The 57,671-nt window shown below is 59.7% G+C and carries 51 protein-coding genes (2 of these 51 cut by a window edge); 17 read left to right on the top strand and 34 right to left on the bottom strand.

Translation table 11 applies throughout. The annotated features are described in order from the left end of the window. Positions 1-646: the beginning of a glutamine--tRNA ligase/YqeY domain fusion protein gene (locus tag ACQUTG_RS09035; protein ID WP_428919075.1), read on the bottom strand. The gene continues 1,034 nt to the left of window position 1, outside the view; 646 of the gene's 1,680 nt are visible here — the first part of the coding sequence; it begins with the start codon at positions 644-646; its stop codon lies beyond the left edge, outside the window. A gap of 136 nt (positions 647-782) precedes the next feature. On the opposite strand from ACQUTG_RS09035, the gene ACQUTG_RS09040 reads away from it, so the two are divergent. Then, positions 783-1,283 carry a peptidylprolyl isomerase gene (locus ACQUTG_RS09040; RefSeq protein ID WP_343810394.1) on the top strand — a complete coding sequence of 167 codons (501 nt, stop codon included), beginning with the start codon at positions 783-785 and terminating at the stop codon, positions 1,281-1,283. Further along, positions 1,280-2,005 (top strand): UDP-2,3-diacylglucosamine diphosphatase, encoded by a 726-nt coding sequence (locus ACQUTG_RS09045; protein ID WP_428919076.1) that lies wholly within the window; start codon positions 1,280-1,282, stop codon positions 2,003-2,005. Before ACQUTG_RS09040 ends, ACQUTG_RS09045 begins: the two co-directional genes overlap by 4 nt. Here ACQUTG_RS09045 and ACQUTG_RS09050 read toward each other — a convergent pair. Both ACQUTG_RS09050 and ACQUTG_RS09055 read right to left on the bottom strand, forming a co-directional pair. Continuing rightward, the gene (locus ACQUTG_RS09050) at positions 2,000-2,896 is read right to left on the bottom strand and encodes a hypothetical protein (RefSeq protein WP_428919077.1); all 897 of its coding nucleotides are present in this window, start codon (positions 2,894-2,896) and stop codon (positions 2,000-2,002) included. The genes ACQUTG_RS09045 and ACQUTG_RS09050 overlap by 6 nt on opposite strands. Next, a complete protein-coding gene (locus ACQUTG_RS09055) occupies positions 2,872-3,423 on the bottom strand; it encodes a peroxiredoxin (protein WP_428919078.1) in 552 nt (183 codons plus the stop codon). The genes ACQUTG_RS09050 and ACQUTG_RS09055 overlap by 25 nt, the downstream gene beginning before the upstream one ends. 283 nt (positions 3,424-3,706) lie before the next feature. Between ACQUTG_RS09055 and ACQUTG_RS09060 the strand changes: the two genes are divergently transcribed. After that, positions 3,707-4,270 (top strand): outer membrane beta-barrel protein, encoded by a 564-nt coding sequence (locus ACQUTG_RS09060; RefSeq protein WP_428919079.1) that lies wholly within the window; start codon positions 3,707-3,709, stop codon positions 4,268-4,270. Between the two features lie 65 nt (positions 4,271-4,335). On the opposite strand, the gene ACQUTG_RS09065 is transcribed toward ACQUTG_RS09060, so the two are convergent. From ACQUTG_RS09065 to ACQUTG_RS09080, 4 genes are read right to left on the bottom strand one after another with little or no spacing between them, the layout of a single operon-like run. Continuing rightward, complete coding sequence (locus ACQUTG_RS09065; protein ID WP_428919080.1) at positions 4,336-4,728, bottom strand: acyl-CoA thioesterase; 393 nt, start codon at positions 4,726-4,728, stop codon at positions 4,336-4,338. Between the two features lie 32 nt (positions 4,729-4,760). Next, positions 4,761-5,969 carry an ABC transporter permease gene (locus tag ACQUTG_RS09070; protein ID WP_428919081.1) on the bottom strand — a complete coding sequence of 403 codons (1,209 nt, stop codon included), beginning with the start codon at positions 5,967-5,969 and terminating at the stop codon, positions 4,761-4,763. After that, a complete protein-coding gene (locus ACQUTG_RS09075) occupies positions 5,966-6,712 on the bottom strand; it encodes an ABC transporter ATP-binding protein (RefSeq protein ID WP_428919082.1) in 747 nt (248 codons plus the stop codon). Before ACQUTG_RS09075 ends, ACQUTG_RS09070 begins: the two co-directional genes overlap by 4 nt. Beyond that, a complete protein-coding gene (locus ACQUTG_RS09080) occupies positions 6,709-7,959 on the bottom strand; it encodes an efflux RND transporter periplasmic adaptor subunit (RefSeq protein ID WP_428919083.1) in 1,251 nt (416 codons plus the stop codon). Before ACQUTG_RS09080 ends, ACQUTG_RS09075 begins: the two co-directional genes overlap by 4 nt. A gap of 197 nt (positions 7,960-8,156) precedes the next feature. Here ACQUTG_RS09080 and ACQUTG_RS09085 point away from each other — a divergent pair, with 197 nt between their 5' ends. Next, positions 8,157-11,189 (top strand): hypothetical protein, encoded by a 3,033-nt coding sequence (locus ACQUTG_RS09085; protein ID WP_428919084.1) that lies wholly within the window; start codon positions 8,157-8,159, stop codon positions 11,187-11,189. 70 nt (positions 11,190-11,259) lie between these two features. Here ACQUTG_RS09085 and ACQUTG_RS09090 read toward each other — a convergent pair whose 3' ends face one another. After that, on the bottom strand, positions 11,260-11,916 hold the full coding sequence (locus ACQUTG_RS09090) for an OmpW/AlkL family protein (RefSeq protein ID WP_428919085.1): 657 nt from the start codon (positions 11,914-11,916) through the stop codon (positions 11,260-11,262). 101 nt (positions 11,917-12,017) lie between these two features. Here ACQUTG_RS09090 and ACQUTG_RS09095 point away from each other — a divergent pair, with 101 nt between their 5' ends. Then, positions 12,018-12,890, top strand: coding sequence for an ion transporter (locus tag ACQUTG_RS09095; RefSeq protein WP_428919086.1), 873 nt, complete (start codon positions 12,018-12,020; stop codon positions 12,888-12,890). 41 nt (positions 12,891-12,931) lie between these two features. Here the strand turns inward: ACQUTG_RS09095 and ACQUTG_RS09100 are convergent, their stop codons facing one another. Continuing rightward, complete coding sequence (locus ACQUTG_RS09100; RefSeq protein ID WP_092000112.1) at positions 12,932-13,702, bottom strand: ferredoxin--NADP reductase; 771 nt, start codon at positions 13,700-13,702, stop codon at positions 12,932-12,934. A 142-nt stretch (positions 13,703-13,844) separates the two neighbouring features. On the opposite strand from ACQUTG_RS09100, the gene ACQUTG_RS09105 reads away from it, so the two are divergent. Next, positions 13,845-14,729, top strand: coding sequence for a LysR family transcriptional regulator (locus ACQUTG_RS09105; RefSeq protein WP_428919087.1), 885 nt, complete (start codon positions 13,845-13,847; stop codon positions 14,727-14,729). Positions 14,730-14,922: 193 nt separating this feature from the next. Here the strand turns inward: ACQUTG_RS09105 and ACQUTG_RS09110 are convergent, their stop codons facing one another. Continuing rightward, positions 14,923-15,528: a tRNA-(ms[2]io[6]A)-hydroxylase gene (locus ACQUTG_RS09110; RefSeq protein WP_428919263.1), complete on the bottom strand. Its 606-nt coding sequence runs from the start codon at positions 15,526-15,528 to the stop codon at positions 14,923-14,925. A 255-nt stretch (positions 15,529-15,783) separates the two neighbouring features. On the opposite strand from ACQUTG_RS09110, the gene acnB reads away from it, so the two are divergent. Continuing rightward, positions 15,784-18,378, top strand: coding sequence for a bifunctional aconitate hydratase 2/2-methylisocitrate dehydratase (acnB, locus tag ACQUTG_RS09115; RefSeq protein ID WP_428919088.1), 2,595 nt, complete (start codon positions 15,784-15,786; stop codon positions 18,376-18,378). 79 nt (positions 18,379-18,457) lie between these two features. On the opposite strand, the gene ACQUTG_RS09120 is transcribed toward acnB, so the two are convergent. The 16 genes from ACQUTG_RS09120 to ACQUTG_RS09195 all read right to left on the bottom strand — a co-directional run bounded on the left by ACQUTG_RS09120 (position 18,458) and on the right by ACQUTG_RS09195 (position 36,412). Then, positions 18,458-19,204 (bottom strand): sulfite exporter TauE/SafE family protein, encoded by a 747-nt coding sequence (locus ACQUTG_RS09120; protein ID WP_428919089.1) that lies wholly within the window; start codon positions 19,202-19,204, stop codon positions 18,458-18,460. 13 nt (positions 19,205-19,217) lie between these two features. Next, entirely contained in the window at positions 19,218-21,368 is a 2,151-nt protein-coding gene (locus ACQUTG_RS09125) for a TRAP transporter permease (RefSeq protein ID WP_428919090.1), read from the bottom strand. A 2-nt stretch (positions 21,369-21,370) separates the two neighbouring features. After that, positions 21,371-22,381 carry a TAXI family TRAP transporter solute-binding subunit gene (locus ACQUTG_RS09130; protein WP_428919091.1) on the bottom strand — a complete coding sequence of 337 codons (1,011 nt, stop codon included), beginning with the start codon at positions 22,379-22,381 and terminating at the stop codon, positions 21,371-21,373. A gap of 187 nt (positions 22,382-22,568) precedes the next feature. Continuing rightward, positions 22,569-24,059, bottom strand: a complete 1,491-nt coding sequence (gene putP / locus ACQUTG_RS09135) for a sodium/proline symporter PutP (RefSeq protein ID WP_428919264.1) — start codon at positions 24,057-24,059, stop codon at positions 22,569-22,571. Between the two features lie 160 nt (positions 24,060-24,219). Beyond that, positions 24,220-27,399, bottom strand: coding sequence for a bifunctional proline dehydrogenase/L-glutamate gamma-semialdehyde dehydrogenase PutA (gene putA, locus ACQUTG_RS09140; RefSeq protein WP_428919092.1), 3,180 nt, complete (start codon positions 27,397-27,399; stop codon positions 24,220-24,222). Positions 27,400-27,583: 184 nt separating this feature from the next. Then, the gene (locus tag ACQUTG_RS09145) at positions 27,584-28,363 is read right to left on the bottom strand and encodes an AraC family transcriptional regulator (RefSeq protein ID WP_428919093.1); all 780 of its coding nucleotides are present in this window, start codon (positions 28,361-28,363) and stop codon (positions 27,584-27,586) included. 101 nt (positions 28,364-28,464) lie between these two features. Further along, the gene (gene tmk / locus ACQUTG_RS09150; protein ID WP_428919094.1) at positions 28,465-29,097 is read right to left on the bottom strand and encodes a dTMP kinase; all 633 of its coding nucleotides are present in this window, start codon (positions 29,095-29,097) and stop codon (positions 28,465-28,467) included. Further along, entirely contained in the window at positions 29,094-30,164 is a 1,071-nt protein-coding gene (gene mltG, locus ACQUTG_RS09155) for an endolytic transglycosylase MltG (protein ID WP_428919095.1), read from the bottom strand. Before mltG ends, tmk begins: the two co-directional genes overlap by 4 nt. Positions 30,165-30,169: 5 nt before the next feature. Further along, positions 30,170-30,988 (bottom strand): aminotransferase class IV, encoded by an 819-nt coding sequence (locus tag ACQUTG_RS09160; protein ID WP_428919096.1) that lies wholly within the window; start codon positions 30,986-30,988, stop codon positions 30,170-30,172. A 6-nt stretch (positions 30,989-30,994) separates the two neighbouring features. Further along, positions 30,995-32,242, bottom strand: coding sequence for a beta-ketoacyl-ACP synthase II (fabF, locus tag ACQUTG_RS09165; protein WP_428919097.1), 1,248 nt, complete (start codon positions 32,240-32,242; stop codon positions 30,995-30,997). 131 nt (positions 32,243-32,373) lie between these two features. Further along, positions 32,374-32,607, bottom strand: coding sequence for an acyl carrier protein (gene acpP / locus ACQUTG_RS09170; protein ID WP_008938713.1), 234 nt, complete (start codon positions 32,605-32,607; stop codon positions 32,374-32,376). A 135-nt stretch (positions 32,608-32,742) separates the two neighbouring features. Beyond that, the gene (gene fabG, locus ACQUTG_RS09175) at positions 32,743-33,486 is read right to left on the bottom strand and encodes a 3-oxoacyl-ACP reductase FabG (RefSeq protein ID WP_428919098.1); all 744 of its coding nucleotides are present in this window, start codon (positions 33,484-33,486) and stop codon (positions 32,743-32,745) included. A 15-nt stretch (positions 33,487-33,501) separates the two neighbouring features. Continuing rightward, the gene (gene fabD, locus ACQUTG_RS09180; protein WP_428919099.1) at positions 33,502-34,440 is read right to left on the bottom strand and encodes an ACP S-malonyltransferase; all 939 of its coding nucleotides are present in this window, start codon (positions 34,438-34,440) and stop codon (positions 33,502-33,504) included. 110 nt (positions 34,441-34,550) lie between these two features. Continuing rightward, a complete protein-coding gene (gene plsX / locus ACQUTG_RS09185; protein ID WP_428919100.1) occupies positions 34,551-35,552 on the bottom strand; it encodes a phosphate acyltransferase PlsX in 1,002 nt (333 codons plus the stop codon). A 44-nt stretch (positions 35,553-35,596) separates the two neighbouring features. Further along, a complete protein-coding gene (gene rpmF / locus ACQUTG_RS09190; protein ID WP_048495018.1) occupies positions 35,597-35,776 on the bottom strand; it encodes a 50S ribosomal protein L32 in 180 nt (59 codons plus the stop codon). Positions 35,777-35,857: 81 nt separating this feature from the next. Continuing rightward, positions 35,858-36,412, bottom strand: a complete 555-nt coding sequence (locus ACQUTG_RS09195) for a YceD family protein (RefSeq protein ID WP_428919101.1) — start codon at positions 36,410-36,412, stop codon at positions 35,858-35,860. A gap of 108 nt (positions 36,413-36,520) precedes the next feature. On the opposite strand from ACQUTG_RS09195, the gene ACQUTG_RS09200 reads away from it, so the two are divergent. Next, positions 36,521-37,114 (top strand): Maf family protein, encoded by a 594-nt coding sequence (locus ACQUTG_RS09200; RefSeq protein ID WP_428919102.1) that lies wholly within the window; start codon positions 36,521-36,523, stop codon positions 37,112-37,114. 7 nt (positions 37,115-37,121) lie between these two features. Here the strand turns inward: ACQUTG_RS09200 and ACQUTG_RS09205 are convergent, their stop codons facing one another. Genes ACQUTG_RS09205 through rluC form a run of 3 tightly spaced genes read right to left on the bottom strand, consistent with a single transcriptional unit; the run spans position 37,122 to position 39,913 of the window. After that, a complete protein-coding gene (locus tag ACQUTG_RS09205; RefSeq protein ID WP_428919103.1) occupies positions 37,122-38,162 on the bottom strand; it encodes a S49 family peptidase in 1,041 nt (346 codons plus the stop codon). Positions 38,163-38,201: 39 nt separating this feature from the next. Next, on the bottom strand, positions 38,202-38,849 hold the full coding sequence (locus ACQUTG_RS09210) for an HAD family hydrolase (RefSeq protein WP_428919104.1): 648 nt from the start codon (positions 38,847-38,849) through the stop codon (positions 38,202-38,204). Beyond that, positions 38,846-39,913 (bottom strand): 23S rRNA pseudouridine(955/2504/2580) synthase RluC, encoded by a 1,068-nt coding sequence (gene rluC / locus ACQUTG_RS09215; protein WP_428919105.1) that lies wholly within the window; start codon positions 39,911-39,913, stop codon positions 38,846-38,848. The genes ACQUTG_RS09210 and rluC overlap by 4 nt, the downstream gene beginning before the upstream one ends. A 596-nt stretch (positions 39,914-40,509) precedes the next feature. Between rluC and rne the strand changes: the two genes are divergently transcribed. Then, entirely contained in the window at positions 40,510-43,710 is a 3,201-nt protein-coding gene (gene rne, locus ACQUTG_RS09220; protein ID WP_428919106.1) for a ribonuclease E, read from the top strand. 3 nt (positions 43,711-43,713) lie between these two features. Then, positions 43,714-44,256, top strand: coding sequence for a YecA family protein (locus tag ACQUTG_RS09225; protein ID WP_428919107.1), 543 nt, complete (start codon positions 43,714-43,716; stop codon positions 44,254-44,256). Here ACQUTG_RS09225 and ACQUTG_RS09230 read toward each other — a convergent pair. Then, a complete protein-coding gene (locus tag ACQUTG_RS09230; RefSeq protein ID WP_428919108.1) occupies positions 44,241-45,131 on the bottom strand; it encodes a PHP domain-containing protein in 891 nt (296 codons plus the stop codon). The two genes, ACQUTG_RS09225 and ACQUTG_RS09230, sit on opposite strands and share 16 nt — an antisense overlap. Positions 45,132-45,161: 30 nt before the next feature. On the opposite strand from ACQUTG_RS09230, the gene ACQUTG_RS09235 reads away from it, so the two are divergent. Together ACQUTG_RS09235 and ACQUTG_RS09240 are read left to right on the top strand one after the other, a co-directional pair. Further along, positions 45,162-45,461, top strand: coding sequence for a YciI family protein (locus tag ACQUTG_RS09235; protein WP_113864236.1), 300 nt, complete (start codon positions 45,162-45,164; stop codon positions 45,459-45,461). A 121-nt stretch (positions 45,462-45,582) separates the two neighbouring features. After that, positions 45,583-46,251, top strand: a complete 669-nt coding sequence (locus ACQUTG_RS09240; protein ID WP_428919109.1) for a TIGR04211 family SH3 domain-containing protein — start codon at positions 45,583-45,585, stop codon at positions 46,249-46,251. Between the two features lie 79 nt (positions 46,252-46,330). On the opposite strand, the gene rraA is transcribed toward ACQUTG_RS09240, so the two are convergent. Both rraA and ppsA read right to left on the bottom strand, forming a co-directional pair. Continuing rightward, positions 46,331-46,810 carry a ribonuclease E activity regulator RraA gene (gene rraA, locus ACQUTG_RS09245; protein ID WP_428919110.1) on the bottom strand — a complete coding sequence of 160 codons (480 nt, stop codon included), beginning with the start codon at positions 46,808-46,810 and terminating at the stop codon, positions 46,331-46,333. Positions 46,811-46,840: 30 nt separating this feature from the next. Then, positions 46,841-49,177 (bottom strand): phosphoenolpyruvate synthase, encoded by a 2,337-nt coding sequence (ppsA, locus tag ACQUTG_RS09250; RefSeq protein WP_428919265.1) that lies wholly within the window; start codon positions 49,175-49,177, stop codon positions 46,841-46,843. A 207-nt stretch (positions 49,178-49,384) separates the two neighbouring features. Here ppsA and ppsR point away from each other — a divergent pair, with 207 nt between their 5' ends. Continuing rightward, the gene (gene ppsR / locus ACQUTG_RS09255) at positions 49,385-50,200 is read left to right on the top strand and encodes a posphoenolpyruvate synthetase regulatory kinase/phosphorylase PpsR (protein WP_428919111.1); all 816 of its coding nucleotides are present in this window, start codon (positions 49,385-49,387) and stop codon (positions 50,198-50,200) included. A gap of 130 nt (positions 50,201-50,330) precedes the next feature. Here ppsR and ACQUTG_RS09260 read toward each other — a convergent pair whose 3' ends face one another. After that, complete coding sequence (locus ACQUTG_RS09260) at positions 50,331-53,255, bottom strand: insulinase family protein (RefSeq protein ID WP_428919112.1); 2,925 nt, start codon at positions 53,253-53,255, stop codon at positions 50,331-50,333. A gap of 99 nt (positions 53,256-53,354) precedes the next feature. On the opposite strand from ACQUTG_RS09260, the gene ACQUTG_RS09265 reads away from it, so the two are divergent. The 3 genes from ACQUTG_RS09265 to ACQUTG_RS09275 all read left to right on the top strand — a co-directional run bounded on the left by ACQUTG_RS09265 (position 53,355) and on the right by ACQUTG_RS09275 (position 56,344). Next, complete coding sequence (locus ACQUTG_RS09265) at positions 53,355-53,816, top strand: hypothetical protein (RefSeq protein WP_428919113.1); 462 nt, start codon at positions 53,355-53,357, stop codon at positions 53,814-53,816. Positions 53,817-53,929: 113 nt separating this feature from the next. Beyond that, entirely contained in the window at positions 53,930-55,192 is a 1,263-nt protein-coding gene (locus tag ACQUTG_RS09270) for an MORN repeat-containing protein (RefSeq protein WP_428919114.1), read from the top strand. A 51-nt stretch (positions 55,193-55,243) separates the two neighbouring features. Beyond that, positions 55,244-56,344 carry a response regulator gene (locus ACQUTG_RS09275; protein WP_428919115.1) on the top strand — a complete coding sequence of 367 codons (1,101 nt, stop codon included), beginning with the start codon at positions 55,244-55,246 and terminating at the stop codon, positions 56,342-56,344. Here the strand turns inward: ACQUTG_RS09275 and ACQUTG_RS09280 are convergent. After that, complete coding sequence (locus ACQUTG_RS09280) at positions 56,304-56,951, bottom strand: nucleotidyltransferase family protein (protein ID WP_428919116.1); 648 nt, start codon at positions 56,949-56,951, stop codon at positions 56,304-56,306. The two genes, ACQUTG_RS09275 and ACQUTG_RS09280, sit on opposite strands and share 41 nt — an antisense overlap. Before the next feature lie 103 nt (positions 56,952-57,054). On the opposite strand from ACQUTG_RS09280, the gene ACQUTG_RS09285 reads away from it, so the two are divergent. Beyond that, positions 57,055-57,671, top strand: the 5' portion of a protein-coding gene (locus tag ACQUTG_RS09285; protein WP_428919117.1) for a 6-pyruvoyl trahydropterin synthase family protein. 235 nt of this gene lie beyond the right edge of the window; the window shows 617 of its 852 coding nt (coding positions 1-617); the start codon lies at positions 57,055-57,057; its stop codon lies off the right edge, out of view.

The raw sequence follows: 57,671 nt of genomic DNA on the forward strand, positions 1-57,671 counted from the left end.
TGTAGTCGTACATCGGATAGATGCACCACTTGTCACCGGTCTGGTGGTGCTCGGCGTAACGGATTCGATACAGGATCGGGTCCCGCAGGTTGATGTTCGGGGACGCCATGTCGATTTTCGCCCGCAGCACCAACTCACCGTTCTGGTACTTGCCGTCGCGCATATCCCGGAACAGCTGCAGGTTCTCGTCCACCGGACGGTCCCGGTACGGGCTGTTCCGGCCGGGCTCCTTCAGGGTGCCCCGGTATTCGGCCATCTCGTCGGCGGACAGCGCACAGACATAGGCCTTGCCGTTACGGATCAGCTCCTCGGCAAACTCGTACAGGGCATCGAAGTAGTCGGAGGCATACCGCACCTCACCGGCCCATTCGTAACCAAGCCACTGCACATCCGCCTTGATGGCATCGATGTACTCCTGGTTTTCCTTCTCCGGGTTGGTGTCGTCAAACCGCAGGTTGCACTCGCCACCAAAAGTCTCGGCAATACCGAAATTCAGGCAAATGGACTTGGCATGACCAATGTGCAGGTAGCCGTTCGGCTCCGGCGGGAAACGGGTGACAACCTTGCCGGTGTGCTCACCTTTGGCGATGGCATCTTCGATCAGGCTCTGGATAAAGTTGTGGGCTTTCTTCGACTCGGCGCTCATACAATCTCTGTTGGACAGGGGTTGAATCTTAAACCGCGTATTATACTCACAAATCCCTTCCGGACTCATGCATAGCGCAAAACTCTTGAGTACAATAGCGCCCTGAAACCTCTATAAACCTGTACAGGAAACCCTGATGATTCTGCTGCAAACCAATTTCGGTGATATCAAGCTCGAGCTGGACTACGACAAGGCCCCGGAAACCGCCAAAAACTTCGAACAGTATGTTCGTGATGGTTTCTACGACGGGCTTATCTTTCACCGGGTAATCAGCAACTTCATGATTCAGGGTGGCGGCTTCGAGCCGGGCATGACCCCGCGCAAGACCCGGGAGCCGATCCAGAACGAAGCTGACAACGGCCTCAGCAACATGGTTGGCACCGTCGCCATGGCGCGCACTATGGATCCGCATTCCGCCACCGCCCAGTTCTTCATCAACGTGGAGAATAACGGTTTCCTGGATCACACCGCCAAGAATGCCGAGGGCTGGGGCTACTGTGTATTCGGCAAGGTGGTTGATGGCATGGAGACCGTCAACAAGATCCGTGCCGTGCGTACTACCATGCGCGCCGGTCACCAGGACGTCCCCGCCGAGGACGTGATCATCGAGAAAGCCGAGGTTCTGGAGGACGCGTGACCACGCTGTTTATCTCCGATCTGCACCTCGAGGAGTCGCGTCCGGACATCACGGACGCGTTTCTGGCCTTCCTGAAGAACAAGGCCATGGGTGTGGAGCGTTTGTATATCCTTGGGGATTTCTTTGAGGCCTGGATTGGTGATGATGAACGCACGCCCCTGCAGGAAACCGTCGCCGCAGCCCTGAGGGAAGTAAAAGAAAGCGGTACCGACATTTTCCTGATGCACGGTAACCGGGACTTCCTGATCGGTGAGGAATTCTGCAACCGTGCCGGCGCCACTTTGCTGGACGATCCCACAGTCGTGGATCTTTACGGCACCCCCACCCTGCTGATGCACGGCGACAGCCTGTGCACCGCGGACGTGGAGTACCAGAAGTTCCGCGCCAACATGCGCAACCCGCAGTGGCAGCAGATGATCCTCTCCCGGCCCCTGGAGGACCGCCAGCAGATGGCCCGGCAGTTACGGGAAATTTCCATGGCGAAGAATCAGGGCAAGGCCGAAACGATCATGGATGTCACGCCTGAAGAAGTTGTAAAAGAGATGGAGGCCCATGGCGTCCAACGCCTGATACACGGCCACACCCACCGGCCAGCAATCCACGAACTTCAGGCAAATGGAGAAGATGCCCGCCGCATCGTCCTTGGTGACTGGGATCAGAACCTCTGGTGGCTGGAAGTGGAGCCGGACAACGAACCGGAACTGAATAAAGCCCCGCTATGACGACGGGGCTTCAGATGGCTCGCGATAGGTCTCGAGCCGTCTGAGCCAGCCCGGAAGCCAGCGCTCACGCTCGATCGGATTCTCGGCGTTTTCGGCACGGCGGGTGAGTACCTCTCCGGCCGCAGACCGGAAGGCGTCCAGCGCGGCCTGCTCCTTCTCAGGTTTCATCTCAAGCAGAACCTGCAACAACCCCCAGCCTTCGCCATCATAACGCTCCGATTGGGCCAGCCCCTCGCCCTTGAAATTGACGTAGTCCATGAGCGCGTATACGCCGCCGGGCGTCGCACTCAGCTCCACCAGATGCTGGGTAACCCGCTCCCGATGCTGCTCAGGGGCTGCTTCAACGACCTTGTCCAGGGACTCCCTGGCCCTACGGAAAATGAACTCGGCCTGAAGCCCCTGGGTGCCCGCCAGAAACTCCCGGAGTTCGGCAACACGGGTGGAATCCTCCGCCTCCAGAAAGGTCTCCCGATCCGGCCAGGGTGCATCAAACGGCTCGAGATTCACCAGCCAGTCCGGCACCGACGCCTGGCGCTGGGTCATATACTGGATCAGCTTGGGAAAACTCTCGACAAAACGCCCATTCACGCCTTCCGGGTACCATATGAAGTGGCCTATGCCCAGTGACGGGAATGCCTCTCCCTCGTTCCAGTGCACCAGGCACTGCAACTTGCCGGCACACTCGTTCTGGAAAATCTTCTGGCCCACCCAGTCCATCTGGGCAGGCTTGAGGGCCAGGGAAATATCCGCACCCGATGCAGGCGCGGCTGTTTCGGCTTCCTCTGCTGGCTGGCTGGATTCAGCGGTCTCCTCCTTTTCCGGTCCGGAATCACAACCGGACAGGATGAAGAAAGAGAGAAGCAGAATCAGCGGGAAGAATCCTTTAACCAATCAATCACCTCGTAGACATGATCATCCGGCGGAAACACCGGGTAGAACACCTTCTGGATTTGGCCATCTTTGGCAATGAGCGTCACTCTCTTGTTCAGGGTCACGCCTTCAACGGTGAACAGCGGAAGCTCCAGCGCCTGTGCCAGCGCCAGGTTCTCATCACTGAGCAGTTCAAACGAAATACCCAGTCGATCGACAGCCTCCTGCTGATACCCGGAATCCTGGGTACTGACACCAAAGACCTGTACGCCCAGATCCGTCAGCTCCCGGTGATGATCCCGGAACGCGCAGGCCTGGGGGGTACAGCCCAAAGCTCCCGGTATCTGCGCCCAACCGTCTGGCGATGGGCGGTCCGGGCGGCCGGTACGGGGATAGAAGTAAAGCACCACTGTCCCCGCCAGACTGCCCACATTTACCTGGCGCCCCTCAGAACTGGTCAGTGTGCCGTTCGGCAGCGCCTGCCCTTTCAGGTGATCACAGGCACCGTCGTCCGCCGGCGCCGGAGTATTCTCGGGAATGCTTGTCATGATTATTGTCTCCTGTGGCATGAACCCGGTTATACCACGGAGGCCGACATTTGGTTCAGCAAACGTCATTATGAAGTACCCAACTGTCCGGGGTAATGGCCAGCCGCTTAACATTCCTTCAGATTCCAACCGTTACCGCTGCAGTTACCCTCCATTATTTATGTGAAGCACTTCAAAATGTTACGAATGTATAACCGATTTATGCCGTTTGCTTATATAGAGTGCGCGCTCCGGCATCGGCCATGCCCGGTCCGGACATCAATAAACAGAAAAAGGATGTAGTATGAAAAACGCATTGATTTGCTCGGCTCTGTGCGCTGCTCTGGCTTCCGGCGTTGCTCACGCCGATAACCATGGCACCTCCGGTTCCAACGGCCTGACCACCAATGATCTGGTTGCAAATGGTTATGCCGAAGCACGCCTCGGCTTTGCCGATATGGGGCTGAGCGATGATGCCATTGTTGTCGCAGGTACATTCGGCACAGGCCTGGACCAGATCCTGCCGGGCCTGGGCGCTGAAGCCGAGTTGACGCTGACCGCTGCAGACGCGGAAACCAGCTATTTTGGAGAAACGCTGGAAGCCAGCTACTTCGGTCTGGGCGGCTACGCCACCTATACCCTGGACCTGGATCAGCAAGTCAAAGGGCTTGAACTTCTGGGAAGGGCCGGTCTGGTTTACGTGGACGCCGAAGTTGACACTGCATTCGGCTCCGCCAGCGATTCCAGCATCGAACTCGGCGTAGGCATTGGTGCCCGCTACAACCTGCAAAACAACCTGGCTATCGTCGGCCGCATCGATACCTACGACATCGATGTCCTGAGCATCGGTGCCACCTACCGGTTCTGATATCTCTCGATATCATTCCAGAACCGTCGGGCCCTGTTTCAGGCAGGGCCCTGTGCAATACCCCATCACTCCATGGCGTGCTCGGCGAGCTTCGCCTTGATCTCGTCGGGAATCGGAACCGATTTCTCGTGCTCATAATCGAAATGGATCAGCACCGAGACGCCACGGGCAATTTTCTTTCCGTCCTGCCAGGCCTCCTGGATCACACGGAACGAACTGTTGCCGATCTCTCCAATCCCGGTGCGGATTTCCACCGGCATATGCCAGTAGCTTTGGGCCAGCAGATCGATTTCCAGCCGGGCCAGGATCAGGGGCCAGGTTTTCACTTCCAGCGTCGGGTGGAAAATCCGGAAGATCGGAGTCCGACCCTGCTCGAACCAGACCGGTAATGACGTATTGCTGATGTGGCCCAGAGCGTCGGTATCGCTGAACCTCGGTTCAATCTCGAGTGTGAACATCCTCGTTTCCTGTCATTGAGTCTCTGTGCGGGTTATTCGTGCCGCAGTGCATCAATCGGATTGAGCATGGCGGCTTTCCGCGCGGGAAAATACCCGAAGATGACGCCGATGGCCACGGAAAAGGAAAAACCAACCGCCATCACGGTCGGCGAAATCACAAAGGGCATATCGAGCTGCCAGGTGACCAGCCAGGTGCCGCCCACGCCAATAACGAGACCGATGACGCCGCCGAGTGTGGACAGGGCGATGGATTCAACCAGGAACTGGGTCAGCACATCCCGGGCCCGGGCCCCGATCGCCAGCCTTATTCCGATTTCCCGGGTACGCTCAGTGACAGACACCAGCATGATGTTCATGATGCCGATGCCACCTACGAGCAGACTGACGGCCGCAATGGCGCCCAGCAGGATGGTCAGGGTGTTGGTGGTACTCTCCAGGGCCTGGGCGATGTCCTGGGTGTCCCGCACGTAGAAATCATCGGCGCCGCCGTTGGCCGGATTGCGGCGCTGGCGCAACAGGGACTCTATCTGGTCCTGCACCCCCCCTGTGGTGCCGTCGACCAACGCGGACACGTAGATTGCGCTGACATCGAGCTCACCCACCAGCCTGCGCTGGACCGCCTTGACCGGCATCAGAATGGTCTTGTCCCGGTCCTGGCCCATGGACTCGCCCTTCGCTTCCAGCACACCGATGACCCGGCAGGCGGTGCGCCCGACCCGGATGTTTGCCCCCAGAGCCTCCTGCCCCAGAAACATTTCCTCGATCAGGGTCTTGCCGATGATGCACACCGCGGCACCGGAAGACAGTTCGCCCTCCTCGAACGCCCGGCCGTAATCCAGGTAATGGTTACGCACGGAGAAGTACTCGTTGGTCGTACCAATGACCGGAATGGTGTCGTTGGCATTACCGATAACTACCGTGGCGCTGGCGGTGAGTGCAGGCGCGACCAGGATGCCATCCACCTCGTTGCGGATGGCGTCGACATCGGCCAGCTCAAAGTTCTCCGCAGTGGTCCGAAGACCTCCGGGGCCCCGTTGGGCAGTGCCAGGCATAACAAACAACAGGTTGGAGCCAATGCTGGCAATCTGTTCGGTCACGCTGCGGGTGGCAGACTGCCCCAGGTGGACCATGGCCACCACACTCGCCACGCCGATGATGATACCGAGGGTCGTGAGGAACGAACGCAGTTTGTTTCGGGCAATGGCCTGCACCGACATGCCCAGGGTATCGAGCGCTCTCACGGGATTACCTCCGAGGGTACACCGTCCCGGATCAGCTTGCCGTCGGTGAAAAACAGCACCCGGTCGGCATAGCGGGCGATGTCTGGCTCATGGGTCACCATGAGGATCGTGACCCCCTTCTGTTCACGGATCGACACGAGCTCCTTCATGACCTCCCCGGCCATAACGGTATCCAGGTTGCCGGTAGGCTCATCCGCCAGCAAGACCGGTGGCTCCGTGACCAGCGCCCGGGCTATTGCCACCCGTTGTTGCTGGCCTCCGGAAAGCTGGGCGGACGTCGCGTGCGCCCGACCGGCGAGGCCGACGGTCTTGAGCGCCTTCATCGCCAGCTCATGACGCCGGGCTGGCCGGACTCCCTCGTAAATCAGCGGCAGTTCAACATTACTCAGGGCACTGGTGCGGGGCAGCAGGTTGAAACTCTGGAACACGAAGCCCATGAAGTTACGGCGCAGCAGGGCCAGTTCGTCCCGGTCGAGGCCACCGACCTCCACACCCCGGAACCAGTATTCCCCGGAGGTGGGCACATCCAGGCACCCCAGAATGTTCATGCAGGTGGATTTGCCGGAGCCCGACGGCCCCATGATGGCAACGAACTCCCCCGCCCGGATGCTCAGGCTGACACCATCCAGGGCACGAACCTCGGTCGCACCGCTGCCGTAAATCTTGTAGATATCCCGCATCTCCACCACGGATGGCGCGGATTGCGGCGCCGCCGGTCTGTCGACGTTACCTGGTTCAGTCATGGCGTTACCGACGCCTGCATGCCGGTAATCACCGCGTCATCCTCTGTCAGTTCGCCGCCGGGCAGTTCCGTGTACCGGCCATCAGACGCCCCCGTTTGCACGACTACCCGGGTCGGCTCACCGTCACGGAGTACCCAGACCGTATTTGACGGCCCGGCCCGGTTACCTCCGGCCCGCGCGCCGGGGTGACTGAACAGTCCACCACCACCGCCATCGGTCGACGGCGGGGTAAAACGGAATGCCATGTTCGGTACCCGCAGGACCTCCTCCCGCCGGCCGGTTTCGATGGTGGCAGTTGCCGTCATGCCTGGCTTGAGCAATCCTTCGCTGTTATCCACGGACAGTACGGTGGTATAGGTGACCACGTTGTTCTCGACGCTCGGATAAAGGTGAACCTTGAGCACTTCGGCAGAGAACGCCTGGCCGGACCAGGCATCCACGGTAAAGGTTGCCGTCTGCCCGGCTTCCACCATCCCGACATCGGCCTCGTCCATGGACACGTGCAGCTCCATGGCTTTCAGGTCTTCCGCCAGCAGGAACAGCACCGGGGTCTGGAAACTGGCTGCCACGGTATTGCCGGGTTCGATGCTCCGCTGCAGAACCACCCCGTTGATAGGAGAGGTAATCACCGTTTTTTCGAGCCGGGTCCGGGCCTGAAGCACCGCCGCCTCCGCCTGCCTCACCGACGCCCGGGCATAGGCCAGCTTGGCTTCGGCCCGCTTACGAACAGCGATGGCGGCATCCAGCTCCGCCTGGGCAGTAGTACCCCGTTCACGCAATGCGCTGATCCGTCGTTCATCCACCTGCGCTTCCTGGAGCGTCGCCTCGGCCTCTGCCACCGAGGCCCGCGACAGGGCAAGCTGGGCTTCGGCCTGTTCCAGCGCCACTTCCAGCTCATCAGTGTCAAACAGAGCCAACACCTGGCCATCGGTCACCTGATCATTTTCTTCCACCAGAACCTGCGTGATCAGCCCCGATATCTCCGCACCCACGGAAACCTCACTCTTGGGCTCCAGGCTTCCGGTGGCAGTGGCGGTCAGCACCATATCGCCACGGTCCAGATTGTGGGTCTGCCACTGCACCTCGCCGTCATCGGGCCACAGCCACCAACCGGCAATAGCCACCAGCGCCGCCAGCACCAGCAGCCATATCAGCCGCCCGGCCCTGCCCCGCTTGCGCTCCGAATGGATAACCCGGTTAACCTCAGCGGCCATTTCCTGCCGGGACGCGGTTTCCTCCTGTTGCATCAACTTCTCTCCTGAAACCGGATTACAAAAGCCAAGGCTTTGAGGCATATCAATATGCAATCTGCCACACAGCTTCTATAGTTATAATGGAAAACGTGTATTTTTTGGCCACCCCATCACGGCCACCAACGTTTCTTCCGACAAATTTGTATCAAGGCTCGGCCGCTTGGCCAAGAAAAGCCAGGGAGATTTGAATTATGGGTAGTAAAATTCTGGGGTCCGTCGCGCCAGGCATACTAGCCGCGGGGCTGGTAACAACACTTGCCGGTTGCAGCGGCAGTGATCATGATGCCTCACTGGGCACTCCGGAGGGGGAAGCCATTGTTGAGGCGTTCCTTACCGAGAAAGCCGTCCAGATTGGTGGTGCCACCACCGCCACCGCCCGTGCCGAAGTCGGTGGGACTGACTGGGCGGTCTACAACATGGCCAACCGACTGGCGATCACACCGATCCAGACTTCCGCAGGCGCGGTGCATGAAATCGAGCTGGAAAGCTTTATCCAGGATATCCTCATCGTGCCCTATGAGGGCCGTACCTATGCCTTGGCGGCAGTCCGCGAATCCGGCATCGCCGTGGTGGATATTACCGATCCGGCGGCCATGCAGGTATTGCATACCACACCGGTGAATTATTACCAGGACGGGATCGTGTTCGCCGAGGGTGGCGGTGACCTCGTGACGGACGTGGTGATTGAAGGTCATGGCTTTATCAAGTCCCTCGAGACCGACGGCACCGACCTGTGGATTGCAAACGAGAGTTACGGCATACACCGCACCGCCCTCGCCAATGTCATCTCGGCAACACCGGCTATGGAGGAAGACGGGACGCTCCTCATCGACGATGAAGTCTACACGCTCCAATACTCAGGGGAGCATCCCTGGGGTGCCCCTGCCGATTTGCAGCTGCATACTGACGGCAATCTGTATGCCGCCATCGGCTTCCTCGGACTCGGCGTTTACGACCCGAACACGCTGGATCGCATCGGTTACTACAACATGTACACAGACGCAGCACCAGCTGATGCTGCGGATCCCTGCAGCGCAGGGGTTACGGAAGACTGGTTTCTGTGCATGAATGTTGAGAACGAGGTCGCGGATCCAAGCCATATTGACCCAGAAACTGGCATGCCGAACCACTTGCAGGCGTCGTTCGAAATTCAGGAGGTGTGGCACGGCGATGTTGACGCACCAACGCCTTGGGCGGACTTTGACCGCTATGGCAAGTACTACTACAAGGCCAACAAGCTGGATGTCGAAACCTACAACACAGGAAGCGGCGATCAGACCATCGTTTACTTGGCCTATGGTCTCGGGGGCCTGGTTGCAGTAGATATAGGAGCGCCAGACGCCGGGGGCGAGTTAGCCACCAGTTATCTGGGGTATGCCCCGGCCGTGCCAGCCCATGGCCCCGACGAGCCGACCGGTGAGCAGTCTCAGAGCCTGTTCCCCTACTTCGGGGTAGGTATGCTCAAGGAAGCCGGCGTGGTCGATGTTGAAGTGGATACGGCCAACAACCGCGTCTATTACGCGGATCACTTTGCCGGTCTGGTCGCCCTGGAAAACGCTCAGACTCCGGACACCAGCTGGGTGCAATCAGGGGCCCCTTACGACAACGACCTGTTTCCGGAAAGACTGCACTGGCCCGACTACGAGTTCGTAACCTCCTACGACATGGGCGCCTGGAACCCGGACGACAACGAATCCCTGCCGGCCTGGATGTACGAGGCCCCGAGTCTGTTGGTGACCGGCGAAGTGAGTGGCCACGGCAACGCCCTGTTCCTTATGCCCACCGTCAGCGATACAACCGGCGCTGTGGATGTGGTCCAGGCCACGGGAGCCGGTGGCCTCAACTTCATGGATATCGGTGACCTGGCGACCGTCAGCACCGACATGAGCACCAGGTTCGCGGTTGCGGCCTACTTCGCCAGTACCACCGAAACCTATGCGGACGCGGATGGCACGCCTACCTCGCCCCTGGCGGTGGGTCACACCCAGGGCGTAGCCGCCACGCAGCAGTACCTCTATATGGCGGACGGCCCCCACGGGATGATTGTCTGGCAGATTGCGGATTCCGATGGAAATCCCGTCGATGAGCCACACGTGGCTGCTAATACGGTGGTCGACGAATACGAAGTGGACAACCCGGACGGCTCCACCGCCTATCCGACGCCCCACGCCTACAACGTGATCCTGGGTGGCGAAGGCAGCCGGGCCTATGTCATGTCCCAGAGCCTGGGCCTGCGCCGCGTGGATGTCACCGGAGCAGAGGCTGGCCAGGGTGTTCCCGGCGCTCCGCTGCTGCTGACACCCCAGCCCTCGGACTTCTTCGAACACAATCTGGACTCGGGCTCTTTCGGTGGTATCAGTCGGCAAGACCACGCCTATGACGTCGACTTCCATGGCGACTACGCGGTGGTGGCCGATGGCAGCAACGGACTGACCGTTTACGACATGACCATGAACCCGGCCGACGGTACCGGTAACCATGTCGTCGCCAACCTGGGTTCAGCGACCGGCAATCCTCTTTTGGGTCGCGCTTCAGGCGTTGAACTCTGGACCAACCCTGCAGACGGCAGCATCTACGCCTTCGTCGCCTCCGGCCACTCCGGTATTGCCGTGGTCGACATGACCGGTCTTCTGGCGGATGGGGTCACCCCCGGCATGGAACTGGTCAAGATCTTCCAGCCAATCAAGATCGAGGAAGAACTGGATGGAAGCGTACACATCGGCAAGGCGGACAGCCGAAGCGTTGATGTAGACGTCATTGGCGACCATGCCTATTTCAGCTACGGAGGCTTCGGCCTGCTGGCCTACAGCATCGAGGATCTGCTGGCCCCGCTGCCCGAGGGTGTCGAGCCGGACAAGATCTGGAGCATGGGTGGCAGCGGCTTCGACTACCGCCCCGAGGCAGTCGCCCAGTATCGGCTCCAGGCCGAACCGGGACTTGAGGAGTCTGATCCAGAGGCCCTGTACATGACCCCGCAGTACTTCCCCGCCGACACCCTTTTGGTCGATGGTGAGGGACAATGGTACACCCTCGACGAACCACGGCTGCTGTTCTATGTAGCCTACGGGGAGGCGGGTGTTGCCAAGCTCGACTGGAGCGATCCTGCCAATCCGGTACTGCTGGAACACCAGCAGACCGTCGGTGAAGCGACAGGAACCGCGATCGCGAATGGACGGGTCTACGTGGCCGATGGCGGCGGTGGCCTGGTGATCTTCCGTCAGTAAAATTTCAACACCAGAACGAAGAAGGCCGGGAATCCCCGGCCTTCTTCGTTTCATATCCGGCAAATTCCACTCAAAATCGGTGCCCCACCGCCAGCGTGAACACCACCGGATCTACCTCCATTTCAACAGTTTCGTTGATGGCTCCGGAAAATTTGGCGTCGGTGTCCAGCAAGGTATAGCGAACGTCGAAATTGACCAGTACCGGTGTACCGAAATCCAGCTCTACACCGGCCAGGATTGTGGGGTCAAAGGTGCTGTCCAGATTGACATCAAGGCCGGGGGGCCTGGCGTTCTCATCGTAGAACTTGTTGAAGGCAACGCCTCCGCCCAGATAGGGCGTGACCGCCGAGGTATCCTGGAAAAAGACATTCATGGTGAGGTACGTCGGGACATATTTCACATCCCCGATGTTGCCGATACCCAGTTCCTTCAACCGATGATTTCCCTCGAGGTCCGGCGAGTACGGCAACGAGGAACTGATTTCCAGGGCCGCGTAGTCCGTGACAAACCAGCCCAGCGCACCGCCGAGGGTGATATCGCTATCCAGGCGGACGCCGCTTCGGGATATGGTCGAAAAGCTCTCACTACTCGTGTCCGGGTCCATTGCACTGACGCCGGCCCGGACATAAAAGTCGCCGGCTCCGGCATAAACCGGGGCCGCCAGTGCCATTCCCAGCAATGGAATAACCGCGGCACTGGTCAGATATGGAACAAAAACTCCCTTCATAATGTTTCCCTCCTAGGAAAGTTTATTGACGGGACAAGAGACCGCTCTCTAGAGTCTAGTAAAGATCAGCCGCCCGTAAACGAACAGGAGACACTCGCCGGATGCCGACCCTGAAACCCGCCAAACTGGGCTTGCGAACGCGCCTTTTCCAGCTGATCTTCGAGTCGGACACACCCGTCGCCAAGGCGTTTGATATTGCCCTGGTGATACTGATCTTCCTCAGCGTAACGATCGTGATGTTGAACAGCATTGACGAGTATCACGCACGTTTCGGAGAGGTGTTCTACTACACAGAGTGGGTCATCACCATCCTCTTCACCATTGAACTCGCCCTGAGGATTTACTGCCTCGAGAAACCCGGGCTATACCTGAAGAGCTTTTACGGCGTTATCGATGTGCTGGCGGTCCTTCCCACCTGGCTGGTGTTGTTGTTCCCCGGTGCGCAGGTGCTGGTTGTTGTGCGCCTGCTTCGGGCGCTGCGACTGTTCAGGGTGCTGGAAATGATGACTCTGGAAGGCGAAAGACGACTACTTTGGGGCGCGCTGGTCCGCAGCCGGCACCAGATCGGGCTTTTCCTGTTCACCGTGGTGATGCTGGTGACCATCTTTTCGTCCGTGCTGTACCTGATCGAGCCGGCGGAGGCAGGGTTTACCAGCATTCCGAAGGCCATTTACTGGGGCATTGTCACCCTGACCACCGTCGGCTACGGCGATATCACCCCTGTCACCGCCCTGGGACAGTTTATCTCCGTCGCCATCATGCTGGTTGGCTATTCGATCATCGCATTGCCCGTGGGCATTTTCTCGGCCGAGGTCATTCGGGCGCTTCAGCAGGAGCGGTACTCCAATGAAGCCTGTCCGGGCTGCGGCAAACACCGGCACGAGCAGGACGCCCGTTACTGCAAATACTGCGGCACCTGGCTCGATGAAGAAACGCCGGATCCCCGCAAGAAAGCAAAAAGCCCCGAGGCCTGAGACCCCGGGGCTTTCCTGAGCATTCCTGCTGGACTGAGAGTTTACTGCTCCACAAACGCCCGTTCTATCACGTAATGACCCATGTCACCGCCCCGGGCCTCACGGAATCCCATCTTGTCCAGGATCGCGCAGGTGTCCTTGAGCATGCTCGGGCTGCCACAGATCATGAAGCGGTCGGTGTCAGGATTGAAATCCGGAAGTCCCAGATCCCGGGTGATCTTGCCGGATTCCATGGCGTCGGTCAGGCGGCCCTCGTTACGGAACGGCTCGCGGGTGACCGTCGGGTAGTACAACAGATTGCCCTTGACCATCTCGCCAAAGAATTCGTTCTCCGGCAGCTCCTCGATCTCCTTCTGATACGCCAGCTCGGAGATGTAGCGCACGCCGTGGGTGAGGATCACCTTGTCGAATGCCTCGTAGACTTCCGGGTCCTTGATGATGCTCATGAACGGCGCCAGACCAGTGCCGGTGCTGATCAACCACAGGTTCTTGCCCGGAAGCAGGTTGTCCAGAACCAGGGTGCCCGTGGGTTTCTTGCTCAGCAGAATCTCGTCGCCCGGTTTGATCTGCTGCAGACGCGAGGTCAGCGGGCCGTCCGGCACCTTGATGGAAAAGAACTCCAGCTCTTCCTCGTAGTTGGCGCTGGCAATACTGTAGGCGCGCATCAGCGGTTTGCCATCGGTCTCAAGGCCGATCATCACAAAATGACCATTCTTGAACCGGAAGCCCGGATCGCGGCTGGTCTTGAAGCTGAACAGGGTGTCGTTCCAGTGATGGACGCTGGTGACCGTCTCTTTCATCAGGTTGCTCATGTAAACCTCGTACCTGCGCTCAAGCAAAAAGCGTGAATCGTCTGAATATCAATTGCCTGAATTGTAACCCACGTTTAACCTATCGATGAAATGGGATATACCCATAACCTTATTCGACAAAATCGATTTATGGCGCTTCCTTATGAAATTCAGTTTCCGTCAGCTTGAAGTGTTCCTCGCCGCCGCCCACTTCCAGAACATCACCCGGGCCGCCGATTCCCTGGCCATGTCCCAATCTGCAGCCAGCAGCGCCCTCAAGGAACTGGAAAGCCAGTTCGATATCCAGCTCTTTGACCGGGTTGGCAAACGCCTCCAGCTGAACGAACTCGGGCGCCTGTACCGGCCCAAAGTGGAATCGGTGCTGGCCCAGGCCCGGGAACTGGAACAGGCCTTCAGCAAACACTCGGAAGTAGGCGCTCTCAAGGTCGGCGCCACATTGACTATCGGTAACTATCTGGCCGTCGGCGTCATGGCCCAATACATGAATACCCCTACCCGTCCCCGGGTATCACTGGAGGTTGCCAACACCAGCACCATCGCCCGGCGGGTGAAGGATTTCGAGCTGGATATCGGTCTGATCGAGGGGGAACTGCAGTCGTCCGAGCTGGAGATGATTCCCTGGCGGGAGGACGAGCTGGTGGTGTTCTGCTCCCCCACCCATCCTCTCGCCAGCAAGGGAAAACTGACCGACGACGACCTTCGTGAAGCCACCTGGATCATGCGCGAACAGGGCTCCGGCACCCGCCAGAGCTTCGAACGCGGCATGCACGGTCTGCTGCCGGACCTGAACGTACTGCTGGAACTGGAGCATACCGAGGCGATCAAGCGGGCGGTGGAAGCGGACCTGGGTATCGGGTGCCTGTCACAGGTGGTCCTGGTTGACGCCTTCCGCCGCGGGAGCCTGGTGCCGCTGGAGGTGCCGGAGCACCGGCGGTTTGACCGGCAGTTCTATTTCATCCTTCACAAACAGAAGTATCGGAGTGCGGGGATCGATGCGTGGATGCAGCTCTGTCGCGAGTTGGAGTGACGATGAAGACGGGGTCAGATGAAAGCTTTCATCAGACCCCACTATGGGCCGAGGCGCTGAACCAGGGGTCTGAAGAAAGCCTTCTTCTGACCCCATCCTGGACCGATGCTCTGAGCTTGAGGGAACCCACGAGGCAGATCTAAGACGGGGTCAGATGAAGGCTTTCATCTGACCCCAACCTGGCGGGCTCGTACTAACCCACCGGCCCACTATGAAACCGGAATTCACTATCCGGCGCCTCAATCAGCTCCTTCTCGATCGCCAGAAACTCCCCCACCCGCTCATCCACAGGCCCGCCATTGGCCTGCATCGCCAGCTTCAGGTAATCCTGGTAATGCCGCGCCTCGGATTTCAGCAGACTGTTATAAAAATCCGCCAACTTGTCATCCAGGAAAGGCGCCAGCGCGGCAAAACGCTCGCAGGAGCGGGCTTCAATGATCGCGCCGACGATCAGCACATCCACCAGCCGCCCCGGATCCTCGGCGCGCACAGCCTGCCGAAGCCCGGCGGCATAACGGGCCGGTGTCAGGTGGCCATACTCCACGCCCCGCTTGTTCATGATCGCCAGCACCTGCTCGAAATGGCGCAACTCTTCCCGCGCCAGCCGGGACATCTTGTTCAGCAGGTCGCTGTTGTCCACGTAACGGTACATCAGGCTGAGCGCGGTGGAGGCCGCTTTCTTCTCGCAATGGGCATGGTCGATCAGCAACAGGTCCTGGTTGGCCAGGGCGTTCTCGATCCACTTTTGCGGGGTGCGGCACGGGAGAAAATCGTGAATCTCTTGCAGGGCGTCGGTCATATCGAAATTCGGGCTGAAAACTCGGGAGGCGGGAGTATAGCGCACTTAGCAGATTCCTCCGACCTCTGTCCAACTTAACTTTGTAAGGGGTTTCCTATAGAATGCAGCGCCAGTTCAGGGAGTCTCTGAATAAATCCTGAAACCCCATCGGTGATTTGAGGCGTTATTCAGAGGCTCCCGTGGCCTTTTCGCCATAAAACTCCCGCCAGGCATGATGCCAAACGCGGGACATTCCAACTGATGAGGGTCCATATCGTGTTAGAAGCCTATCGTGAACACGTTGCCGAACGTGAAGCCCTGGGTATCCCGCCCAAGCCCCTGAACGCCGAGCAGACCGCAGCCCTGGTTGAGCTGCTGAAGAATCCGCCGGCGGGTGAAGAGGAAACCCTGGTATACCTCCTGGAAAACCGCATTCCGCCGGGCGTGGACGAAGCCGCTTACGTGAAAGCCGCCTTCCTGTCTGCCATTGCCAAGGGCGAAGCCACGTCCCCGCTGGTCAGCAAGGAATACGCTGTAAAACTGCTGGGCATGATGCAGGGTGGTTACAACATCGAGACTCTGGTTGAGCTGCTGGACGACAGTGAACTGGCTGAACTGGCTGGTGAGCAGCTGAAGAAGACCCTGCTGATGTTCGACGCCTTCAACGACGTGAAGGAAAAGATGGACGCAGGCAACGCCGTCGCCAAGGCTGTTGTTGAATCCTGGGCCAATGCCGAGTGGTTCACCAACAAGAAGAAGGTTCCCGAGAGCACGAAGATGGTTGTGTTCAAGGTAACCGGCGAAACCAACACCGATGATCTGTCCCCGGCCCCGGATGCCTGGTCCCGCCCGGACATCCCGCTGCACGCCCGCGCTGCCTACAAAATGGAGCGTGATGGCCTGAAGCCGGAAGAGCCCGGCGTTACCGGCCCGATGAGCCAGATCGACGAAATCAAATCCAAGGGCCTGCCGGTTGCCTTCGTAGGTGACGTGGTCGGTACCGGTTCTTCCCGTAAGTCTGCCACCAACTCTGTTCTGTGGTTCTTCGGTGAGGACATTCCGGGCGTGCCGAACAAGCGTGCCGGCGGTGTGTGTATCGGCAGCAAGGTCGCCCCGATCTTCTTCAACACCATGGAAGATGCCGGCGCTCTGGTCTTCGAAGCCCCGGTCGACGACATGAACATGGGTGACGTGATCGAAATCCGCCCATACGAAGGCAAGATCCTGAACGAAGCCGGTGAGACCATCTCCGAGTTCAAGTTCAAATCCGACGTAATCCTGGACGAAGTGCAGGCCGGCGGTCGTATCCCGCTGATCATCGGTCGTGGCCTGACCAAGAAGGCACGTGAAGCCCTGGGCATGGGCGCCACCGACATCTTCCGTCTGCCGAAAGATCCGGAAGCCGGTACCAAAGGCTTCACCCTGGCCCAGAAGATGGTCGGCAAGGCCTGTGGCCTCGAAGAAGGCAAAGGCGTTCGTCCGAACACCTACTGCGAGCCGCACATGACCACCGTCGGCTCCCAGGACACCACTGGCCCGATGACCCGTGACGAGCTGAAAGACCTGGCATGTCTGGGCTTCCAGGCTGACCTCGTGATGCAGTCCTTCTGTCACACCGCTGCGTACCCGAAGCCGGTTGACGTTGAGATGCAGCACACCATGCCGGACTTCATCCGCACCCGTGGCGGTGTTTCCCTGCGTCCGGGCGACGGTATCATCCACTCCTGGCTGAATCGCATGCTGCTGCCGGACACCGTTGGTACCGGTGGTGACTCCCACACCCGTTTCCCGATGGGCATCTCCTTCCCGGCCGGTTCCGGTCTGGTGGCCTTTGCTGCCGCCACCGGCGTTATGCCGCTGGACATGCCGGAATCCGTTCTGGTTCGCTTCAAGGGCGAGATGCAGCCGGGCATCACCCTGCGTGACCTGGTACACGCCATCCCGCTGTATGGCATCAAGCAGGGCATGCTGACTGTCGAGAAGAAGGGCAAGATCAACGAATTTTCCGGTCGGATCCTGGAAATCGAAGGCCTGGAGCACCTGACTGTCGAGCAGGCGTTCGAACTGTCTGACGCCTCGGCCGAGCGCTCCGCGGCCGGTTGTACCATCAACCTGTCCGAAGAATCCGTGGCCGAGTACCTGCGCTCCAACATCACCATGCTGCGCTGGATGATTGCCGAAGGTTACGGCGATCCGCGTACCCTGGAGCGTCGCGCCCAGCAGATGGAAGAGTGGCTGAACGATCCGAAGCTGATGCGTGCCGACAAGGACGCAGAATACGCCCACGTGATCGAGATCGATCTGGCCGACATCAAGGAGCCGATCGTGTGCTGCCCGAACGACCCGGACGATGCCAAGTTCCTGTCCGAAGTCGCTGGCGACAAGGTGGACGAAGTGTTCATCGGTTCCTGCATGACCAACATCGGCCACTTCCGTGCCGCTGGCAAACTGCTGGAGCAGCACAAGGGCGCCCTGAGCACGCGCCTGTGGATGTCGCCGCCCACGAAGATGGACCAGCAGCAGTTGATGGAAGAAGGTTATTTCAACACCTACGGCACCGCCGGTGTTCGCACCGAGATGCCGGGCTGCTCCCTGTGCATGGGTAACCAGGCACGTGTAGCTCCGAAGTCGACGGTTCTGTCCACCTCCACCCGTAACTTCCCGAACCGTCTGGGCGATGGTGCCAACGTGTACCTGACTTCCGCGGAACTGGCGGCTGTGGGCGCGGTACTGGGCAAACTCCCGTCTCCGCAGGAGTACATGGAGTACGCCAAGGACCTGAACAGCATGTCGAAAGAGATCTACCGTTATCTCAACTTCGACCAGATGGAGGAGTACACCAAGAAAGCGTCCGAGGCCAGCGTTGCCTAAGTCGCTTTTGGAGTGACCTCCAGCAAAAACGCCAGCCCTCGGGCTGGCGTTTTTTATGCTTCCTGTTCAGCAGGCCCGATCAGTAGAAGATCAGCCGGATCAGGATCGCGGCCACCATGACCAGCGTCAGCCACTTCACCCATCGGGCACCCTGGCTGCTCAGGTTGACCTTCACCGCGAGGAAGGCGCCGACGATGTTTCCCACCGCCAGTGTCAGGCCCATGCCCCACCTTACCTGATCGTTGAGCGCAAAGATCAGCAGAGCGGGCACGGTATAGAGCAGGATGATCGACACCTTGAACACGTTCACCTGGGGCAGGTCGATTTTCAGGATCCGGTACAGCACCACCAGAAACAGCGCCCCGACCCCGACCTGGATAAAACCGCCGTACAGACCGATCAGGAACATGGCGAGGAAAATGACCGGCCCGAGACGCTCCGTGGTCAGCGGGCGGGTATCCAGCTTGGGTTGAGGCAACAGCATGAATACCGATACGCCAATCATGGCCAGCACCAGCACCAGCTCGAAAATGGCATCTGGTACCCGGGTCGCCATCCAGGCTCCCAGCAACGAGCCAATAACCGCAGGAACCGCCAGGTAAAGACTCACCTTGAGATTGCCATGCCCCATACGGCGGAAACCGCTGACGGCGGTGACACTTTGCAGGGTGATTGCCACCCGGTTGGTGCCATTGGCCACCTGGGGTGGAAGTCCCAGGAACATCAGCAACGGCAGGGTCAGCATGGAGCCGCCGGCGGACAGCACATTGATAAAGCCGGCGACACCACCGATGCCCAAAAGGGCCAGCACTTCCCCAATGGTCATGGACGCAGCCCCATCATGCTTTCGCCGCGGCCGGCACGACGCCCCGACCCCGGCGGCTGCTCCACATAAACCCCACAACGAAAATCACCAATCCGGCCACATCCAGCATCACCTGCCCATGGGGCCAGAGCATCAGCGCACCAATCGGGAACATCACCAGCCTGACCACCGGATGCAGCGGATGCTCCAGATAGCCTTCCAAACCGGCAATGATCGCGTAGATACCGAACAACGCGAAGCAGAACACCCGGAGCATCTCGGTGATGTCACCGGTAATCAGCGGTGAGTAGGCAAACAGCAAAGGCACGATATACAAGCCCTTGGCGAGCTTCCAGGCGGTAAATCCGGTACGCATCTGGGGCGTGCCGGCGATGGCCGCGGCGGCAAAGGCGGTCAGGCAGACCGGCGGCGTGACGTTGGAATCCTGGGACAGCCAGAAAATGATCATATGGGCCGCCACCAGGGCCATGGACAGGGTCGCCGGTGACAGCGCCTGGTCCAGCAACTGGCTGCTGAAAGTATCCGGAACCACTGCCAGCAGTTCCATGGCCGTTGCCCGGTCCATTGGCGCATTGAGCAACTCCATCTTGTCCGGCGCCGCCAGCATGAAAATCGCCTTCGCCTGTTCCGGCAGATTGCCGGCCATTACCATTTCCAGCAACTGGCTCTGGGCAATCAGCTGGTAGATAGCCGGAGCCGACAGAGTGGCCAGTACGATGTAGGCGGCGGTTACCGGTAGCCCCATGCCCAGGATCAGCGAGGCCAGGGCCACCAGGATAATGGTTACCAGCAGGCTGCCGCCGGCCCAGTCCGTAATCATCAGCGAAAAGGTATTACCGATACCGGTGGTGGAGACCACCATCACGATCAGTCCGACGGTAATCAGGAGGATTGCAGTGGTCATGATATTCCGTGCGCCCATGGCCAGGGCGTCAAGGATATCCCGGAAGCCCATGGGATGTTTCGACAACCACGACGCCACGATCACCGAAAGGATCGCAATTCCCGCCGCATAGGTTGGCGTGAAGCCATAGATCAGTGCCGCCACCAGAACCACCAGCGGCAACAGGAAATGCCAGCCGTCCTTGAGCACCTCGGCCAGTCGCGGTGCTTGATCATCCTCGAGCTTGACCGCATGGCTGCGTTTGGCTTCGATCCGGACAAACATGGCGACCGACAGGAAATACAACAACGCCGGCAACGCCGCCACGCCGATAATCGTCAGATAGGACACCTGGGTGTAAGAGGCCATGATGAAGGCACCCGCCCCCATCACCGGCGGCATCAGTTGCCCCCCGGTAGATGCCGCAGCCTCGACCCCAGCCGCGAACCGGGCCGGAAAGCCGGCTTTGCGCATCAAGGGAATCGTAATAACCCCGGTGGAAACGGTATTGGCCACACTGGAACCGGACACCGAGCCCATCAGGCCGGACGAGAACACGGCGACAAAGCCCGGCCCGCCGACAAACCGTCCGGCCGCGCAACGGGCAAGCTCAATGATGAAATCCCCTGCCCCGGACTTCACCAGGAACGCCCCGAACAGGATGAACATGAACACATAGGTCCAGGAGATGCGGGCAATGGAACCGAGCATGCCCTGACCGCCGATGTAGGAGCGAAACAACACCGTTTCCCAGGTCAGGCCCGGGAAGTTGAAGATGCCGTCAACGTACTGCCCCCACCAGGCGACATAGGTCAGCGCGACAATGCAGAGTGCGGGGATGAACCAGCCGACCGTCCGGCGCGCGAACTCCAGAACCAGCACCACGGCCGTAACCGAAACCAGCCAGTCCGTGGTGTTGAAATTAACGCCACGCTCGTACAGGGCCGTCTCGAACGCGATCAGATAGAATGCGCACGCCAACGCCGCAAGGCCGAGGACGACATCAATCCCGAGCACCAGCCGTTGCCCCGTTGCGGAACGGACCCGCAACATCGGCGTGGTCAGGGTGCAGATCAGACCGAACAGCCCGAAGTGCAGCGCCGAAGTCCAAAGCTCGGACAACGTGGAGATGGTATTGAAATACAGGTGTATCAGCGAGGCCAGAATCGCCAGGCCAAAAATCACCGGCCCCAGAAGCCGGTGATCGAGGCGCTCGCTGGCCCCACTGACACTTTCGTCACGGATCCCCTCCGGGGATCCGTTCTTTTCCGCTTCAGCCACGGTTATTTCGCGATCAGACGATCAGGAATAGTCAGCCCCTGCTCCTCATAGAAGCGAGCCGCACCCGGGTGCAGCGGCATAGGCAGGCCGGTAATGGCCTTTTCCAGGGCCATGGCCTTGGTTGCCGGATGGATGTTGTTCAGGAACGGCAGGTTGGCATAGATCGTCTTGGTAATTTCGTAGACATCTTCCTCGGAGACATCGGCCCGCACCGCGAGGATGTTCGGCTGGGCGATGGTGTTGATGTCCTTTTCCTGATTCGGATAAGTGCCGGCCGGAATGTTGTAGTGGCTCCAGAGCTCAAAGTTGCTGTTCACCTTCGCCAGCTGCTCGTCATTGAAATCCAGAGTGGTGATTTCATTGCCCAGGTTGGCGTAGGCACGGGTCACCGCCGAAGCAGGAACGCCAGCAGGAATGTTCATCCCATCAATGTTGCCGTTTTGCAGGGCATCGGCACTGGGACCATAACCCAGGTAAGCCAGGTCCATTTTCTCAAGGTCAATACCGAGCTGGCCGAGAATATAGCGCCCGGAGCCTTCCGTACCAGAGTTGCGGGCACCAATCGAGAAGGTCTCATCGTAAAGGTTGGACATATCATCAATGGTGCCTGATTCAGCCAATTCCTCTTGAATCACAAAATGCTCCACGTTCTGCCAGAGCATGGAGACCGAACGCAGGTTCTTGTATGCCTTGGGTACCGGTCCGGTACCGTTCCAGGCATAGGCCCCATAGAGACCCTGGAGAATACCGAACTGGATCTGCCCTTCGTCCATCAGCTTCAGGTTCTCGCCGGAGCCAGCCGAGCTGATGGCAGAGACAGAGATACCGGTTTTCGGCTCAAGCTTGACCTTGATCAGGGTGGAAATGGCGACACCCACGGGGTAATAGGTACCACCGGTCGTAGCGGTGCCCATCACATAATTTCCCTCGGCCTGCGCGCTGAGCGGAGAAAGGGAAACCGCTGCAGCAGCGGCCAGCCCCATGGCGGATTTCAGGAAGTTTCGCTTGTTCATAACCCGTTACCTCTTTTCGTTATTTTTACTGAATAGGTCGAATTTAACCTTCTCAACATAGTCGCTGGATCCGCCCGTTTCCACCCGATGGGTAAACATAACTTTCTGTTACGGCACAAAAAAGCCCCCGACTCAGGTGCCGGGGGCTTTTCATATCCGGGATCATCTCCCGGCCACAGTTACTGCCTTACGGCAGGTTGTGGTACCGCGCCTTGATGGCCTTGTCGAAGCCGGCCAGGATATCGGCATGCGGCTTGTCGCCGACCTTGGAGACCACCACGATGGCGATGGTGGCGAAGATGAAGCCCGGAATGATCTCGTACAGATCAAGGATGCCACCAGACATGTTGCCCCAGACCACAACGGTCACACCACCGACGATGATGCCGGCAATGGCGCCCGCCCTGGTCATTTCACGCCAGAACAGGGACAGGATCAGGGCCGGACCGAAGGCGGCGCCGAAGCCTGCCCACGCATAGGACACCAGTTCCAGAACCTTGCTGTCCGGGTTAAGGCCCAGGATACAGGCGATGATCGCAATGCCGACGACGGCAAAGCGGCCAACCCAAACCAGTTCCGCCTGTGACGCGTCCTTGCGGAAGAGCGCCTTGTAGAAATCCTCGGCCAGTGCGGAGGAGGAAACCAGCAGCTGGGAATCCGCCGTACTCATGATGGCGGCCAGGATCGCAGCCAGCAGGACACCGGCAATCACCGGGTGGAACAGGGCGTCAACCAGCAGCATGAAGGCACGCTCGCCGTCTTCCAGCGGGGTGTCGAAGTAGCCGATGGCAGAGAAACCAACCAGCAGGGCGCCCAGCAGGCCGAGGCCACTCCAGACCACAGCGATGCGACGCGCAGTCGGTACGTCATCTTCGCTACGGATTGCCTTGAAGCGTGCGAGGATGTGCGGCTGGCCGAAGTAACCCAGGCCCCAGCCAAGCAGGGACAGAATCGCCAGGAAGCCGAGGGCTTCGCCGTCAGTGCCTGTGAAGGCATTCATCAACTCGGGATTCTTGGCAGACATGGCTGCGGAGGTCTCGCCCCAGCCGCCGGCAAGGTTCATGGCGATGATCGGAACCAGCAACAGAGCAGCAAACATCAGCAGGCCCTGTACCACGTCAGTCCAGGAAACCGCCAGGAAACCACCGAAGAAGGTGTAGGAAACAACCGCGATGGTGCCAACGACGACGGCGACGGTGTAATCCAGGCCGAACACGGTTTCAAACAGCTTGCCGCCCGCAACCAGACCGGAACTGGTGTAGAACAGGAAGAACAGCAGGATGAAGAACGCACAGACCACCCGGAGGATCCGGCTGGTGTCGTTGAACCGGTTCTCGAAGAACGACGGCAGCGTGAGCGAGTCACCGGCGGAGAGCGAGTAGGTGCGCAGGCGGCTGGCGACGAACAGCCAGTTCAGCCAGGTACCGACCAACAGGCCGACGGCAATCCAGATAGCCTCGAAACCGGCGGCATAGGCATAACCGGGCAGGCCCAGCAGCAACCAGCCACTCATATCGGAGGCACCGGCACTCAGTGCAGAAGGCAGCGGACCGAGGGAACGGCCGCCGAGAATGTAATCAGAAAGGTTGGAAGTACGCTTCCAGGCCACATAACCGATGCCCAGCATCAGCAGGATGTAGGCGATAAAGGTTATCGTGACCCCTACGTTGTTTCCTATCATTTCGGTTTTCTCCCCGTGCGCTTTTTGGGTTACTTGTTGTTGACTTGCAACGGCTCTCCTTCTGCACCCTGGGTTCAGGATGAGAGGGACAACCCTGATCCGGGCGCGTCACCGCCCGAATTCAGTGAGACATCCATGTCTTCTGTTCTTTTGATCCTTAAACCTTTTCAATGCCCAGCGACAGCAACGAGGCGTTGCCTCCGACCGCCGTGGTATTGACCGTCCTTGTGCGCTCTGTTGAAAAGCGCTGCAGGTAATGGGGGCCGCCGGCCTTGGGGCCGGTACCGGAAAGGCCCCGGCCTCCGAAGGGCTGAACCCCCACCACTGCTCCGATCTGATTGCGGTTGACATAGGTATTACCCACTTTCACCCGCTGCTCAATATACGAAGCGGTGGACTCGCTCCGGCTGTGAATGCCCAGAGTCAGTCCGTAACCGCTACCATTGATCTCATCGATGACCTCGTCCAGTCGCTCGGCATCGTAACGAACTACATGAAGAATCGGCCCAAAGTACTCGTCTTTCAAATCGTTTATGGTTTCGATGCCATAGGCGGACGGAGCAACGAAGTGGCCCGACTGGCAGGTCCACGGCACCGGCGCCCTGGCAATCAGCCGTGCGTTCCGGTCGAGTTCGTCCAGATGGGCCTGGAGCACCTGCCTAGCGTCCGCATCAATTACCGGGCCGACGTCAGTGCGGTGCAGCTCCGGGTTGCCAACGGACAACTGCTGCATGGCACCGGCAAGCATGGTCTCCATGCGATCCGCCACATCGTTTTGTACATACAGCACCCGCAGTGCCGAACAGCGCTGCCCGGCACTGGCGAAGGCGGACTGCAAGACATCGCGCACCACCTGCTCGGGGAGCGCACTGCTGTCCACGATCATGGCGTTCTGCCCCCCGGTCTCGGCGATCAGGGGTACGATTGCTCCATCCCGGCCGGCCAGTGTCCGGTTCAGCAGATGGGCAACCTGTGTAGATCCGGTGAAGGCGATGCCGGCAATCCTGGGGTCCGGGGTCAGTATGCCGCCAAGTTCTTCGCCATCACCGGGTAACAGTTGAATCACATCCGGCGGAAATCCCGCCTCGAGCATCAGCTCCACGGCCCGAAACGCAACGAGGCTGGCCTGCTCCGCCGGCTTGGCAATCACGGTATTGCCAGCCACAAGAGCGGCCATCACCTGGCCGGTAAAGATGGCCAACGGAAAGTTCCAGGGGCTGATGCACAGGAAGACACCCCGGCCTTCCATATACAGTTCATTGCTCTCACCGGTCGGTCCCGGCAGAGCAATCGGGCTGCCAAAACGCGCACGACCCTGGATCGCATAGTAGCGGCAGAAATCCACCGCCTCACGGACCTCGTCGATACCGTCCTGAATGGTCTTGCCCGCTTCGCGACAGCAGATCGCTATCAGCTCTTCCATGTTCTGCTCGAGCAGAACTGCATACCGTTCCAGATACCGGGCACGCTCGGCGACCGAGCGCTCGTTCCACGCCCGAAAACCTGCATCAGCGGTCGCCAATGCCTCTTCGGCCTGATTCCTGCCTGCCCAAACCACGGTCCCCGGGCTTTTTGACAGGTCGTAGGGGGAACTCACTTCCTTACGCTGCCCGTCGAGCACCCGGGTGCCGCGGATCATCGGGCCGGCATGCCAGCTGGTGGCGGCCCACTGCCCAAGGCGACTGAGCAGCGGCTCAAGATGGGCCTCCACATGGGTATTCAGGCCACGGGAATTGGTCCGCTCGCCACCATAAATGCGTTCAGGTAGCGGAATCCGGTCATTGGTCAGAGCCGGGTACTTCTGGAGCTCCTGAACCGGGTTAAGGACCAGGTCTTCCACCGGCGTCTCGGCATCAACCAACCGGTGCACGAAAGATGAATTGGCGCCATTCTCAAGAAGGCGACGCACCAGGTAGGGCAACAGATCCTTGTGGGCACCGACCGGGGCATAGATCCGGACCGGAATGTCGTGCTCCTGCAGAATGCTGTTGTACAGGGCATCGCCCATGCCGTGCAGGCGCTGGAACTCGAATTCCCTGCCCTTGTCACGGGCCATGGCCAGAGCCGACGCCACGGTGTGGGCATTGTGGCTCGCCAATTGCGGGTACAGTGCACCACGGGTGTAGTCACTGAGCAGGTAACGCAGGCAGGCCAGGTAGGAGGTATCGGTCGCTTCCTTCCGGGTAAAGACCGGGTAGCCTTCCAGCCCCAACTGCTGGCAGATCTTGATCTCGGTATCCCAGTACGCCCCCTTGACCAGACGGATGGGGATCTCGTCGCCCTGCTCTTTGGCCAGTTTCGTCAACCAGCACAGCGCCGGCAAGGCACGCTTGGAATAGGCCTGGATCACCATACCGAAGCCACCCCAGCCCTTGACGGCTTTCGAGCTGTAGACCTTCTCGAAAAGTTTCAGGGACAATTCCAGCCGGTCCATTTCCTCGGCATCGATGGTAATGGCCACATTATTCTGTCGGGCGACCGAGATCAGGTCACAGACTGTTCCATAAAGCTCCTCCATGACCCGGTGTTCCTGCGCCGCTTCGTACCGGGGATGCAGGGCGGAAAGTTTGATCGAGATGGACGGGCGCGGGGCTCCGTCGCCGGAATAGCTGTCATTACCGACAGCTTCGATCGCACCGAGATAATCCTTGAGGTAGCGGCCGGCGTCCTCTTCGGTCAGCGCTGCTTCACCGAGCATATCGAAGGAATAGGTGTAACCCAGCTGCCGGTATTCACGGGCGTTCTGCAACGCCTCGTCGATATCACGGCCAAGCACGAACTGTTTGCCCATGATCGCCATGGCCCTGTACATGGCACTGCGGATGACAGGTTCGCCACTTCGCTTGACCAGCCGCTTCCATATATTGGAGGGCGAGCCGTCCAGGCGCTTGTCCATTCTGACCACACGGCCGGTCAGCAACAGCCCCCAGGTCGAAGCGTTCACCAGGGTGGATTCACTGCGGCCCACATACCGGTTCCAGTCCGCAACGGACATCTTGTCTTCAATAAGCGCATCGGCGGTTTGCTTGTCCGGAATGCGCATCAGCGCCTCGGCCAGGCACATCAGCAGAATGCCTTCTTCGGTATCGAGGCTGTATTGCTGGAGCAGCGCGTCGACCATGTGAACCGCGTCGTCCTGTTCCCGGACTTTCCGGATCAGATTGGTTGCAGTAGCGGTCACGGCCCGGTGTTCAGCAGTATCACTCTGGGCAAGGGGGATCAGTTCATTCAGGTAGGCAGACTCATCAACGGCATAGTTGGCCGTCAGGGCATGCCAGAAAAACGATCTCGGCTGCTCCTGAAAAACCGGCTCTAATACCCTGCTCGCTTGAAACATCTGAGCGCCCCTGAAAGAAACCGGTGTTGCGACCGGTCGACCATTTATCCTTGTTATAAAGAAGCCGCCGCGTCCTGACGGCAGTTCATTGAGGGTATAAGTTAGTATTACTACGGATCTACGGCTTACAGAATCCTACGATTCTTTTGCAAAAACGTCCTGAATCGGCAGTTTTTTACAAAAATCAGGCAACTTTTTCGCCAAACCGAAGCTTTGATGGCGTGGTTCCCTTGTGTTTGCGCAACGTGTTGGTGAGGGCGCTCTGGGAAGAGAAGCCGGTGCGGTAGCTGACTTCCGACACCGAAAGTGATGTGGAAACCAGAAGCTGCACAGCCTGGTCAATACGGGTCTGTAACAGGAACTGGTGGGGGGTGATGCCGGTGACGTCGCGAAACATTTCATGGAACCGACTGACGCTGAGACAGGCAACACCGGCCAGGTCTTCCACCCGGATCTTTCGGTGCAGGTTTTCCATGATGTACCGGCGGATCACGTCGGGGCTGATGGTATTCCGGTTGGTGACCACCTTGTGGGTATCGTTCAGCCTCTCGGCCATGCAGTGGAGAATGCTCGCGGCCAGGTGGCGTTTCATGCCGTCGTTATCGGGGGCCCGATCAAACTCGCCGGCGGCAAACTGGACAAGGCCCTGAAGCTGATTATCCATTTCCAGCGTACGAGGGCGCTCGAACAACGGCGCCAGACGTTCATAATCCTTATGGGCCGGTGTATTGAGGGCCGGCGTGTAGGGATCCAGGTTGATCACCAGAACATGGTTCTGATTGTCGCCGCAGTAGTCGTGTCTTGCTTCCGTGGGTACCAGGCAGGCTTTCCACGTGTCCAGGTGGGAACCGGTACCGTCAACGCTCAGGTCAGCCTCACCCCGAACGCCAACAACCACCTGATGGTGCTCGTGACGGTGCTGGTGCGATGCGATGGGCAGCTTTAACAGGCGAGCGTCAAGCATGATGACAACCGGTTCTAACTGAGAATGTCACTCAATTAAAGCAGATCCGGACAGAAAGTGCACGAAACGGGAAGTTTCTGGCCATTGCACTACTGCCTCGATTAACGGGAAGCAGCAACCAGAGAACGCACGAGCCCGGTCACTTGCTCGCTGACTTCCGCCAGCGGTGCCGACGCATCAACACGGTGGTAACGGTCCGGGGCGTTACGGGCACGCTCCAGATAGGTGTCGCGGATACGCTGGAAAAAAGACACGGCCTCCTGCTCGAACCGGTCCAGATCACCCCGATGACGTGCCCGGGCCATACCGATTTCCACCGGAGCGTCCAGCAGGATGATGTGATCCGGCCGGACGTCACCCTGAACCAGGTTCTCCAGCTGGCCGATACGCTCTTTGGACACCCCTCGACCACCCCCCTGATAGGCGAAGGTCGCATCGGTAAAGCGATCGCAGAGCACCCACTGCCCTGCCTCCAATGCCGGGAGAATCCGGGTGTGCAAATGCTGTGCACGGGCCGCAAACATCAGCAGAAGCTCGGTCAGCTCGTGCACCGGCTCATCCCGCGGCGAGAGCAGCAACTCGCGAATCGCTTCGGCCATCGGCGTACCACCCGGCTCCCGGGTCACAACCACATCGATGCCTTCGGAGCGCAACACCTCGGCGGCATTGGCGAGCTGCGTGGATTTGCCAACGCCCTCGGTACCCTCAAAGGTAATGAACTGACCCCGTTTCACTGGTCCTGCTCCTCTCTGGCGTCTCCGTCGTTCCCGGGAGGCGGAGACGACCGGTAATCGTCACGGCGATTGAGCTGAAATTCCCGGACCGCTTTCTGATGTTCCGCAAGGGTGCGCGAAAACTTGTGAGTGCCATCACCACGGGCAACAAAGTACAGTGATTCCCCTTCTTTCGGGTGCAAAGCCGCGTGAATAGCCTCCTGGCCCGGGAGGGCAATGGGAGTCGGTGGCAAACCATCAATCCGGTAGGTGTTGTAGGGAGTATAGGTGCGCAGATCCTTGCTGCCGATCCGGCCCTGGTACTGATCACCCATTCCGTAGATCACGGTGGGGTCCGTTTGCAGTCGCATCCCCTTCTGCAGGCGCCGCACAAAAACCCCGGCCACTTCGTCCCGTTCGTGGGGCACACCCGTTTCCCGCTCAACAATCGAGGCCATGATCAACGCTTCGTAGGGAGTGTCATAGGGCAGGCCCTCTTCCCGTTTTTCCCACTCTTCAGCCAGAACGGTTTCCATCCGGTTGAAGGAGCGCTTCAGGAGATCCAGGTCGGATTCACTGCTGACAAACAGATAGGTGTCTGGAAAGAAGCGACCTTCAGGGTGCTCTTCCTCCGCGCCCATCGCCGCCATGATTTCTTCGTCACTCCAGTTCGCGGTTTCCTGGCGGAGTCTTTCGGCACTGGCCAGCGCGGCCCTCATATCCTTGAACGTCCAGCCCTCGATGAACTGGATACTCCAGTGTTTGATATCACCGGCCACCATGGTGTCGACCATGTCCCTGGCAGACATGCCATCGGTAAACTCATATTCACCAGCCTTGATTCGGGCCTGCTCCGGATTCAACCGGCCGTAAAGCCTGAGCCAGAGGCTCTTCTCCACGAGGCCCTGCGCTTGGAGCTGTTGCGCAACCCGGTTAAAGGCGGTTCCGGCCGGCACATTGAACAGCACCGGCTCCTCAAGCCTTACCGGCTCCTCAAGGGTTTCCAGCCCCTGCCAGACCCACAGGCCGGTACCGGCGGCAACTAGCACGGAGAGAGAGACACAAACAATCAGTAACTTCTTGAGCAAAGGACTTATTCCAGTGTTTCGAGCGGATCGCAGATTGTCGCAAGTCCGCTATCTACAGGCAAATCCTGACCGGCAAGATTGCGAACCGCAACCACACCGAGGACGCTGTTCAGCAGATAGAAGGCCCGACATTCCGGCCCCATTATATGTTCCGGCAGCAACGGGCGCTCAATCACGACCTCGCCCCTGGCCTTGAGGCGCTCCAGCACCCAGTCGCGCATTATGCCGGCAACCGCCAACGAATCCCGCGGCGGTGAAATCCAGCCTTCTGTGGTGTTCAGCAGCAGGTTGGTCCGGGTTCCCTCCACCAGCTCGCCGTCCCCATTGGACTGCAGGACCTCGAAAACATCCCCGTCGAGTTCCCGGGCGGCCATCACCTGCTCCAGCCGGTTCAGGGACTTGATACCGGCCAACAATGGGTTGACCGTCAGCGGGATGCGGGAATACTCGACCCCGACACCATCGGAAGGAACGTAGGGCGGCGCAGCACTGGCGGACACCAGCAGGTTCGGAGTCATGTCCGGATCGGGACGATAACCTCGCCCTCCGGCGCCGCGGGTCAGGATCAGTTTCAACACCCAGCGGGTATCAGCGCGGGAGCAGCCATACTGACTGGCGGCACGATCATAGACTTCCCGAACCTCTGCCCCGGTCACCGGGATGCCCAACCTTCCTGCATCCCGGACCAGACGGTCCAGGTGGCGGCCCACCAGGGTACCCCGGGCACCGACCATGAGAATGGTTTCAAACAGGCCGTCACCATAGGCCAGGCCGCGGTCGTTCGCGGGTAGGCCGCCATCTTCCGCCCAGAACACCCCCAGCACGCCCGATCAGTCCTCGAAGCGGCGGAAGATCAGTGTTCCGTTGGTGCCGCCAAAGCCGAACGAATTGGACAAAGCCACCTGCAGATCGGCCTTGCGGCACTCATTGGGGACCAGATCCAGATCGCAGCCCTCATCGGGGTTGTCCAGGTTGATCGTCGGCGGCAGGATGCCCTCCCGCAAGGCCAGAATCGAAAAAATGGCCTCGACCGCGCCCGCTGCGCCCAACAGGTGGCCCGTCATGGACTTGGTGCTGCTCATGGCCAGCTTCTCGGCGTGGGTGCCGAAAACACTTCTTACGGCTTTGACCTCGGCAACATCGCCCACCTGCGTGGATGTGCCATGGGCATTGATGTAATCCACCGCTTCCGGATCAAGTCCGGCATCGCGGATGGCATTCTGCATGGACCGGGCAGCGCCCTCGCCAGACTCCGGCGGCGCGGTAATGTGGAAAGCGTCGTCACTCATGCCGAAGCCGATCACTTCGCCATAAATGGTCGCCCCACGCTTCCGGGCATGCTCCAGGTCCTCAAGCACCAGCACGCCGGAACCGTCGCTCAGAACGAAACCGTCCCGATCGCGATCCCAGGGGCGACTCGCTTTTTCCGGCTCGTCATTACGGGTAGACAGAGCCCGGGCTGCAGAAAATGCCGCAACACCGGTGCGGGTGGTCGCCATCTCGGAACCGCCGGCCAGCATGACGTCGGCATCACCATAGGCAATGGTCCGGGCTGCGTAGCCGATATTGTGGGTACCGGTGGTACACGCGGTCACAATGGAAATATTGGGGCCACGGTAACCGAAGCGGATGGCGGTGTTACCTGACACCATGTTGATGACGGACGCAGGCACGAAGAAAGGAGAGACCTTCCGCGGCCCCGACTTCTCCATCTGGATGACGCTCTTCTCGATAAACTCCAGGCCACCGATACCGGAACCGATGGCGACGCCCACCCGGTCCCGGTCGAGGTCGTCGAACTGCTCAAGACCGCTGTCGTCAACCGCCTGCTGAGCGGCGATCAGTCCGTAATGGATGAAGGCGTCGAGTTTCCGGGCATCCTTGGTGGACAGGTACTGGCTGATATCCAGATCCTTGACCGCCCCGCCGATACGGGTGTTGTACCCGGAAGCATCAAAACGGTCGATCATACCGATCCCGCTGCGCCCGGCCTTGATGGCATCCCACGAGCTCTGCACATCATTACCCACCGGCGAAAGCATGCCCATACCCGTAATGACAACCCGTCGTTTACTCATATCCCATTACACCTGATCTTGTTCGTGGAAAAACAGAACGCCGATTGAACCTGAATTTCAGCCAATAAAAAAGCCGTCCCCCGATATTTCACAAGGACGGCTTTTTGCCTGGCTTACTTAATCGCTGAGTATCAGGTATGCGCGACGATGTAGTCGATCGCGTCCTGAACAGTGCCCAGCTTTTCAGCCTCTTCGTCAGGAATCTCGGTTTCGAATTCCTCTTCCAGGGCCATAACCAGCTCAACAGTGTCCAGTGAGTCAGCGCCAAGATCCTCTACAAAAGAAGATGTGTTCTGAACTTCGGACTCTTTAACGCCCAACTGTTCACAAACGATCTTCTTCACGCGCTCTTCAACTGTACTCATAATGTCCTCACTTTGTGTGTCAACCAAGCAACTCAAGTGCTGCCAGTTTAGATTAAACCCTACCTGCAAACAAGCAGGGACTCAGTCAAACATGTTGCGCGACAAGGAGTTGCGCAGAAGCCCCGGATTCGGGGCTTATCCCATGTACATTCCGCCGTTCACGTGAATGGTCTCGCCCGTCACGTAACCGGCTGCATCCGACGCCAGGAAAGCCACTACAGCGGCCACTTCCTCCGGCTCACCCAGACGACCGGCGGGTATGATTTCCAGCATAGCCTCGCGCTGCTTGTCGTCCAGTTTTTTGGTCATATCCGTGTCGATAAAGCCCGGTGCCACACAGTTGGCAGTAATGCCCCGGTTCGACATTTCCTTGGCCAGACTGCGGGTAAAGCCTTCAACACCAGCCTTGGCGGCGCAATAGTTGCCCTGCCCCGGGTTCCCCATACCGGCAACCACGGAACTGATGTTGATAATCCGCCCCCACTTGGCTTTGGCCATACCACGCAAGACCGCCTTGCTGGTGCGATATACACTGGACAGGTTCGTCTCCAGGACCGATGTCCAGTCATCCTCTTTCAGGCGCATCAGCAGGTTGTCACGGGTGATGCCGGCATTATTGACCAGAATCTGGGGCGCACCGGATTTTTCAGTCAGTGCCTTGAGGCCAGACTCTATACTTTCCGGGTCCGATACATCCATGACGATGCCGTAACCTTTCAGGTCGGCATCCGCAAACGCCTTCGAAATCGACTCGGCGCCCGCTTCACTGGTAGCGGTACCTACAACCTCGGCGCCCTGCTGCGCGAGCGCCTGGGCTATGGCCTTGCCAATGCCACGGGTTGCGCCGGTAACCAGTGCAACTTTACCTTCCAAAGACATGAAAGACTCCTTTCGTCAGGATTGGCCAAAGGCTTCCAGAGCCTTTGCCAATGAATCCGGATCCTCGATTCCGTAAACCGGGAGGCTACGGTCAATTCGCTTGATCAGTCCGGCCAGAACTTTCCCGGTACCGCACTCAACCGCCATTTCAACGCCTTCAGACACCAGCTCGCGCACGGAATCCGTCCACAGCACCGGTGAATAGAGCTGCTTGAGGAGGTTGGCCTTGAGTTTGTCAGCATCGGTTTCAGCCGACGCGTGGACATTCTGGACCACCGGAATGACAGCATCGTTAAAGCGCACATCGTTGAGCGCCTCCGCCAACTCTTCGGCGGCACCTTTCATCAATGCGCAGTGAGAGGGAACGCTGACCGGAAGGGGCATTGCCTTGCGGGCACCCTGCTCTTTGCAGACCTCAATGGCGCGGTCAACGGCCTCAGCCGAACCGGCAATCACGACCTGTCCGGGTGCATTGAAGTTGACGGCAGAGACCACATCGCCCTCGGCCGCACTCTCGCAGGCGGCGACCACGTCGGCATCATCCAGGCCGAGAATAGCCGCCATCTTGCCTTCGCCGGCAGGAACCGCCTGCTGCATGAGTTCGCCCCGAAGGCGAACCAGCTTGACGGCTTCGACAAAATCCAGGCTTTCGGCAGCGACCAGGGCGCTGTACTCGCCCAGGCTGTGGCCGGCGACAAAGCTCGGCGCACGACCACCGGCGACAAACCACTGGCGCCACAACGCTACACTGGCAGTCAGCAGTGCGGGCTGGGTAACCATGGTCTGGTTGAGCTCCTCGGCCGGCCCTTTCTGGCAAAGGTGCCAGAGATCGTAACCAAGCACATTGGAGGCTTCAGCGAATGTTTTGTTGATGATAGGCCAGGCCTCGGCAGCGTCACTGAGCATGCCTACAGACTGGGCCCCTTGTCCGGGAAAAATAAAGGCTGATTTCATAGGGCGAATCTTATCGTCATTGAAGGGTTTCGGGAGATTAGCCAATAGTACAAGTTAGGCCAATTATCCGCGAATGCACGGCAGATCGGGGACAGACTTTAGTCTCAGGCTCAGAGCATGAGATCATCCAGCCTTTCATTGATGCGGCGGGGGACTTCCAGCTGCACCTCCCGGACCGCCTGGCGGATGGCAGCCAGCATGGCGCGCTCATTGGCATTACCATGACTCTTGATCACCACACCCTGAAGCCCGAGCAGGCTGGCACCGTTGTGCCGGGACGGATCCATCAGCTGCAGGAGCCGGCCAATGATCGGACGCGCCAGCAGGCCCACAAAGCGCCCGTAGAGCGAACGGGTAAAGGCCTGCTCCATCAGTTCAATCAACAGGCCAGCCACACCCTCACCGGTTTTCAGCGCAATGTTGCCGACAAAACCGTCGCATACCACCACATCGGCCACATCCCGGAACAGGTCACTACCTTCCACATAGCCGATGTAATTGATGGTCTCGCACTGGGCCAGCATGTGGGAAGCAAGGCGCACCTGTTCGTTGCCCTTGATCTCTTCCTCGCCCACATTGAGCAGGGCGACCCGCGGCTCCGTCTGGCTGCAGATGGCCGAGGCCATCAGCGAACCCATCAGAGCATACTGGTACAGATTCTCGGCGGTGGAATCGACATTGGCACCAAGATCCAGGACATGGCACTTGCCGCGGAGGGAGGGAATCAGTTTGGCAATGGCCGGGCGCTCGATACCGGGGTACATCCGGATGATGGAACGGCCGAAGGCCATCAGTGCACCGGTATTGCCGGCGCTGACGCAACCCTGAGCCTCACCATCGCGGACCAGGCCAAGGGCAACAGCCATGGAGGAATTCTTCTTGTGGCGCAGGGCATGGGAGGGACGCTCGTTCATCCGGACCACATCGGCCGCTTCGACCACCCGGATTCGGGCATGCCCCTCACGCAACAAAGCCTCGAGCTCACTCCGGATACCCACCAGAATGATGCTCAAGGCCTCGTTTTCACGCACTGCCAACAGTGCCGCGGACGCCACCACTTCGGGCCCGCGGTCACCGCTCATAGCGTCTATTGCGATGGTAACCGGAGTCACGGCTCTTCCATCCGACACTTGGGCGGTGACTGGTCGCAACGAGATTACTCGTCGCGCGCTTCGATTACCTGCTTACCACGGTAAAAGCCGTCCGGAGAAACGTGGTGACGACGATGAACTTCACCAGTGGTTGCATCGGTGGACAGAGCAGCAGTGCTCAGAGCGTCGTGAGAACGGCGCATGCCACGCTTGGAACGGGTCTTACGATTTTGCTGTACAGCCATGATTATGCTCCTGACCTGTTAACGTAAAAATAACGTGTGTTCATTGTAACGCGCCGACTCCCGATCGGAGGCTGCGCCCGGTTAATGCTTCGTCTTCTTGAGATCCGCCAGCACACTGAACGGATTCTCTTTTCCCGACTCTGCCGGCTCGGCCGGAGTACCGTCGGGCTCGAGGGCTTCCAGATCTTCCCGGGCCGGACACTCATTCCGATCGTGAAGCGGGAACGGCGGCAGCACCAGCAACAGCTCATCCTCGACCATGGCCCAGAGATCCGCACTGAAATCATCGGTCAGGAACGGCTCGAGCTCTCTTGGCAGCTGTTGCGCCTGTTCGTCACTGGTTACCAGCCCCAGGACAAACCGGGAATCCAGCGTAGTGGCCATTGGCCCCATACACCGCTGACATTCCAGATCCACCGGTGCTTCCAGCTCACCCGAGACGATGCGTCGGCGCTCGCTGTCCATGGAAAACGACAGCCTGACGCGGCACGCAGCGCCCTCGTCAAACCCCAGAACCGCTTCCCTGAAACGAGCCAAGGCACTGAGAGGAATCACTCCCTCCAGCACGGTGTTCTGCTCCGCCAACCGATAGGGGTCAACAGATTTGGGCAACTCGGCGTTTGACGCTTTTGACATAGGCGCGCAATTTTAGGGGCGAGGCCCGCCGCTGTCAAAGACTTCGTTGCCATTTCGCCACGGGTTACCATGGGGATACGGGTATTTAACGACAAAAGGACCTCGGCAATGACCAAACCCCTGCTACTGGCCTCATCCTCTCCCTACCGCAAGAGCCTGCTGGAGCGCCTGGCCCTGCCCTTCACCACCGCCAGCCCGGACATCGACGAAACGCCCCGGCCCGACGAGCCCTCGGAGGACCTTGCTCTACGACTCGCCGAAAGCAAGGCCCGGGCCCTGGCAGCAAAACATCCCGGCCACTGGATCATCGGCTCGGACCAGGTCGCCTGCCTGCCCGACGGAACCCTGCTGCACAAACCCGGCAATCACGCCCAGGCAGTCAACCAGTTACGCCAGAGCAGCGGACACAGGGTGGTATTTCTGACCGGCCTGTGCCTGCTGGATACGGACAGCGGCGAGAGCCAAAAAGTCTGCGAACCTTTCACGGCCCACTTCCGCGCCCTGTCCGACGAGGAAATCGAAAGCTACCTGACACGGGAGCAGCCCTATGACTGTGCCGGCAGCTTCAAGATGGAAGGCCTGGGCATAACGCTGTTCGACCGGCTCGAGGGGCGTGACCCCAACAGCCTGGTCGGGTTACCGCTGATCGCACTCAACGGGATGCTCCGGAACTGGGGATGCAATCCGTTGCTTGAGGGCTGACCAGCCCTCAGCGCAACTCCAGACGGGATTCCAGTAACTGACCGGCAAAGCCTTCGCCAAAGGCAACACCCAGTTGGTCCACAAGATCCTGCAGCGGGGACTTCCGATGACTGTAATCCACCAGCTTCTCGGCACCGACAATCTCCCGGGCAACCGAAGAGGTGCTGCCCAGGCCGTCGATCAGCCCCAGCTCCATTGCCTGCTCACCACTCCAGACCAGACCACTGAACAGCCGCTCGTCGTCGGCGAGGCGATCACCCCGGCCTCGCTTTACTGCCTCAATAAACTGGCGGTGAGTGTTCTCCAACACCGAGTTCCAGAACTGGACTTCGCCTTCATCCTCCGGTGAGAAGGGATCCAGGAAGGCCTTGTTGTCGCCGGAGGTATACAGCCGGCGCTCGACACCGACCTTGTCCATGACCTCGGTAAAACCGAAGCCTCCGGCGATCACACCGATGGAGCCCACCAGGCTGGCCCGGTTGGCGTAAATTTCATCCGCGGCCGCGGCAATGTAGTAAGCCCCTGACGCACCAATGTCGGAAATAACCGCATAGACTTTCTTGTCAGGATATTCTTCCCGAAGCCGCTTGATCTCATCGTAAACGTAGCCGGACTGGACCGGACTTCCACCGCCACTGTTGATTCGCAACACCACGGCTTTGGATGATTCAGCCTCGAATGCCGAACGCAGTGAACCGACAATATTATCGGCGCTGGCCAGCTCGTCCGCGGCGATGGTGCCGTTGATCTCGATCACGGCGGTGTGGGCTCCGGTCGCGGCGTCCAGACTTTCTCCAAACGGAAAACGGATCAGGAACAACAGCAGAAAAAGATAGCCAAAGGTCAGGAACTTGAAGAAGATCCCCCAGCGGCGACTGCGGCGCTGCTCCGCCTGAAGCGACATGACCAGCTTCTCGATGAGCTTCCAGTCTCGATTACTCTCCGGCGGCATGCTCGGCCCCTTCCGCCCCAGCCACGAACGACCGGAAGACTTCTCGGCAGGCTCATCACCCCATTCCGGCGACTTGTCAGAATCCCACTCACTCATGCATACATCCTGTCAGCAACTGCATTGATGGTACCGGGCTCAAAGCCCCAGTACCCGTCGAAGATCCGGCACCGATTCAACGATGGCATGAGGGGCATACTCCCCCAGCACATCCCGCTTGTGCACTCCCCACTCGACACCGATTGAGGGCATGCCGATACGGCGAGCCATCTCAAGATCATAGCGGGTGTCGCCAATCATCACCGCGTCGGACGGCTCAATCCGGTAAAATTCCAGAATTTCCTTCAACATGGCGGGATCCGGCTTGGACCGGGTCTCATCGGCGCATCGGGTAATTTCGAAGTGCTCACCCAGACCACTGGTGACCAGCGCACTCTCCAGGCCCCGCCGGCTCTTGCCGGTCGCGACGGAACAGTTGCGGCCGAATTCCCGCAGATCGGCAACCAGCTCGGCCATGCCTTCGAAAACATTCTGGGGGCTGGTCACCTTGCTGAAAAAGTAACGGGCATACCCTTCACGGATTCGGCTCATCTCGTCCCGCGAAATGCCGGGATACAGCTTTTCCAGCGCCTCAACCATGCCCAGGCCGATGATGTCCCGATAGGCCTCGCGTTCCAGCTCGGGATAGCCCAGCTCGGTAGCCGCCTGATGCAGGCTGTCGGCAATGTGGTCAACCGAATCCACCAGGGTGCCATCCCAGTCAAATATCACTACTTTAACTTTCATTTCTCTGATCCTGTTTTGCGCGCCCCAAGGGTCCGGAGCACGAGGTCAAAAGCTTCGTCATATGGCGCTTCAAGCCGCATCGGCTCGTCGCTTCCGGGCAGGCGGAATTCCAGAGCCCTGGCATGAAGCATCAGCCGCTGCCCGCCAATGGAACGAAACGCCTTCATACTCACTTCATCCATATACTTGTCATCGCCCGCGATCGGATGACCCGCCCAGGCACTGTGCACCCGGATCTGGTGGGTGCGGCCAGTCACCGGTGAAGCCTCGACCAGAGTGTACCCCTGGAACCGCTCCAGGCATCGGAAAATGGTCAGCGACGCCTTACCCGCCGTGTCAACCCGAACCCGGCGCTCCCCGTTCGGCATCTCGTAGCGCAGCAGGGGCTCATCAACCCGACCCATCCCTTCCGGCCAGCTTCCGGCTACCAGGGCGTGATAGAACTTGCGCACCCGCTTCTGGCGCAATTCGTCCTGTAAATAGCGCAGGGCCGATCGCTTCTTGGCGATCATCACAAGACCGGACGTATCCCGATCCAGCCGATGCACCAACTCCAGGAATCGGCTGTCCGGCCGCGCCGACCGGAGCACTTCAATCAGACCGAAACTCAGCCCGCTACCGCCATGGACCGCGATGCCCGAGGGCTTGTTCACCACGAGCATCTGATCATTCTCGAAAACGACCGCCGCCTCCATCACTCCCTGAACCCGGCTCCCGGGCTTCACTTGCTCCGGCTTTTCCTTGCGAACGATCGGAGGGATACGGACGGTATCGCCGGCCCGCAGTCGGGTATCCGGCTTTACCCTGCCCTTGTTTACCCGGACTTCGCCCTTGCGGACAATCCGGTAGATGATGCTTTTGGGTACGCCACGCAACCGGGACAGCAGGAAGTTATCCACCCGCTGATCATCATTATCCTCGTCAACCGTAACCCACTGGACACCCTGGCGCACCTGCTCTCCCGAGCCGGAAGACCGCGAGGTAGCGCCATCCTTCCGTGTGGTCGGCCCGGCTGGCCGCTTGCGGGAGCTGGCGTATTTTTTCGCAACAGGCTTGCGTGACATGGAATTCCTTGCGGACGACGCGTTTGGAGGATTGAACAGGCGCTGCAATACTGTTATATTCCGGCGTGCTCTGCCGTTTGTCTACGGCCTGGCCTACTCGAGCCAGAAGCCGGAGCGGCAGAAGTATACCGACACTATCAGAGAGTTTGAACGCCGGCGCCCGAACAGATAGCGGGAACGGCGCAGGAAATGCTTCCGGACCTTGCTTTCGCAGACCGATGAACGGCTGACAGGAAGCCCCGGAAGAACAGGAACCGTGCGGAAAACCGACGGGCGACATCGCGAAGAATCATTGCCACGCAAGGCCGGGCCGTCCAGCTTACAAATACGACGTGAGACCCAGGCACCTGTGTGAACCTGAAAACGGATAACATGCGTCAACAGACATTCACCCTATGCGACCTCTCCCTGCCAACAGGCAGAAGGACCGTCGGCGGTGGTACTGAACCAATGGAATCGCGCCCCATAAGGGTCTGATTCGGTCTGGCCGCCGGCTGCCTCAGTTGTAACAGGCCCGCGGCACGCACGTTTCGCTTCGCTGATGCGAATCCCCCCGGTTTTCTGTCAAAACCAAACGACAGGAACCCTTTCTTTCCATGAAAAGAATGCTCATCAATGCAACTCATCCTGAAGAGTTGCGCGTAGCCCTGGTCGATGGCCAGCGTCTGTTTGACCTTGATATCGAATCCAGCTCCCGCGAGCAGAAGAAAGCCAACATCTACAAGGGTCGAATCACCCGTGTAGAGCCCAGCCTGGAAGCTGCGTTCGTGGACTTTGGCGCCGAGCGCCACGGCTTCTTGCCCCTGAAGGAAATCTCCAAGGAGTACTTCAAGAAGTCCCCGGGCCAGATCGAAGGCAAGATCAATATCAAGGATGTCGTATCCGAAGGCCAGGAAGTCATCGTCCAGGTCGACAAGGAAGAACGCGGCAATAAGGGCGCAGCCCTGACCACGTTCATCTCCCTCGCCGGCCGCTACCTGGTGCTGATGCCCAACAACCCCCGTGCAGGCGGGATCTCACGTCGCATCGAGGGTGAGGAACGGGCCCAGCTCAAGGAAGCCATGAACAACGTCCAGGTTCCCAAGGCCATGGGCATCATCGTGCGTACCGCCGGCATCGGCCGCACCACCGAAGAGCTCCAGTGGGACCTCGACTACCTGGTGCAGTTCTGGGAAGCAATCACCCAGGCTGCCGGTGAGCGCAAGGCCCCTTTCCTGATCCACCAGGAAAGCAACGTCATCATCCGAGCCGTGCGGGATTACCTCCGCCAGGACATCGGCGAAGTGCTTATTGATGCGGCCAATGTCTACGAAGACGTGCTCAACTTCGTCCGCGCCGTGATGCCCACCTTCGAGAACAAGATCAAGCTGTACAAGGACGAAATTCCGCTGTTCAGCCGTTACCAGATCGAAGGCCAGATCGAAACCGCCTTCCAGCGGGAAGTGAAGCTGCCCTCGGGTGGCTCGATCGTGATCGACCCCACCGAGGCACTGGTTTCCATCGACATCAACTCCTCCCGCGCCACCAAGGGCCAGGACATCGAGGAAACCGCCCTGCAGACCAACCTGGAAGCGGCAGAAGAAATCGCCCGCCAGCTGCGCCTGCGGGATATGGGCGGCCTGATCGTGATCGATTTCATCGACATGACGCCGGCCAAGCATCAGCGCGAAGTGGAACAGAAGATGCGCGAAGCGCTGGAAATCGACCGGGCACGGGTCCAGGTTGGCAAAATCTCCCGCTTCGGCCTGCTTGAAATGTCCCGTCAGCGCCTGCGCCCGTCCCTGGGTGAGACCCGCAGCGAGGTCTGCCCCCGATGTGAAGGCCAGGGCACCATTCGTGGCATCGAATCACTGGCCCTGAGCATCATGCGCCTGATCTACGAGGAGTCTTCCAAGGAGAAGACCGGCGAAGTCCGCGCCGTCGTGCCGGTATCCGTTGCCACCTTCCTCCTGAACGAGAAGCGCAAGCAGCTGGCCGACATAGAGTCGCGCCAGAGCGTCCAGGTCGTGGTGGTTCCGGTGCCGCACATGGAAACGCCCCACTTCGAGATTCTGCGCCTCCGCCAGGACGAGACCACGCCCGAGCACATCTCCAGCCACCAGGTAGCCCAGGAATACAGCGAGCGGGAAGAAGAAATCTTCGAAACGCCGAGCGCCGAAAAACCGGTACGCGAACAGGCTGCCGTGAAGGCGATCCGGCCATCCGCACCGGCGCCGACACCGACGCCGACAGTGGCAGAGGCAGCTTCCCAGGAAGAAGGCCTGTTCCGTCGCCTGGGCCGCAAGATCGCCTGCTTCTTTGGTGGCGAGAGCCAGCAGGGTGAAGAGCGCGAACAGAGCAAACGCCCGCCCCGCCAGGACCGCAGAACCCAGGACCGTCGCAAGTCCCGGGTAGCCCGGGATGACCAGCGTTCCGGCGGCAACCGCAGCGGTGATCGTCGCCAGGGTGGCCAGCAGCAGGGTCGCGGTGACGATACCCGCAGCCGTGGCCGCGGACGCAGCGACGACCAGAACCGTGGCAGCCAGGGCCGTCAGGGCGGCGAGAAAGGCCAGGACAAAGGCGCTGAAGGACGCAAGGACAACAAGGGCCGCGGCCAGGGTCGTAACCGTCCGCAGCGGGACCAGAAGGACAACCGCGAGCAGAAAGACAACCGCGGCCAGAAGGACCAGCAGCAGGCCAAAGATCAGAAGGATCAGCAGCCGCCCAAAGAGCAGAAAGAAGGTGGCCAGAAAGGCTCCGGCGGTGACAAACCCCGTAAGCCGCGCCGCCAACGGAACCGCGACGGGTCCCCGGCCGAGGCGCCTTCCAGCTCTCCGGCAGACCGCAAGGCCGCGCGCAGCGACAAGCACCAGAAGGACACTCAGCCCGAGAAAGCGGCTGAGCCGGAAAAGGCAGCCAGCACTTCGGGCAAGGGCCCAGAGCAGAAGGCCGAAGCAAGGTCATCCGCACCGGAGAAAGCTCCTGAGTCGAAGCAGGAATCCCGTCCGGCAGCCAGCGTAGGTGCTGAGAAAGCCGAAGCTCAACAAGCCCCCGCCAAGGCAGAGGAGGGGAAGAAATCCAGACCCGAAACCGCACAGCCTAAGGCGGAGAAGGCGGATCAGGGAGAAAAGCCCGCAAAGGCAGACCAGCCCGCGAAAGCCGATTCGGCGGAGAAAGCCGAAAAGCCCGAAACCAAGCCAGCCCGCAAGGAATCGGCCAAGCCTTCGAAAGCGGAAGCAGAAACTCCCAAGCAGGAGGCTGTTAAAGCCGAAGAGCCCAAACAGGCGCCCACCAAAGCTGACACAGCCAAGGCCGAGGAGCGCAAGCCGGAGGCAGCCAGCTCTGAAGAGCCCAAGCCTCAGGCCGCCAAAACGGAGCCTGTGAAGGCCGACTCTGGCAAAGTCGAGGCAACCAAAGCCGAACCGGCAAAGGCTGAGGAGCCGAAGGCAGAAAACCGGCCAGAGGCGGTAAGCCCCAAAGCAGAAGAGCAGGTAACCGCCAAGAAGCAGGAGGCCCCGAAGGCTGAGAAGCCCGAGGCTCAGACTCCGAAAGCGGAGGCGGAAGCGGAGGCCAAAGAGCAAAAGCCCGCGCCAAAGTCCGCCAGCAAGCCTGAGGCTGAAAAGCCGAAGGAAGATAAGGCAGCCGCACAGAGTGCCCCGGAGCCCAAGGCACCCGAAGCGCCCCGGATTTTCCAGGGTGAGAGCGGAAAGCCGGAACTGGACCTGCCGGTTACGCCGGGCCGGGCCTATAACGATCCACGTGAAGTCCGTCGCCGTCAGCGTGCAGCGGAAGAAGCCCAAAAGGCCGGGAGTAACTGATAAATGCTATCCAATTCCGACATAGAAGCGCTGGAAGACATCCTGTTCGCGGAGCCCTGGGGTGATGACGCCCTGGACTTTTTCGGGCTCCACGGCGTGGTGTGCGCCAGCGTCGTCGGCCCGGTTGAGCTGAGCGCGGAAGATATCTTCCGCCTCGCCACCGGCACCGAGCAGGTGCCCGGCGGCGAAATCCCCGAGGTATTCCGCCGCAGCGTCACCCAGCTGTCAAAGGACATGGCCCACGCCCTCGATATGGGGCAGGCCCTGGAACTTCCGGAGCCCGAGGACGGTGACCCGATGAACGCGCTGGAAAACTGGTGCGCGGGTTTCGTGGAGACCTTCCTGGAGCATGAGGAGGAGTGGCTGGAGGCCGCCAGCGAGGAGGAAACCGCAGATCTCATGGTTCCCATGCTGACATTGTCGGGGCTCTTCGATGACGAGGATTTCCAGAAGGTCCGCAACAGCGACAAGCTGTCCCGCCAGATGGCCGACGCTATCCCGGACTCACTGACCGACCTCTACCTGCTGTTTCACGCTCCGGACTGAGCCGGAGCTTCAACACCCGCAGGTTCGCGAAAATGATGCCAGACCGGTTCCAGCCCGTCTGGCATTTTCATGATATTCCCCAGCTCACACCAGGGCGCACCCGGAAAGTGGAAATCACTGCCCTGGGATGCCCACATCCCGTTGCGCCGGCACAGTTCCGCCAGAAAACCGAGATCACCACTGGACTGACCGGAGGTGGATACTTCAATACCCTGCCCTCCGGCCTTGCAGAACTCTGTCGTCAGCTCCCGAAGCTTGGTGGCGGTCAGCCTGTACTTGCGTGGATGCGCCAACACGGCTATACCGCCAGCCTCGGTGATCCATTGCACCACCTCCGGCAGCTCCGGCCAGTAGGCACGCACATCGCCAGCCTTTCCAGCGCCCAGGTGCCGCTTGAACGCCTGAGCAGCATTGCGCACCACCCCGGCCTCAATCAGCGCCTCGGCAAAATGGGGCCGGCCCGGCACATCACCACCGGCCTTTTCCGTCGCCCGCTCCAGCAGGTCCGGCACCCGCAGGCGGTGGAGCCGCTCGGCAATCATGGCTGCCCTTGCCCGGCGGTTATCCGTCTGCTGCTCGACCTTGCCGGTGAACACCGGATCCTCCCGATCAAAGTCCAGACCGACGACATGGATCGTCCGGCCTTTCCAAAGACAGGACAGTTCAATCCCGGGTACCAGCGTGATCCCGGAATGACTCGCCGCCTGCGCCGCTTCAGGAAGACCGTTCAGGGTATCGTGATCAGTCAGGGCCAGGTGCGTCACCCCCTTATCAACAGCACGGGCAACAAGGTCTGCCGGTGCCAGGGCACCGTCCGAAGCCGTGCTGTGGCAGTGCAGATCAATGCACAAATTCGGGGGTTGGGGTATAGTCACAAAAAATCCTTAACCGGTTGAGAGAACTTCATGTATTACGCCATTATCAGTGAAGATATCGAGAACAGCCTTGCCCTTCGCCAGTCTGCACGCCCGGCTCATCTGGAGCGCCTGCAGGCATTGAAAGCGGAGGGCCGTTTACTTGTTGCCGGGCCACATCCGGCCATCGACACCCCTGAGCCCGGTGAAGCCGGGTTTACCGGCAGTCTCGTCGTTGCCGAATTTGACTCGCTTGAAGCAGCCCAGGCCTGGGCCGATGCCGACCCTTATATCGAAGCCGGCGTGTACCAGAAGGTAACGGTCAAACCCTTCAAGGCGGTGCTGCCCTGAGGCGCCGGGCTGCGCATGAGTTTATTGTAATGGTGGCCGGCTTGCACAGCCGGTCATCTGTGACAAAATTGCGCCTTTAACATCTGGTGTTTTTCACTATCCAATTCCGGGAATGTACTTCGTGACGCCTTTTCGCCTGATCATCAGTCTACTGTTCATCGTATCATCAATCGCGGCCGCCCAGGCCAGAACCGTCTGGGTCGATGACAAACTTTACCTGCCCGTCCGCTCAGGCGCAGGGACCCAGTACCGGATCATCGAAAACGCCCTGCCCAGCGGGACACCACTGGAGGTTCTGGAAGCCGGTGACAATTACACCCGGGTCCGCACACCGAAAGGCACCGAGGGCTGGGTAGCAAGCCAGTACCTGAGCAACACCCCGATCGCAGCCGATCGCCTTCAGGCAGCCAACCGGGAGTTGGAGCAGACCAAAACCGAGCTGACTCAGGTCAAGGAGCAGCTTTCGCAAGTCACACAGCAGCGAAACGCCCTTGAGAGCGCAGAATCCAACCTGTCCAACCGTTCACAGGAACTTCAGGAAGAGCTTCAGCGGATCAAGAGTATTGCTGCCGACTCCATCAATCTGGAACGCAGGAACCGCGAGCTGAATGCGGAGAACCAGAAACTTCGCAACGACCTGGAAGTTCTGACCGCCGAGAACGAGCGACTGGAGGCGAGCAAGGAGTCCGACTTCATGCTGCTGGGTGCCGGACTTGTCTTCGGGGGTGTCCTGCTTGCACTGATCATTCCCATGCTCAAGCCCACTCGCAAGACCGACAACTGGGCCTGACCTTTCGTCTCAGGCCGATACATCCGGACAAAAAGAAGGGCGGCCCGCGGGCCGCCCTTCTTCGTTTCTGACCGCCGGATCAGACCAGCGGCTTCTCGGAGACGATGATGCCGTTATTATCGGCATACACGTAATGACCCGGATGAAAGGTCACGCCGTGGAAGGTAACCGGAATATTCAGGTCACCGATGCCACGTTTCTCGGTTTTCCGGGGTACGGTGCCCAGAGCCTGCACACCCAGGTTGGTCTGCCCGATCTCATCCACGTCACGAATGCAGCCATAGATGACCAGACCGGCCCAGCCATTGCTGGCCGCTTTCTCCGCCAGCATGTCGCCCAGCAGTGCGTTACGCTTTGACGCACCGCCATCCACCACCATAACGCGGCCATGGCCGGGCTGTCCCACCTGCTCCTTGACCACGGAGTTGTCCTCGAAACATTTGACGGTAACAATCTCACCGCCAAAGTTTTTCACGCCACCGTAGTTGTTGAAACCGGGCTCGACCACCCGGACTTCCGGAAACTCGTCACACAGATCCGGGGTAATAATGTCTGCCATGTTGTCACTCTCCTTTGTCCGGAAATGAAATCAGTCGATCTTCTCGTCGGCCAGGAAGAACCAGGTATCCAGAACCGAATCCGGGTTCAGGGACACGGAATCAATGCCCTGGTCCATCAGCCACTTGGCGAGATCCGGATGGTCGGACGGGCCCTGGCCGCAGATGCCGATGTACTTGCCAGCCTTCCTGCAGGCCTGGATAGCGTAGGAGAGCAGAATCTTGACGGCGTCATTCCGCTCATCGAACAGGTGGGCAATGATGCCCGAGTCGCGGTCCAGACCCAGGGTCAGCTGCGTCAGGTCGTTGGAGCCGATGGAGAAGCCATCAAAGTGCTCAAGGAACTGATCCGCCAACAGCGCGTTGCCCGGCAGCTCGCACATCATGATCACCCGCAGGCCATTGTCGCCCCGCTTCAGGCCATTCTCGGCCAGCAGGTTAACCACCTGCTCCGCCTCACCGACGGTCCGCACGAACGGCACCATCACTTCCACGTTGGTCAGGCCCATCTCGTTACGAACTTTCTTCAGGGCACGGCACTCGAGCTCGAAGCAATCCCGGAAGGTATCGGAGATGTAGCGGGACGCCCCCCGGAAGCCCAGCATCGGGTTCTCTTCATCCGGCTCGTACAAGGTGCCACCGATCAGGTTGGCGTACTCGTTGGATTTGAAGTCTGACAGGCGAACGATCACTTTCTTCGGCGCAAACGCGGCTGCCAGGGTGGAAATACCCTCCACCAGCTTGTCCACGTAGAAATCGACGGGCGAAGAGTAGCCGGCAATGCGCTTCTCCACCGTCTGCTTGATATCCCGCGGCAGGCCGTCAAAGTTCAGCAGTGCCTTCGGATGCACACCGATCATCCGGTTGATGATGAACTCCAGGCGTGCCAGGCCAACGCCCTCGTTGGGCAGGGCCTGGAAATCGAACGCCCGGTCCGGGTTACCGACGTTCATCATGATCTTGAACGGAATGTTCGGCATGGAATCCACGGTGTTCTCACGCAGCTCGAAATCCAGCGCGCCCTCGTAGATCATGCCGGTGTCGCCCTCGGCGCAGGAAACCGTTACGTCCTGACCGTCCTTGAGCACCTCGGTGGCGTCACCACAGCCCACCACGGCCGGAATACCCAGCTCCCGGGCAATGATGGCCGCATGGCAGGTCCGACCGCCGCGATCGGTAACAATCGCGGAGGCACGTTTCATGACCGGCTCCCAGTCCGGGTCAGTCATGTCGGTAACCAGGACATCGCCAGGCTGTACGCGATCCATCTCGTTGATGCTGGTGATGATTTTCACCGGACCACTACCGATCTTGTGGCCGATGCTGCGGCCTTCCACCAGCACCTTGCCGGTTTCGTTCAGCAGGTAACGCTCCATGACATTGGCGGCGGCGCGGCTCTTCACGGTCTCGGGACGCGCCTGGACGATGTAGATCCTGCCATCGTCGCCATCCTTCGCCCACTCGATGTCCATCGGACGGTCGTAGTGTTTCTCGATGATCATGGCCTGCCTGGCCAGTTCTTCCACCTCGGCATCGGTAATGGAGAAGCGGTTGCGGTCCTCCTGATCCACCTTGACGGTCTCGACATACTCGCCTTCGCCAGGGCTGGAATGGTAGACCATCTTGATGGCCTTGCTGCCCAGGTTACGGCGCAGCACCGCCGGGCGACGGGCTTCCAGGGTCGGCTTGTGAACATAGAACTCGTCCGGGTTCACGGCACCCTGGACCACGGTCTCACCCAGGCCGTAGGAAGAGGTAATAAAGACAACATCCCGGAAGCCGGATTCGGTGTCCAGGGTGAACATGACGCCGCTGGCCGCCGTCTCACTGCGCACCATCTTCTGGATACCGGCCGACAGCGCCACCAGCTTGTGGTCGAAGCCGTGGTGGACACGGTAGGAAATCGCCCGGTCATTGAACAGGGAAGCAAAGACTTCCTTGACCGCGCGACGGACCTGCTGGAGGCCCACCACGTTCAGGAAGGTTTCCTGCTGTCCGGCGAAGGAGGCATCCGGGAGGTCTTCTGCGGTGGCAGACGAGCGAACAGCAACCGCCATGTGCTCGTTTCCGTCCTGCAGCTTGGCATAGGCCTCTGCCAGGGGCTTTTCCAGGACATCAGGCAAATCGGTCTCGATGACCCATTGGCGAATCTGGGAACCGACGCGGGCCAGTTCGTTCACATCGTTAACGTCCAGCTTCTCGAGGGCATCATCGATCTTGTCCTTGAGGCCGTCGGTTGCCAGAAACTCGCGATAGGCGTGAGCTGTCGTGGCAAAGCCGCCGGGAACGGTGACACCTGCGTTGGCCAGATTACTGATCATTTCGCCCAGGGAGGCGTTCTTTCCGCCTACCCGGTCGACATCAGACATTCCGAGGTGATCAAACCAGATGATGTAATCTTCCAAAGCGCGTCTCCCTTAGAGTCTGTGAAGCAAAGAGCAAAACCGGGCCAGCGATATTCAGCGGCAAATGCAGGCAATATCCACTGCGGAGTCTCGAACTTGGCGTGTATGATACTGTAACCTGCGGAAATTACCTAGGGCACTCACAGTCAGATTTGGAACCGGACACACACCATGAAACGTACTGCCTTCTTCATTTCCGACGGCACCGGCCTGACCGCCGAAGCCCTCGGACACGCTCTTTTGGCCCAATTCGAGAAAATCGACTTCGAGCGCGTGACCGTTCCCTATATCGATGATGAGGACAAAGCCCGGGCCATGGTGACCCGGATCAACAAGGCTTCCGAGACCGATGGCGAGCGGCCGCTGGTGTTCGATACCATCGTGGACAGCGACATCCGGGAAATCATCTCCCGGGCCGACGGCTTCATGGTCGACATCTTCGGCACCTTCCTCAATCCGCTGGAACAGGAACTGAACGCCTCCTCTTCCTACACCGTAGGCAAAAGTCATTCGATCAACAACGAAGGCAGCTACGAACGCCGGATCAAAGCCGTCAACTTCGCCCTGGACAACGACGATGGCGCCCGCACCCGGCATTATGACGAAGCGGACCTGATCCTGATCGGCGCCTCCCGCAGTGGCAAGACACCCACCTGCCTCTACCTTGCCCTGCAGTATGGCGTAAAAGCCGCCAATTACCCGATTACCGACGAGGACCTGGCCGACCAGCGCATGCCCAAGGCCCTGCGCCCCCACCGGGAAAAACTGTTCGGCCTGACCATCGACCCGGAACGCCTGGCCACCATCCGCAACGAACGGCGGCCCAACTCGCGCTACGCGTCCATCCAGCAGTGCATGCATGAAATCGAAGAGATTGAACTGATGTACCGGCGGGAGCGGATTCCCTACCTGAATACCACGGCGTATTCGGTGGAGGAGATTTCGACGAGGATTATGGTGACTACCGGACTGAAGCGGCACCGGTAATGAAGCAGAGTCTGAGATGAAGGTGGGGTCAGATGAAAACCTTCATCTGACCCCGTTTTAGGGCGCCAACCCGGAGCTCGGACGAGAATTGAAGTTGGGGTCAGATGAAAGCTTTCATCTGACCCCTTTTTCACAACTCCTGAATCTCCAGTCCCAGATCCTTCACCATCTCCCGGTTCTCGGAGCTGGTCACCACTGCGGTACTGGCCTTCTCCGGGACCAACCAGGTGCCGGCCACCCGCTTCAGGTCATCCAGGGTGACGGCCAGAACGCGCTCGCGGAACCGGGCACGTTGCTCCGGTGATCGGCCGAACAGCTTGTTGTGGAAAGCATGCCGCGCAGCCCCGGCCGGTGACCGGGGCCGATCGAGCTGGCCGATGACGCCGAGGATGGACTCCTCCAGCTCCTGGTATTGGTGGTCAGTTTCCTGCAGCCAGTCCAGGGCCTTGTCGAAGTCTTCCAGGGTCTCACCCAGCCGTGGATCCCGGTAGGAGAAGAACCGGAACACGCCATTGACGCTGTCCTGCCCGGCGCCACCGCCATAGGCACCACCCTTTTCCCGGATGGCCCGGTGCAGATACCCGTTACGCAGGAACCCGCCAAGTACGGTCAGTGCCGCCGCATCGGGATGGTCCACGGGCACCGTCTGGTAAGCCTTGGCGCAGAAGTTGACCTGGGTGGAGGTCAGCCAGGCTTCCCGGGTGGTGTAGTCGACCGGGTCCATGCGCCAGGTTTCCTCGCTGCCACCGGGCTCGCCTTGCCAGCAGGATTTGAGGTCATCCACCATGGCCGGCAGCTGCTCGTCTTCGCCGATCACCAGGAACTGACGCTGCTGGTTCCGGATCTTCCCGTGCAGAGCCGCCAGCCGGCCGCAGAAAGCCTCAAGCTCGGCTGGATCGTTCAGAGCTTCATCCAGTTGTTTGGTACCGCGGATTCCCGCCAGGCCACCAAGACGATAGGCCAGCCAGGCACCCGCACTCAGTCCCTGGGATGCGGCACCCATGGCCAGGGCGTGACCACTGCCGGTCACTGCCTGAACCCGACGGGCCCGGATCTGGGCAATAATCTCCCGGATACGGTCCTTTTCGTCAAAGCGCGCGCCATTGTAGACGTCGTGCAGCAATCTGGTGAGCTTGCCGCGGTTCCGCGCCAGGGCCTTGCCACTGAAAATCAGGTAGCCCGAGACATCCTGCACGTCGTCGATCTTGCCCTTGGCGCTGAAGGCCGCACTGATACCACCGGATTCCGCGGAGATCCGGTCCTGCATCTGCAGGTAATCCAGATCGCCACAGCCGACTTCCGAGATCAACGTGGTGTAGTAAGGCAGGAACAGGAGATCCTCTTCGGTCAGCGTCGGCACCGGCAGCACTACCTGTTCATACACCAGGCCGTTGGTGCCGCGGGCGTAGACCGTCGCGGAAATATCGCCGTCATAGCGGCTCTCCGGCTCGGGCATCTGCAAGGGCACATCGGACAGGTCTACCTTGGGCAGGATGGAGTCGTCATCCTTACGCATCTGGCGCTCTTCAAGGGCGCTGGCACGATCGACAATCTGCTGCGCCTCTTCCTCCGTCAAGGTGGCCTTGCGACGGGCCAGGGCTTCACGGATCGCCTGCTGGCGCCGGGACTCCAGCTTCTCGTCCGGGCGCAGGGTCAGGGTGACCCGGTGCGGGTTTTCCAACAGTTTGCGGCGAATGAGGCCCGGCACATACGCCGGATCCTTGATCTTCTCCCGCAGGGTTGCCAGTACCGGCTCAAGGTCAAGCAGTTCCACCGGGTCGCCGCCATGAACCATGGGCGCGATGGCACTCATGATCAGTTGCAGCCCATAGGGGAACTGGTCTCCGGCGATTTCCCGCTGGTGCAGTTCCAGCTGGTGCAGGATGGCCTCCAGCCGTTCCTCGCTGACCCCCTCTTCAATCACTTTCTGCAGGGTGTTCTCGATCAGCGTCTCGAGTTCCTTGTGCTTGCCCGGCTCGCTGCCCTCGATGCCACAAACGAAGGTCATCTCCCGGTTGGAATCCTCCAGGCCACACATGGGCGACGGCGCATGGCCGAGCTCGGTGGTTTCCAGTGCCCGCATCAGCGGGGAGGCACTGTTCTCCAGCAATACGGCGGACAACAGCTGGCCTTCCATGTTTTCCAGCAGGTCAAAACTGTGGCCGAGCAACCACCCCGTCACGATATGGGTCTTGTTCTCGGTGCCCTCACCCTCGTTCACGGCATAGCCCTGCTCCACCCGGACCGGGCTGAACATCCGCTTCTCATCGCGGACCGGCAGTTCGATGTCGAGTTTGTCGAACCGCTTGAGCGCCAGCTCCTCGAACCGCTCATGATGCTCATGGGCCGGAATATTGCCGTAGGTGGCGAAAATCGCGTTGCTCGGGTGGTAGTGGTGGCGATAGAAGTCCACCAGGTCGTTGTAGCTCAGGTCGACGATGTGATCCGGCTCACCGCCACTGTTGTAGTGGTAGGTGGTGGTCGGGAACAAGTGGCTGCTGAGGTTCTGCCACAGCTGGGATGTCGGCGCGCTCATGGCCCCCTTCATCTCGTTGTACACCACACCGCGATAGACCAGATCGGTGTTGGGGTCGTCCGGCTTGTCGAATTCCAGACGATGACCTTCCTGGGCAAAATCCAGGGGGTCCAGCTTGGAGAAGAACACCGAATCCAGGTAAACCGAGAGCAGGTTGTCGAAATCCTTCCGGTTCATGCTGGCAAACGGATAAGCCGTCCAGTCACTGCTGGTAAACGCGTTCATGAAGGTGTTGAGGGACCGGCGGATCATCATGAAAAACGGATCCCGGACCGGATACTTCTCACTGCCACACAGGGCCGTGTGCTCCAGGATATGGGCCACGCCCGTGGAGTCCATCGGGAAAGTGCGCAGGGCAACGAAGAACACGTTCTCGTCGTTGTCTGCCGCCAGGTGCAGGTGGCGGGCACCGGTCTTCTTGTGACGATACTCCTCGACTTCCAGGTTAAGGGTATCAATCCGGTGACTGCGTAGCTTCTCAAAGGCCGGATGGGTTGCGTTCTCGATCACAGCAGCCATTCAATCTATCCTGTCTTTAAACAAATGGAGACTTGTAGGGTAACACGTAGTATCGATTATCATGCACAGTCCCGTAGCGATAAGGTAGCCCTGCAAGCCATGACCAAGCCTGCTGAAGAAACCACAACCCTCGAGGCCCCCGAAGTCGCCGCCTACTGGGCGGAGCGGCGCCGCTACCTCGAGCGTATCCGTAAGGTGCCGGAGATCCGCAACAGGTTCTGGAAGGAAGTCGGCATCTACCTTCTGCGTCGCCTGCTGTGGTCCTTCGGCTTCTTTCCGATCATGATTGCCTTCTGGGTTCCATTCGTACTGTCGAGTTTCAACCCTGTGGCCATGGCCGCCGACCTGATTCCCCTGCTGCAGGATTTCGTCAACTCCAATCCGGAAGTACAGGCCACCACTATCAGCACCATTCTGATCGCCTGGGCTTCAATCGGTTTCTTTTTCCTGGTCTTTGACTTTGTCCTGACCCCGTTCCGTTCTCCCTATGAATACGAAGCCGATGTCTACATGAGATCATGGGAACAGCTGAACCATGACAAGCTTCCGGACAAAGTGTGATTTGGCCGGCATTCTCGATAACTTCAGACACTTTCTGTTACATAACATTGCAGTCAGTAGTTAAGATCAGGAGGTAATCCGGATTCGGTAAGACAGGATCAAGAGGTTCCTCCATGGTCGATTTCAGACCACTGCTGTTCATAAATGCCCTGGCGCTGATGCTCCTGGTGACCGCCGGTTTTGCCTCGGTTGGTAATGACCACAGCTTGCTGGAACTGCAACCCTCGTCCACGCCTTCCGAAACCATGGACCCGATGGTTACCGGCGCCCCCGAACCCGCCAAGCCCCGGAAAACAAAGGAGGTGCCAGCGCCGGCACCCCAGAAACCGGCTCCTGCAGCAATGACTGTGGCCAAGCCCTTCAGCATTCCGCCCATGCCCGACGACACTCAAACGACAGCAATGGCGGAACCCGCAGCCAAACCGGACCCCGAACCCGAGCCGACTACTGGCCTGATGGTACTGCGCTCCAACGTCATCGGGGATCAGGTCACCATCAACGGCAAACAGTATGGCGCTACCCGTCTCGATCTGGAGCTCCAGCCGGGCAAATACGACGTCACCATCAGCAAGCCCGGCTATCAATCCTGGCAACAGACGGTTGCCCTCGAAGCCGGGCAAGAAATGACCCTGGTTGGCAAACTGGAGGCGTACACAACCGTCAATTACCGCAATGGAACCTGGATCGGCGGGGTGCAGACCGGTGACGGCACCTACCAGGACAAAGACGGGCTGCGCTACGAAGGCCATTTCATCGACGGCCAGTTCCATGGCAAGGGCACCGCATGGTACCCGGACGGGAGCCACTACGAGGGCGACTGGGTCAAGGGGCAACGCCAGGGCGAAGGCGTCTGGCGCGATGCGGCCGGTGCCGAATACACCGGCCAGTTCGCGGCCGACAAATTCCACGGCAAAGGTACGCTGACCCGTGAAAACGGGGACATTCTCACCGGCCGGTGGGCGGAGGGGCTGCTTAATGGCCACGGCTCCCTGACCACCGCCGACGGCATGCTGTATGTCGGCGGTTTCCGTGATAATGAATTCCACGGTACCGGCGCCCTGACCTATCCGGACGGCCGCGCCTACGAGGGCGAGTTTTCCAACGGCGAATTCCACGGCTCGGGCGCCGAGATCTTTGCCGACGGCAAGAAATACGAAGGGCAATACATGGAAGGCACGTTTCATGGCAAGGGTCTGCTGCGCAATCCCAACGGTAGTTCGATCGAGGCCACCTTCCGCCACGGCGAACCCTATGGACAGGTTCGTCTGACCACCGCGGCCGGTGAGGTATTCACTGCCCGCACCACGGAACCCGGAGTGTGTTATCGGGAGAAGAGCTATCGGGCCACCCAGTGCCCGCAACTGGAAGGCTGGTAAATCCCGGCCCGATCACCCACACACTCGCAGTAACAGGTTGAGGTAGTGACCATGTCGATCAAGAACGCTCTGCTGGTAGATGACTCCAAGGTGGCCCGGTTTGCCCTGAGCAAACTGCTGGAAGGCCGGGATATGCAGGTCAACATGGCGGGCTCTGCGGAGGAAGCCCTGGACTTCCTGAACAGCCATGAGCGCCCGGACGTGATTTTCATGGACCACCTGATGCCCGGCATGAACGGCGTGGAAGCCACCCGCGCCATCAAGGGCAACCCGGACACCGCGGACATCCCGATCATCATGTGCACCTCGAGGAAATCCCCTTCCTTTACCGAGGAAGCGAAAAACTTCGGGGTCTACAACATCCTGACCAAGCCGCCCCAGACCGAAGGCCTTGGCGAGGTTCTCGACCAGCTGGCCAGCGACGTCAGCAGCGGCAATCTGCCCGAGCCAACGTTCACGGAAATCCCGCAGGAGGCGGATCACGAGGCTCTGAGCGTTCCCGAAGACGCGTCGGTGCAACTCGCTCCGAAATCCGAGCCGGAGCCGGAACCGCAGACCAATGGCCACGCCTCACCCAACGTGGTGCCGCTTACCAGTGAACTGATCGAACAGATCGCCCGCTCAGCGGTGAAGACCCACATCAACAACCGCCTCCACGAACTGCTGAGCGACCTGTTCGATGAACAGTTTGATCATCTGAGACGCGCCCTGGATGAGACCCGGAGCAAACAGGAAGCTGCCATCGAGGAGCGGCTGGGTGAACTGTCGGAACTGATTGAACAACGCACCCGACACCTGCGGGATGACGTCGCTGCGGAGGTCAATCTGAACCTCGCCCGCGAGCTGGCCGACCTGAAACGGGACCTCAAGCGTCAGTCCGGCTTCACCAGTGCGCATATGGACGAGCTCAAGGATCACATCACCAGCGTGCAGACCATCGACACCGAGTTCTGGCAAACGCTGCAATCGGAGGCGATCCAGCAGGCCCATGAAATCTCACGGGAAACCTCGGAAGACATCGCCCAGCGCACCATTGACCTGTTCGTTGCCCAGCAACGCGCCGCCAGCTCCCGGGTCTACACCCTGGGCCTGGCGGTCAGCCTCAGCATCTTCAGCGTCGGGATTGCCTGGCTGTCCGGGCTGTTTGGCTGAGTAGGCTGCGGATACGCCGCCAGTCCGAAGGCGTGTCGACATCGTCATGAATGCCCCCAACGGGCACCAGGGTAGCACCAACTTCCGTGAGCAGCCTGCCGGCACCCTGGTCCCCTTCCAGGGCCACCACCTCCGGCCATAGCCAGCGAGGCAGATAAGCCGGTACACCGGCCCTGCCACCGTAATCCGCCGCCATCGGCTGGTTCGGTACCTGCCACGCCGCCTGACTCATTGCCTGCAAGGCCTCTGGATCCAGCAACGGCTGATCTGCCACCAGTACAAATACTCCTTTCACCTTCGGCCCCAGGCTCTCGATACCTGTTGCCAGTGATGCCGACAATCCCTGCGCCCAATGCTCGCACGACAACCAAACAGAAGGCTGAAGATGGCAACGGAAACGGATCAGGGGGTACCAGGCCCCGGTAACCACGCGCACATCCCGGCCAAGCCGCCGGGCCTGGCGTAACGCCTGGTCCAGAAGAGTACCGCCATCCGGCAGTTTAAGCAGGGCCTTGGGACGCCCCAGGCGGGTAGATGCACCGGCCGCCAGCACAATGACGGCAAAACCGGATTCGTCCGGATGAAAACTGAACCTTCTGATAAGCACCCCGATAGCAATATCCAATGGCGGGAAAGCACCGGCACACTGCCGGAACTGCTGATTTTTGCTAGAATTCGCCCATCACTCAATCATACCCTCCGGACTTCCGATGAATCACCTGTTTGTCGATAACCTGACTGTCATCGATTTCGCTTACCTGGACGCCACACGTGGACTGGTGGGCGAGAGCTGGATTGCCGACGTGGTGCTCGGCGGAGAACTGGACGAACAGGGCATGGTGTTCGACTTCAGCAACGTCAAACGCACCATCAAGCGCGTAATCGATGAGCGCGTCGACCACCGACTGGTGATCCCCCGCGGTTACCAGGGACTGGTCTGGGACGAAGACCAGCCTGACACCTTTACCTGGAAGCTGACAGATGGCAGCCAGATTGTCCACCGCTCCCCGGATGAGGCAGTCGTCTGGCTCTCCGCCGAGCACGTGGTGCCCTCCGCAGTGGCCCGCCTGCTGGAGCATGAACTGATGGAGGTGTTACCGGCCAACGTCACCTCCGTAACCATCAACCTGCGTGAGGAAGTGATCGAGGGCGCGTACTACCATTACGTGCACGGCCTGAAAAAACACCTGGGCAACTGCCAACGCATCGCCCACGGCCACCGCTCCCCGATCCGCATCGACCGCAACGGCCACCGGGACTACGACCTGGAACGCCGCTGGGCCACTCTATGGCGTGACATCTACGTGGGTTCCGAAGAGGACGTGGT

The sequence above is a fragment of the Marinobacter sp. DUT-1 genome, from assembly GCF_050379415.1.
Lineage (GTDB): Bacteria > Pseudomonadota > Gammaproteobacteria > Pseudomonadales > Oleiphilaceae > Marinobacter.

Coding starts and splice junctions, on each gene's coding strand:
- fabF (WP_428919097.1), bottom strand. CDS start 32,242: ATGAGTAAACGACGGGTTGTCATTACGGGTATGGGCATGCTTTCGCCG.
- ACQUTG_RS09080 (WP_428919083.1), bottom strand. CDS start 7,959: ATGCAACAGGAGGAAACCGCGTCCCGGCAGGAAATGGCCGCTGAGGTT.
- ACQUTG_RS09085 (WP_428919084.1), top strand. CDS start 8,157: ATGGGTAGTAAAATTCTGGGGTCCGTCGCGCCAGGCATACTAGCCGCG.
- fabD (WP_428919099.1), bottom strand. CDS start 34,440: ATGAAATCAGCCTTTATTTTTCCCGGACAAGGGGCCCAGTCTGTAGGC.
- ACQUTG_RS09235 (WP_113864236.1), top strand. CDS start 45,162: ATGTATTACGCCATTATCAGTGAAGATATCGAGAACAGCCTTGCCCTT.
- ACQUTG_RS09100 (WP_092000112.1), bottom strand. CDS start 13,702: ATGAGCAACCTGATGAAAGAGACGGTCACCAGCGTCCATCACTGGAAC.
- rluC (WP_428919105.1), bottom strand. CDS start 39,913: ATGTCACGCAAGCCTGTTGCGAAAAAATACGCCAGCTCCCGCAAGCGG.
- rne (WP_428919106.1), top strand. CDS start 40,510: ATGAAAAGAATGCTCATCAATGCAACTCATCCTGAAGAGTTGCGCGTA.
- ACQUTG_RS09095 (WP_428919086.1), top strand. CDS start 12,018: ATGCCGACCCTGAAACCCGCCAAACTGGGCTTGCGAACGCGCCTTTTC.
- ACQUTG_RS09105 (WP_428919087.1), top strand. CDS start 13,845: ATGAAATTCAGTTTCCGTCAGCTTGAAGTGTTCCTCGCCGCCGCCCAC.
- ACQUTG_RS09195 (WP_428919101.1), bottom strand. CDS start 36,412: ATGTCAAAAGCGTCAAACGCCGAGTTGCCCAAATCTGTTGACCCCTAT.
- ACQUTG_RS09205 (WP_428919103.1), bottom strand. CDS start 38,162: ATGAGTGAGTGGGATTCTGACAAGTCGCCGGAATGGGGTGATGAGCCT.
- ACQUTG_RS09040 (WP_343810394.1), top strand. CDS start 783: ATGATTCTGCTGCAAACCAATTTCGGTGATATCAAGCTCGAGCTGGAC.
- ACQUTG_RS09075 (WP_428919082.1), bottom strand. CDS start 6,712: ATGACTGAACCAGGTAACGTCGACAGACCGGCGGCGCCGCAATCCGCG.
- acpP (WP_008938713.1), bottom strand. CDS start 32,607: ATGAGTACAGTTGAAGAGCGCGTGAAGAAGATCGTTTGTGAACAGTTG.
- ACQUTG_RS09270 (WP_428919114.1), top strand. CDS start 53,930: ATGGTCGATTTCAGACCACTGCTGTTCATAAATGCCCTGGCGCTGATG.
- ACQUTG_RS09060 (WP_428919079.1), top strand. CDS start 3,707: ATGAAAAACGCATTGATTTGCTCGGCTCTGTGCGCTGCTCTGGCTTCC.
- ACQUTG_RS09090 (WP_428919085.1), bottom strand. CDS start 11,916: ATGAAGGGAGTTTTTGTTCCATATCTGACCAGTGCCGCGGTTATTCCA.
- putA (WP_428919092.1), bottom strand. CDS start 27,399: ATGTTTCAAGCGAGCAGGGTATTAGAGCCGGTTTTTCAGGAGCAGCCG.
- ACQUTG_RS09260 (WP_428919112.1), bottom strand. CDS start 53,255: ATGGCTGCTGTGATCGAGAACGCAACCCATCCGGCCTTTGAGAAGCTA.
- ACQUTG_RS09130 (WP_428919091.1), bottom strand. CDS start 22,381: ATGAACAAGCGAAACTTCCTGAAATCCGCCATGGGGCTGGCCGCTGCT.
- ACQUTG_RS09065 (WP_428919080.1), bottom strand. CDS start 4,728: ATGTTCACACTCGAGATTGAACCGAGGTTCAGCGATACCGACGCTCTG.
- ppsR (WP_428919111.1), top strand. CDS start 49,385: ATGAAACGTACTGCCTTCTTCATTTCCGACGGCACCGGCCTGACCGCC.
- ppsA (WP_428919265.1), bottom strand. CDS start 49,177: ATGTCTGATGTCGACCGGGTAGGCGGAAAGAACGCCTCCCTGGGCGAA.
- rpmF (WP_048495018.1), bottom strand. CDS start 35,776: ATGGCTGTACAGCAAAATCGTAAGACCCGTTCCAAGCGTGGCATGCGC.
- ACQUTG_RS09120 (WP_428919089.1), bottom strand. CDS start 19,204: ATGACCATTGGGGAAGTGCTGGCCCTTTTGGGCATCGGTGGTGTCGCC.
- ACQUTG_RS09055 (WP_428919078.1), bottom strand. CDS start 3,423: ATGACAAGCATTCCCGAGAATACTCCGGCGCCGGCGGACGACGGTGCC.
- ACQUTG_RS09225 (WP_428919107.1), top strand. CDS start 43,714: ATGCTATCCAATTCCGACATAGAAGCGCTGGAAGACATCCTGTTCGCG.
- ACQUTG_RS09145 (WP_428919093.1), bottom strand. CDS start 28,363: ATGCTTGACGCTCGCCTGTTAAAGCTGCCCATCGCATCGCACCAGCAC.
- ACQUTG_RS09210 (WP_428919104.1), bottom strand. CDS start 38,849: ATGAAAGTTAAAGTAGTGATATTTGACTGGGATGGCACCCTGGTGGAT.
- ACQUTG_RS09110 (WP_428919263.1), bottom strand. CDS start 15,528: ATGACCGACGCCCTGCAAGAGATTCACGATTTTCTCCCGTGCCGCACC.
- fabG (WP_428919098.1), bottom strand. CDS start 33,486: ATGTCTTTGGAAGGTAAAGTTGCACTGGTTACCGGCGCAACCCGTGGC.
- ACQUTG_RS09200 (WP_428919102.1), top strand. CDS start 36,521: ATGACCAAACCCCTGCTACTGGCCTCATCCTCTCCCTACCGCAAGAGC.
- rraA (WP_428919110.1), bottom strand. CDS start 46,810: ATGGCAGACATTATTACCCCGGATCTGTGTGACGAGTTTCCGGAAGTC.
- ACQUTG_RS09265 (WP_428919113.1), top strand. CDS start 53,355: ATGACCAAGCCTGCTGAAGAAACCACAACCCTCGAGGCCCCCGAAGTC.
- ACQUTG_RS09275 (WP_428919115.1), top strand. CDS start 55,244: ATGTCGATCAAGAACGCTCTGCTGGTAGATGACTCCAAGGTGGCCCGG.